Annotated in this window: 70 protein-coding genes, 1 tRNA gene and 1 pseudogene (1 of these 72 running past the window's edge); 19 read left to right on the forward strand and 53 right to left on the reverse strand. The window is 69.4% G+C overall.

Annotated features, from left to right (window positions below; all coding sequences use genetic code 11):
* The 12 genes from JHN63_RS01905 to JHN63_RS01960 form a co-directional block, all read right to left on the reverse strand.
* Positions 1-1,028: the 5' portion of a phage portal protein gene (locus JHN63_RS01905; RefSeq protein WP_200676868.1), read on the reverse strand. Its footprint begins 475 nt before the window's first position; the window shows 1,028 of its 1,503 coding nt (coding positions 1-1,028); the start codon lies at positions 1,026-1,028; the stop codon falls past the left edge of the window.
* A 16-nt stretch (positions 1,029-1,044) separates the two neighbouring features.
* On the reverse strand, positions 1,045-2,700 hold the full coding sequence (locus JHN63_RS01910) for a terminase (RefSeq protein ID WP_200676869.1): 1,656 nt from the start codon (positions 2,698-2,700) through the stop codon (positions 1,045-1,047).
* A 3-nt stretch (positions 2,701-2,703) separates the two neighbouring features.
* Entirely contained in the window at positions 2,704-3,315 is a 612-nt protein-coding gene (locus tag JHN63_RS01915) for a hypothetical protein (RefSeq protein ID WP_200676870.1), read from the reverse strand.
* A 365-nt stretch (positions 3,316-3,680) separates the two neighbouring features.
* On the reverse strand, positions 3,681-4,070 hold the full coding sequence (locus JHN63_RS01920) for a holin (RefSeq protein WP_200676871.1): 390 nt from the start codon (positions 4,068-4,070) through the stop codon (positions 3,681-3,683).
* A 17-nt stretch (positions 4,071-4,087) separates the two neighbouring features.
* Positions 4,088-4,333, reverse strand: a complete 246-nt coding sequence (locus JHN63_RS01925) for a hypothetical protein (protein WP_200676872.1) — start codon at positions 4,331-4,333, stop codon at positions 4,088-4,090.
* Entirely contained in the window at positions 4,330-4,803 is a 474-nt protein-coding gene (locus tag JHN63_RS01930; protein WP_200676873.1) for a hypothetical protein, read from the reverse strand. Before JHN63_RS01930 ends, JHN63_RS01925 begins: the two co-directional genes overlap by 4 nt.
* A gap of 14 nt (positions 4,804-4,817) precedes the next feature.
* Positions 4,818-5,057 carry a hypothetical protein gene (locus JHN63_RS01935; RefSeq protein WP_200676874.1) on the reverse strand — a complete coding sequence of 80 codons (240 nt, stop codon included), beginning with the start codon at positions 5,055-5,057 and terminating at the stop codon, positions 4,818-4,820.
* Positions 5,057-5,233 (reverse strand): hypothetical protein, encoded by a 177-nt coding sequence (locus tag JHN63_RS01940; protein ID WP_200676875.1) that lies wholly within the window; start codon positions 5,231-5,233, stop codon positions 5,057-5,059. The genes JHN63_RS01935 and JHN63_RS01940 overlap by 1 nt, the downstream gene beginning before the upstream one ends.
* The gene (locus tag JHN63_RS01945) at positions 5,233-5,562 is read right to left on the reverse strand and encodes a hypothetical protein (protein ID WP_200676876.1); all 330 of its coding nucleotides are present in this window, start codon (positions 5,560-5,562) and stop codon (positions 5,233-5,235) included. Before JHN63_RS01945 ends, JHN63_RS01940 begins: the two co-directional genes overlap by 1 nt.
* Before the next feature lie 48 nt (positions 5,563-5,610).
* Positions 5,611-5,859: a MerR family transcriptional regulator gene (locus tag JHN63_RS01950; RefSeq protein ID WP_200676877.1), complete on the reverse strand. Its 249-nt coding sequence runs from the start codon at positions 5,857-5,859 to the stop codon at positions 5,611-5,613.
* Positions 5,860-6,000: 141 nt separating this feature from the next.
* Positions 6,001-6,987 carry a hypothetical protein gene (locus JHN63_RS01955; RefSeq protein WP_200676878.1) on the reverse strand — a complete coding sequence of 329 codons (987 nt, stop codon included), beginning with the start codon at positions 6,985-6,987 and terminating at the stop codon, positions 6,001-6,003.
* Positions 6,988-7,095: 108 nt separating this feature from the next.
* Positions 7,096-7,269: a hypothetical protein gene (locus tag JHN63_RS01960; protein WP_200676879.1), complete on the reverse strand. Its 174-nt coding sequence runs from the start codon at positions 7,267-7,269 to the stop codon at positions 7,096-7,098.
* Positions 7,270-7,456: 187 nt separating this feature from the next.
* On the opposite strand from JHN63_RS01960, the gene JHN63_RS01965 reads away from it, so the two are divergent.
* Positions 7,457-8,095 (forward strand): hypothetical protein, encoded by a 639-nt coding sequence (locus JHN63_RS01965; RefSeq protein WP_200676880.1) that lies wholly within the window; start codon positions 7,457-7,459, stop codon positions 8,093-8,095.
* A gap of 35 nt (positions 8,096-8,130) precedes the next feature.
* Here the strand turns inward: JHN63_RS01965 and JHN63_RS01970 are convergent, their stop codons facing one another.
* The 11 genes from JHN63_RS01970 to JHN63_RS02025 form a co-directional block, all read right to left on the reverse strand.
* The gene (locus JHN63_RS01970) at positions 8,131-8,616 is read right to left on the reverse strand and encodes a hypothetical protein (RefSeq protein WP_200676881.1); all 486 of its coding nucleotides are present in this window, start codon (positions 8,614-8,616) and stop codon (positions 8,131-8,133) included.
* The gene (locus JHN63_RS01975) at positions 8,617-9,018 is read right to left on the reverse strand and encodes a hypothetical protein (protein WP_200676882.1); all 402 of its coding nucleotides are present in this window, start codon (positions 9,016-9,018) and stop codon (positions 8,617-8,619) included.
* Between the two features lie 175 nt (positions 9,019-9,193).
* Complete coding sequence (locus JHN63_RS01980) at positions 9,194-9,586, reverse strand: hypothetical protein (protein WP_200676883.1); 393 nt, start codon at positions 9,584-9,586, stop codon at positions 9,194-9,196.
* Positions 9,587-9,748: 162 nt separating this feature from the next.
* Entirely contained in the window at positions 9,749-10,120 is a 372-nt protein-coding gene (locus JHN63_RS01985; protein WP_200676884.1) for a hypothetical protein, read from the reverse strand.
* Positions 10,121-10,279: 159 nt separating this feature from the next.
* A complete protein-coding gene (locus JHN63_RS01995; RefSeq protein WP_234475930.1) occupies positions 10,280-11,200 on the reverse strand; it encodes a PP2C family serine/threonine-protein phosphatase in 921 nt (306 codons plus the stop codon).
* Between the two features lie 251 nt (positions 11,201-11,451).
* On the reverse strand, positions 11,452-12,042 hold the full coding sequence (locus JHN63_RS02000) for a hypothetical protein (RefSeq protein ID WP_200676885.1): 591 nt from the start codon (positions 12,040-12,042) through the stop codon (positions 11,452-11,454).
* Positions 12,039-12,548, reverse strand: a complete 510-nt coding sequence (locus tag JHN63_RS02005) for a hypothetical protein (protein WP_200676886.1) — start codon at positions 12,546-12,548, stop codon at positions 12,039-12,041. The genes JHN63_RS02000 and JHN63_RS02005 overlap by 4 nt, the downstream gene beginning before the upstream one ends.
* Positions 12,545-13,195 carry a hypothetical protein gene (locus tag JHN63_RS53855; RefSeq protein ID WP_307781785.1) on the reverse strand — a complete coding sequence of 217 codons (651 nt, stop codon included), beginning with the start codon at positions 13,193-13,195 and terminating at the stop codon, positions 12,545-12,547. Before JHN63_RS53855 ends, JHN63_RS02005 begins: the two co-directional genes overlap by 4 nt.
* The gene (locus tag JHN63_RS02015; RefSeq protein WP_200676887.1) at positions 13,192-14,799 is read right to left on the reverse strand and encodes a hypothetical protein; all 1,608 of its coding nucleotides are present in this window, start codon (positions 14,797-14,799) and stop codon (positions 13,192-13,194) included. Before JHN63_RS02015 ends, JHN63_RS53855 begins: the two co-directional genes overlap by 4 nt.
* A gap of 147 nt (positions 14,800-14,946) precedes the next feature.
* Entirely contained in the window at positions 14,947-15,309 is a 363-nt protein-coding gene (locus JHN63_RS02020) for a hypothetical protein (RefSeq protein WP_200676888.1), read from the reverse strand.
* Complete coding sequence (locus JHN63_RS02025; RefSeq protein WP_200676889.1) at positions 15,306-15,611, reverse strand: hypothetical protein; 306 nt, start codon at positions 15,609-15,611, stop codon at positions 15,306-15,308. The genes JHN63_RS02020 and JHN63_RS02025 overlap by 4 nt, the downstream gene beginning before the upstream one ends.
* Before the next feature lie 151 nt (positions 15,612-15,762).
* Between JHN63_RS02025 and JHN63_RS02030 the strand changes: the two genes are divergently transcribed.
* From JHN63_RS02030 to JHN63_RS02040, 3 genes are all read left to right on the forward strand, one after another.
* Positions 15,763-16,035, forward strand: a complete 273-nt coding sequence (locus JHN63_RS02030) for a hypothetical protein (RefSeq protein ID WP_307781786.1) — start codon at positions 15,763-15,765, stop codon at positions 16,033-16,035.
* Positions 16,036-16,125: 90 nt separating this feature from the next.
* Complete coding sequence (locus tag JHN63_RS02035) at positions 16,126-16,371, forward strand: hypothetical protein (RefSeq protein WP_307781787.1); 246 nt, start codon at positions 16,126-16,128, stop codon at positions 16,369-16,371.
* Positions 16,372-16,430: 59 nt separating this feature from the next.
* Entirely contained in the window at positions 16,431-16,859 is a 429-nt protein-coding gene (locus JHN63_RS02040) for a DUF6233 domain-containing protein (protein WP_200676890.1), read from the forward strand.
* Between the two features lie 10 nt (positions 16,860-16,869).
* On the opposite strand, the gene JHN63_RS02045 is transcribed toward JHN63_RS02040, so the two are convergent.
* The 19 genes from JHN63_RS02045 to JHN63_RS02135 form a co-directional block, all read right to left on the reverse strand.
* Complete coding sequence (locus tag JHN63_RS02045; protein WP_200676891.1) at positions 16,870-17,625, reverse strand: hypothetical protein; 756 nt, start codon at positions 17,623-17,625, stop codon at positions 16,870-16,872.
* Complete coding sequence (locus JHN63_RS02050) at positions 17,622-17,921, reverse strand: hypothetical protein (protein WP_200676892.1); 300 nt, start codon at positions 17,919-17,921, stop codon at positions 17,622-17,624. The genes JHN63_RS02045 and JHN63_RS02050 overlap by 4 nt, the downstream gene beginning before the upstream one ends.
* Positions 17,918-18,232 carry a hypothetical protein gene (locus tag JHN63_RS02055; protein WP_200676893.1) on the reverse strand — a complete coding sequence of 105 codons (315 nt, stop codon included), beginning with the start codon at positions 18,230-18,232 and terminating at the stop codon, positions 17,918-17,920. Before JHN63_RS02055 ends, JHN63_RS02050 begins: the two co-directional genes overlap by 4 nt.
* Positions 18,229-18,840: a hypothetical protein gene (locus tag JHN63_RS02060; protein WP_200676894.1), complete on the reverse strand. Its 612-nt coding sequence runs from the start codon at positions 18,838-18,840 to the stop codon at positions 18,229-18,231. The genes JHN63_RS02055 and JHN63_RS02060 overlap by 4 nt, the downstream gene beginning before the upstream one ends.
* The gene (locus JHN63_RS02065) at positions 18,837-19,067 is read right to left on the reverse strand and encodes a hypothetical protein (protein WP_200676895.1); all 231 of its coding nucleotides are present in this window, start codon (positions 19,065-19,067) and stop codon (positions 18,837-18,839) included. The genes JHN63_RS02060 and JHN63_RS02065 overlap by 4 nt, the downstream gene beginning before the upstream one ends.
* Positions 19,064-19,414 carry a hypothetical protein gene (locus JHN63_RS02070; protein ID WP_200676896.1) on the reverse strand — a complete coding sequence of 117 codons (351 nt, stop codon included), beginning with the start codon at positions 19,412-19,414 and terminating at the stop codon, positions 19,064-19,066. Before JHN63_RS02070 ends, JHN63_RS02065 begins: the two co-directional genes overlap by 4 nt.
* Positions 19,414-21,219, reverse strand: coding sequence for a hypothetical protein (locus JHN63_RS02075; RefSeq protein ID WP_200676897.1), 1,806 nt, complete (start codon positions 21,217-21,219; stop codon positions 19,414-19,416). Before JHN63_RS02075 ends, JHN63_RS02070 begins: the two co-directional genes overlap by 1 nt.
* Positions 21,220-21,345: 126 nt before the next feature.
* Entirely contained in the window at positions 21,346-21,750 is a 405-nt protein-coding gene (locus JHN63_RS02080; protein ID WP_200676898.1) for a hypothetical protein, read from the reverse strand.
* A 364-nt stretch (positions 21,751-22,114) separates the two neighbouring features.
* Complete coding sequence (locus JHN63_RS02085; protein WP_200676899.1) at positions 22,115-22,567, reverse strand: hypothetical protein; 453 nt, start codon at positions 22,565-22,567, stop codon at positions 22,115-22,117.
* On the reverse strand, positions 22,564-23,025 hold the full coding sequence (locus JHN63_RS02090) for a hypothetical protein (RefSeq protein ID WP_200676900.1): 462 nt from the start codon (positions 23,023-23,025) through the stop codon (positions 22,564-22,566). The genes JHN63_RS02085 and JHN63_RS02090 overlap by 4 nt, the downstream gene beginning before the upstream one ends.
* The gene (locus JHN63_RS02095) at positions 23,022-23,402 is read right to left on the reverse strand and encodes a hypothetical protein (protein WP_200676901.1); all 381 of its coding nucleotides are present in this window, start codon (positions 23,400-23,402) and stop codon (positions 23,022-23,024) included. The genes JHN63_RS02090 and JHN63_RS02095 overlap by 4 nt, the downstream gene beginning before the upstream one ends.
* Before the next feature lie 103 nt (positions 23,403-23,505).
* Positions 23,506-24,033 carry a hypothetical protein gene (locus JHN63_RS02100; RefSeq protein WP_200676902.1) on the reverse strand — a complete coding sequence of 176 codons (528 nt, stop codon included), beginning with the start codon at positions 24,031-24,033 and terminating at the stop codon, positions 23,506-23,508.
* Positions 24,033-24,842: a hypothetical protein gene (locus tag JHN63_RS02105; RefSeq protein WP_200676903.1), complete on the reverse strand. Its 810-nt coding sequence runs from the start codon at positions 24,840-24,842 to the stop codon at positions 24,033-24,035. Before JHN63_RS02105 ends, JHN63_RS02100 begins: the two co-directional genes overlap by 1 nt.
* Positions 24,839-25,444: a hypothetical protein gene (locus tag JHN63_RS02110; RefSeq protein ID WP_200676904.1), complete on the reverse strand. Its 606-nt coding sequence runs from the start codon at positions 25,442-25,444 to the stop codon at positions 24,839-24,841. Before JHN63_RS02110 ends, JHN63_RS02105 begins: the two co-directional genes overlap by 4 nt.
* A gap of 1 nt (position 25,445) precedes the next feature.
* Positions 25,446-25,730 (reverse strand): hypothetical protein, encoded by a 285-nt coding sequence (locus JHN63_RS02115; protein ID WP_200676905.1) that lies wholly within the window; start codon positions 25,728-25,730, stop codon positions 25,446-25,448.
* The gene (locus JHN63_RS02120) at positions 25,727-26,296 is read right to left on the reverse strand and encodes a hypothetical protein (protein WP_200676906.1); all 570 of its coding nucleotides are present in this window, start codon (positions 26,294-26,296) and stop codon (positions 25,727-25,729) included. Before JHN63_RS02120 ends, JHN63_RS02115 begins: the two co-directional genes overlap by 4 nt.
* On the reverse strand, positions 26,293-26,895 hold the full coding sequence (locus JHN63_RS02125) for a hypothetical protein (RefSeq protein WP_200676907.1): 603 nt from the start codon (positions 26,893-26,895) through the stop codon (positions 26,293-26,295). The genes JHN63_RS02120 and JHN63_RS02125 overlap by 4 nt, the downstream gene beginning before the upstream one ends.
* Positions 26,896-26,976: 81 nt before the next feature.
* A complete protein-coding gene (locus JHN63_RS02130; RefSeq protein WP_200676908.1) occupies positions 26,977-27,282 on the reverse strand; it encodes a hypothetical protein in 306 nt (101 codons plus the stop codon).
* A gap of 15 nt (positions 27,283-27,297) precedes the next feature.
* Complete coding sequence (locus tag JHN63_RS02135; RefSeq protein ID WP_200676909.1) at positions 27,298-27,849, reverse strand: hypothetical protein; 552 nt, start codon at positions 27,847-27,849, stop codon at positions 27,298-27,300.
* A 172-nt stretch (positions 27,850-28,021) separates the two neighbouring features.
* On the opposite strand from JHN63_RS02135, the gene JHN63_RS02140 reads away from it, so the two are divergent.
* The 4 genes from JHN63_RS02140 (at position 28,022) to JHN63_RS02155 (ending at position 31,382) form a co-directional block, all read left to right on the forward strand.
* Positions 28,022-28,447, forward strand: coding sequence for a helix-turn-helix transcriptional regulator (locus tag JHN63_RS02140; RefSeq protein WP_234475934.1), 426 nt, complete (start codon positions 28,022-28,024; stop codon positions 28,445-28,447).
* Between the two features lie 202 nt (positions 28,448-28,649).
* Positions 28,650-28,886 carry a hypothetical protein gene (locus JHN63_RS02145; protein WP_200676910.1) on the forward strand — a complete coding sequence of 79 codons (237 nt, stop codon included), beginning with the start codon at positions 28,650-28,652 and terminating at the stop codon, positions 28,884-28,886.
* A gap of 14 nt (positions 28,887-28,900) precedes the next feature.
* Positions 28,901-30,334 (forward strand): tyrosine-type recombinase/integrase, encoded by a 1,434-nt coding sequence (locus JHN63_RS02150; RefSeq protein WP_200676911.1) that lies wholly within the window; start codon positions 28,901-28,903, stop codon positions 30,332-30,334.
* A gap of 406 nt (positions 30,335-30,740) precedes the next feature.
* Positions 30,741-31,382: an SIMPL domain-containing protein gene (locus JHN63_RS02155; RefSeq protein ID WP_200676912.1), complete on the forward strand. Its 642-nt coding sequence runs from the start codon at positions 30,741-30,743 to the stop codon at positions 31,380-31,382.
* A 170-nt stretch (positions 31,383-31,552) separates the two neighbouring features.
* Here the strand turns inward: JHN63_RS02155 and JHN63_RS02160 are convergent, their stop codons facing one another.
* Entirely contained in the window at positions 31,553-31,903 is a 351-nt protein-coding gene (locus tag JHN63_RS02160) for a DUF6344 domain-containing protein (protein ID WP_200676913.1), read from the reverse strand.
* Positions 31,904-32,240: 337 nt separating this feature from the next.
* Between JHN63_RS02160 and JHN63_RS52330 the strand changes: the two genes are divergently transcribed.
* Together JHN63_RS52330 and JHN63_RS02170 are read left to right on the forward strand one after the other, a co-directional pair.
* Complete coding sequence (locus JHN63_RS52330; protein WP_003999697.1) at positions 32,241-32,369, forward strand: DLW-39 family protein; 129 nt, start codon at positions 32,241-32,243, stop codon at positions 32,367-32,369.
* 191 nt (positions 32,370-32,560) lie between these two features.
* On the forward strand, positions 32,561-33,928 hold the full coding sequence (locus JHN63_RS02170; RefSeq protein ID WP_234475937.1) for a hypothetical protein: 1,368 nt from the start codon (positions 32,561-32,563) through the stop codon (positions 33,926-33,928).
* Positions 33,929-33,950: 22 nt separating this feature from the next.
* Here the strand turns inward: JHN63_RS02170 and JHN63_RS02175 are convergent, their stop codons facing one another.
* Positions 33,951-35,426 carry a serine/threonine-protein kinase gene (locus JHN63_RS02175; protein WP_200676915.1) on the reverse strand — a complete coding sequence of 492 codons (1,476 nt, stop codon included), beginning with the start codon at positions 35,424-35,426 and terminating at the stop codon, positions 33,951-33,953.
* Positions 35,427-35,556: 130 nt separating this feature from the next.
* The gene (locus tag JHN63_RS02180) at positions 35,557-36,105 is read right to left on the reverse strand and encodes a DNA-binding protein (protein ID WP_019055167.1); all 549 of its coding nucleotides are present in this window, start codon (positions 36,103-36,105) and stop codon (positions 35,557-35,559) included.
* 179 nt (positions 36,106-36,284) lie between these two features.
* On the opposite strand from JHN63_RS02180, the gene JHN63_RS02185 reads away from it, so the two are divergent.
* A tRNA-Ala gene (locus tag JHN63_RS02185) sits at positions 36,285-36,357 on the forward strand.
* A 434-nt stretch (positions 36,358-36,791) separates the two neighbouring features.
* Here the strand turns inward: JHN63_RS02185 and JHN63_RS02190 are convergent.
* A complete protein-coding gene (locus JHN63_RS02190; RefSeq protein WP_200676916.1) occupies positions 36,792-37,493 on the reverse strand; it encodes a DUF5324 family protein in 702 nt (233 codons plus the stop codon).
* A 317-nt stretch (positions 37,494-37,810) separates the two neighbouring features.
* Between JHN63_RS02190 and JHN63_RS02195 the strand changes: the two genes are divergently transcribed.
* Together JHN63_RS02195 and JHN63_RS02200 are read left to right on the forward strand one after the other, a co-directional pair.
* Positions 37,811-38,338 carry a peptidylprolyl isomerase gene (locus JHN63_RS02195; RefSeq protein WP_200676917.1) on the forward strand — a complete coding sequence of 176 codons (528 nt, stop codon included), beginning with the start codon at positions 37,811-37,813 and terminating at the stop codon, positions 38,336-38,338.
* Between the two features lie 104 nt (positions 38,339-38,442).
* A complete protein-coding gene (locus tag JHN63_RS02200) occupies positions 38,443-39,357 on the forward strand; it encodes a rhomboid family intramembrane serine protease (protein WP_200676918.1) in 915 nt (304 codons plus the stop codon).
* Positions 39,358-39,652: 295 nt separating this feature from the next.
* Here JHN63_RS02200 and crgA read toward each other — a convergent pair whose 3' ends face one another.
* Positions 39,653-39,907, reverse strand: a complete 255-nt coding sequence (gene crgA / locus JHN63_RS02205; RefSeq protein WP_019073554.1) for a cell division protein CrgA — start codon at positions 39,905-39,907, stop codon at positions 39,653-39,655.
* A gap of 142 nt (positions 39,908-40,049) precedes the next feature.
* Between crgA and JHN63_RS02210 the strand changes: the two genes are divergently transcribed.
* From JHN63_RS02210 to JHN63_RS02235, 6 genes are read left to right on the forward strand one after another with little or no spacing between them, the layout of a single operon-like run.
* Positions 40,050-40,829: a DUF881 domain-containing protein gene (locus JHN63_RS02210; RefSeq protein WP_200676919.1), complete on the forward strand. Its 780-nt coding sequence runs from the start codon at positions 40,050-40,052 to the stop codon at positions 40,827-40,829.
* A gap of 21 nt (positions 40,830-40,850) precedes the next feature.
* A complete protein-coding gene (locus JHN63_RS02215) occupies positions 40,851-41,537 on the forward strand; it encodes a class E sortase (RefSeq protein WP_200676920.1) in 687 nt (228 codons plus the stop codon).
* Positions 41,538-41,541: 4 nt separating this feature from the next.
* Positions 41,542-41,751 (forward strand): hypothetical protein, encoded by a 210-nt coding sequence (locus JHN63_RS02220; RefSeq protein WP_200676935.1) that lies wholly within the window; start codon positions 41,542-41,544, stop codon positions 41,749-41,751.
* Positions 41,748-42,386, forward strand: coding sequence for an aminodeoxychorismate/anthranilate synthase component II (locus tag JHN63_RS02225; protein WP_200676921.1), 639 nt, complete (start codon positions 41,748-41,750; stop codon positions 42,384-42,386). The genes JHN63_RS02220 and JHN63_RS02225 overlap by 4 nt, the downstream gene beginning before the upstream one ends.
* Entirely contained in the window at positions 42,383-43,465 is a 1,083-nt protein-coding gene (locus JHN63_RS02230) for a class E sortase (protein WP_200676922.1), read from the forward strand. Before JHN63_RS02225 ends, JHN63_RS02230 begins: the two co-directional genes overlap by 4 nt.
* Positions 43,466-43,471: 6 nt before the next feature.
* On the forward strand, positions 43,472-44,227 hold the full coding sequence (locus JHN63_RS02235) for a class E sortase (RefSeq protein ID WP_200676923.1): 756 nt from the start codon (positions 43,472-43,474) through the stop codon (positions 44,225-44,227).
* Between the two features lie 118 nt (positions 44,228-44,345).
* Here the strand turns inward: JHN63_RS02235 and pknB are convergent, their stop codons facing one another.
* The 6 genes and pseudogenes from pknB to JHN63_RS02265 form a co-directional block, all read right to left on the reverse strand.
* Entirely contained in the window at positions 44,346-46,346 is a 2,001-nt protein-coding gene (gene pknB, locus JHN63_RS02240) for a Stk1 family PASTA domain-containing Ser/Thr kinase (RefSeq protein WP_200676924.1), read from the reverse strand.
* Between the two features lie 170 nt (positions 46,347-46,516).
* The gene (locus JHN63_RS02245) at positions 46,517-48,004 is read right to left on the reverse strand and encodes a penicillin-binding protein 2 (RefSeq protein WP_200676925.1); all 1,488 of its coding nucleotides are present in this window, start codon (positions 48,002-48,004) and stop codon (positions 46,517-46,519) included.
* The gene (locus JHN63_RS02250) at positions 48,001-49,443 is read right to left on the reverse strand and encodes an FtsW/RodA/SpoVE family cell cycle protein (RefSeq protein ID WP_200676926.1); all 1,443 of its coding nucleotides are present in this window, start codon (positions 49,441-49,443) and stop codon (positions 48,001-48,003) included. The genes JHN63_RS02245 and JHN63_RS02250 overlap by 4 nt, the downstream gene beginning before the upstream one ends.
* Positions 49,444-49,473: 30 nt before the next feature.
* Positions 49,474-51,036 (reverse strand): Stp1/IreP family PP2C-type Ser/Thr phosphatase, encoded by a 1,563-nt coding sequence (locus tag JHN63_RS02255; RefSeq protein WP_200676934.1) that lies wholly within the window; start codon positions 51,034-51,036, stop codon positions 49,474-49,476.
* Between the two features lie 91 nt (positions 51,037-51,127).
* Positions 51,128-51,649, reverse strand: coding sequence for an FHA domain-containing protein (locus JHN63_RS02260; RefSeq protein WP_043675935.1), 522 nt, complete (start codon positions 51,647-51,649; stop codon positions 51,128-51,130).
* 10 nt (positions 51,650-51,659) lie between these two features.
* Positions 51,660-52,344: pseudogene (locus JHN63_RS02265) on the reverse strand (FhaA domain-containing protein).
* Between the last annotated feature and the right edge of the window lie 52 nt (positions 52,345-52,396).

Raw genomic sequence — 52,396 nt, forward strand, 5'->3', positions numbered from 1 at the left:
CTCTGGCCGAAGAACGCGGGCGGCAGGCCCGCCATGCTTGCGACGAGCTGGGCCAGCTGGTTGAGCGTGGAATGGAAGTTGGCGAGGTTGGCCTCGGGGAACTGGATGACGTCCGCCCCGTCTTCCTTCCTCGACTTGGCCGTGGCCCAGATCCTGCCGGCGACCCGCGACCACACCGACAGCCGCCGCCCGTCCGCGTCGACGAAGTCCTCGTCGCCGAACCCGAAGGCGACGCGCCTGGGCATGGCGTGGAACTCGGCGCTGATCATCATGTCCGTGGCCACCTTGCAGGCGGCGTCGCTGATCGGGATGACGTCGGCGAGCTCGCTGACTCCACCGCGGCCCTTCAGCCGGGGCCGGTTCGCGAGGATCTCCACGGGCAGCTCGCCCATGTTGTGGTCATCGCGCGGGTAGTCCGGATCCTCGGCCCACTCGCCGTCCGCCTTGACCCACCAGATGGTGGAGTCGGGCAGGTACAGCGTGGCGTGATCGACCTTGTCCGCGCCGTCGCCGACACACCACCGCTTCACCGCGGCGATCAGCCGGCGGGTGCGCGGGTCCTCCTCGGCGTACATGTCGAGCGCGGACTCGACCGTGACGATCGGCGTCGTCGGGTCCTGGTCGTTCTCCCCGACCACCGCGTAGGCCCGCTTCATCGCCAGCGCGTCGAGGTGCCCCATCTGGGATTGCTCGTCGAGGTCGTTGGCCTGCCAGATCCGCCACAGCTCGGCGTCGGCCTCGGTTTTCCCCGGGTAGCGGAACCCTTCGACGTCCAGGCGCTCCTCGATGGAGTCGATCACCAGCCGGGGCCAGTTGATGACGACCTGGCGGACGTTCTCGTCCAGTTCCCGCTGGAGCTCGGGGTGCATGTACGACAGGGGCTGCTTGCCCTCGTAGTACGCGTTGAGCTCCTCGAGCTCTGGGATCTCCTTGTCGTGGCACTTGATCAGATGCTTCAGCCACTCCAGTTCGGTCCGTCCCTGCACCAGGCCGTCGGCGGCCGGGGCTTGTGCGAGCAGGCCCGCCATGGGTCACCTCCTCGCGTCACCGCAGAACGATCATTTTGTTCGTCTTCTTCTTCGGCTTGATGCCGGCAGCGATCGCGTCGCGGCGTGCCTCCCACGAGAGGCACCCGGCCGTGGCCGCGTCGATGGACAGCGGACTTTGGTGCCGCTCTTTCTCGATCACCCACAGCGGCTTGCCCGTGCCGTCGAGCATCTTCAGCTTTCGCTTCCGGGCGTTGGCGATGTGGCGGGCGTAGACCGAATCCCCTGAGTGGGTCAGCTCACCGGTCTTCATCGCCCCCTGGTAGGCCCGCAACGAGTACGCCATGGCCTTGAGGCGGTTGGTCCACCACTTCGTGACCCGCTTCTCGCCCCACCGGCCTTGCCACGTGGTGACCAGGCCTTCCCAGTAGGGCGGGTCGACGTAGGCCCGCACCACGTCCCAGGTGTCGAAGGCCTCGACCAGGACCGCGTCGACCTCGTCGGCCGGGCACTCCCACTGGTCGTCCTCGTCGTCGCTCTCGTTGGCGCCGGGCGGACGCTCCCAGATACCGAGCGGCCACTGGAATCCGGTCTCCAGATGCGTGGCGATCAGCGCCGTGGCGTCGCGGAACTGCGCGCCGTCGAAGCCGACCGTGATGCGGTCGCCCTTCTCCGGCAGCTCCTGGCGCCGGGCCACCTCCGCCCACTGCTCGACCGAGAACGCTTGCCTCCCGGCCTGCACCCTCCGGTTGAGCCAGACCCTTTCCCAGTAGGCGCGGTCGGTGTCCGGCGCGTTGTAGAGGGAGACGATCGCGTCGACCTGGCCCTCGAAGTCCGGCCAGGCCGCGATGCTGGGACCGCTCGCTTCCCGTACCGCGGCCCGGATCGTCTCTTCGTCCGACAGATCCTCGTCCGGCCGCGGCGTTGCCTCGCGGTGAAAGAAGAACAACGTGCGGTCACGGTTCTTGCCCGCCGCGACGAGCTCGGCGAACTCGTGGGTTCCCTGCGCTACCGACCCCTCGCCGGGTGTGTAGGTGGTCGTGGTCTCCAACGTCCACGGATCGAAGAGCATGATCTTCGGGATGTTGGCCAGCATCGTCTGATGCGCCGAGCGGTGCCGCGGCAGCGTGAAACGGTGCGTCTCGTCGAAGTGCTGGAAGGTGGTCCTCGCGCCGTCCCTCGCGTCCGGCGAGGACGCGAGCGCCACCGCACGGCCCAGGCCGTTCCACCGCATGATGCGGTCCAGACCCGGATCGAACAGATCGGCATCCGGACCCTCGGTGACCATGGCGTACAGCGCGGCGTACGCGAGCTCCTCGGTCTGCTCCTCGGTGTACGCGACCATCGGGATGTACGGATCCGACACCGGGACGCCGACGGGCTCACCGTCCGCGTCGAACCCGTCGCAACGGACGGGACCATCGGGGTGCAGCTCGGCGAACGCGACCGCCGCGGCCAGCTCGGTCTTGGCCGTGCCCTTACGCACCGACAGCCCGACGCGCTTGAACCGGCGCTTGCCCGCTCGCGGGTGCCCTTGCGGGTAGACCTCGTACCAGCGGTAGATCAGCGCCCGCTTCTCCGGGTCCAGCACGTATGGCCGGCCACGCAGAGCGCCCGGACCGTGGATGGTCCGCTCCTCGAGCAGATCACAGACCTGAGGTCCCAGTGTCGGCCATAGCTCGTCGTCCGGCCTGGGCACCATCAGGACGCCCACGGCCTACTCCACCGCGTGCAGCGTGAATCGCGGGTCGTCCGGCCTCTGCCTACGAACGCCGGCCGCCGACCGCTTGCGAGAAGCAGCCTTGCCCTCGTCGGCGTCGGCGATCGTCCAGCGCAGCCGCAGCATGGCCAGCGGGGTCAGCCCCAGCCGGTCGCCCAACTGCCTGGCTTCCTTGGCCGCGTCCAGGTCGCCGGTCTCCGCCCGGCTCTTCCACCGCACGTACTGCGCGACCTCACGCGTCCAGGACAACTGCTGCCACATGACGGCCTGCGGCGTCTTCCACAGATCCCGCCACAGCTCGCCCTCGATCTCCTGCTGCGCCTCCACCTGCTTGGTCAGGATGAGTGCGGCCTCGCGCGCCGCGTCCGCCTTCTTCTCGGCGGCGACCTTGGCCCGGCCCTTGAGGTCCGGTTCGAGGAGAGCGAGCTCGAGCTCATCGGCCTTGCGCTGTGCGAGGTCCCGGCGAGCGATGAGAACAACATCGTCCGACAGAGGCCACCGTGGCGCTCGGCCCTTGCGCCCCTCGGGAGGCAGGGACGTCATGGCGACGGTGGCGTTGCGCCTGCGCCGCGCTCCTTCCGGCTTGGGGGCCGGTCCCATTCCACCCATGGTGGTGTCCTTCCTGCCGTTGCGGCACGGAAGAGGCCCCGGCGTTGCGCCGGGGCCGGCGGTCACTCGGGGCTGTTGACGCGTCGAACGGGGGTCTCCAGACCCGTACAGATCAGCATTGCCCTCCCCCGCGGTCTCCTGCGCGCGCGCCCGCGCGGGCGCGCCCCCACCCCCGGGCGAGCGCGCGAGCCGGGAAAGCCGCTGATCACAGCGTTGCGCCGTGATCGACAGCATGGTCAACGGCTCTGCGGCATCGGCGAGTTGAGCCAGCGACGCGATCACGCGCTCGGTTGCCGAGGGCTGATCGCCTGCCGCTGTGTCCTCGCCGGTCGTCGTGGCGTGCGGCGCTGTGTGCCTGGCTGGCCTTAGGCCTGGTCGGCGGCCCAGCCTCCGGGCTGGTCGCGTGCCGTCTCCCGGCTGTGGCACGGACCGCACAGACCGCGGCCGTGGCGCGGGTCGTTGGGGTTCTCGCCGGCGGCGACCAGCTCGCGCCGGTCGCGCGGGTGGTGGTCGGCATGCAGGCTGCGCTGGCCGCAGGGCTGGTTGTGGTCGTGGTCCTCGGCCGTGCACACACAGGTGGGGTCGCGGGCCAGGACGGCGGCGCGGAAGCCGGTGCGGTGTCGGCTGCCGTAGCCGCGCTCGGTGCTGCTGCCACGGCGCTGCTCGGCCTTGGTCTGGCAGTCGGCACAGCGCCCGCCTCGGGTGTATTCGGGGCAGCCTGGAGTGGAGCAGACCGTGAGCGTGCGGCGTGCCATGCGCTCACCTCCCTCCGCTACAGGGGCGGGGTGCTGCTCGCGAGGGAGTGCACGGTGCGGAATCCGGCGGGGCGGGTGTCTTTCAAGCCGACCAGGCCGGTGCCGAGAATCGCGGGGATAGGGGTGCACATCCCGCTGACGCAGACGCTCTCGTGTTCGGCGTGGAGGTGCGAGTGCTTGCCTTGCTGGGCCAGGAGCTGGGCGGCCTCGCGTGCGGTACGGGGTGCCATGTGGCCGGCGTTCACGATGGCAGCGCCGCTCATGCTTGCCGTCCTGGGACGTGGTCTCCGCTGAGGGAGGCGTGGGCCTCCTCGTACGTCGGCCGGGGCGTGGCTTTGAGGTCAGCCGGTTCTGAAGCGGCGCGCTGCGCGGCGAGGCGGACCTGTTCGTCGGTCTGGCCTCTGACGAATTCGGCGAGGTGCTGCTGCGTGGTCTGGAGTTCGGAGGCGACCTGGGCTCGGAACTCGGTGAAGTCCGGCAGCACTTGGAACGTGACGGGGTAGATCTGCTCGCCGGGTACGGCCTGGTACGCCGGGAGCTCCATGGTGGCCTCGAAACAGAGGACGGCGCGGGCTCCCGTACGGGCGACGAGATCGTTGTCCGCGAGGTCCCTGCGCAGGGCATCGAAGGCGGCGTCGTCGCTCGGGGCCTCGTCGATGATGAGGAGGTACGGCGTGCTCATGTCGTCGCCGTGGTGCTCGGTGGGCAGTTCGAGGATCTGAAGGCGGGGCATGCGGGTTGCCTCTCTCAGGTGTCGTCGGAGGGTGTGTCGGTATAGCCGCTGTTCTCGATGGACTGGGCGGCGGTGAGCATGCCGAGGCGGGTGATCCAGTCGAGCCCCTCGGAGCGTGCGCTGGCGAGGCTGACGGTGCCGTCCTTCTTGATGACCTTGAGGATCACGAACGCATCGGTGGGGAGGTCGCCCTCGTCCAGGGTGGCCTCTACGCCGAGGGAGTCGATCAGCTGGCCGATCTTCTGGTCGGCCATCAGATGCTGGCCGCATCGGCATGGGGCGCGGCGAGGTGCTTGCGGACGGCGCTGCGGTCGACGGCCAGGACGACCTCGCCGGGACCGGCGTCAGCGTCCTCGTCCAGGCGCAGGGTCAGCTCGATGGGCTCGCGGCAGCCGGGGCACTGGACTGTGGTCTTGGCGAGCGCGGCCATCAGATGCTGTAGGCCGTGAGCTTGAGTTCGGCGTTGTCGACGTCGACGTGGAGCTGGCTGCCGTAGTCGCCGGTGGGGAACGGGCCGAACCAGCGGGTGCTGCTGATGGGGATGCTGACGGCGCGGGGCGTGACGGCCTGGCCGTCGACGACCCCGGGCAGACGGAAGGTCACCGTACGGGCGACGGTGGAGCCGGAGTTGCGGACCTGCAGGATCACCTTCCCGTTGTTCGGGACGGTGTGGTTGTTCGTCGGGTCGCCGGCGGCCTCGGTTCCGGCGGCGACACCGGCGCGGGTGATCTGGGTGACGGATACGGCGGTGCGCGCCATGGCGCCCTCCTCGGTGTGTTGGCTGACGGCGTGCGCGTCGGGAGTGGGTCAGCCGGCGGCGCGGCGTACAAGGGCCGTGTTCCGGCGGGCCTGGCGCTCGGCGGCGGCGATCTGCTGCTGGCTGTAGATGCGGCGGCCGTGCTCGTCGACGGTGGCCGTCGCGCGGTTGAGGTGGCCGCGGCGTTCCCAGCTGTAGATCGTCTGGACACCGCGGTTGGTGAAGGCGGCGGCCTCGCGGATCGTGAACCAGAGGTTCCCGTGGGCGTCTTCGCGGCCAGTCTCGATGGGGCGGGGCATGTGATCACCCCTTGAGAAACGCAAAAACCCCCGCTCAAGGCGGGGGCCGCTGTGACTTACGGGCATACGTGTGCTGCTGGCATCGGATTATGCAGTGCTGATCGTCAACGTGTCCAGCAGGGATCGCCGTGTTGGTATCGGCTAGCCCCCAGAGGGCTCTGCTGGCCCCTCCCAACTCCGCGTCTGCGTGAGGTCGTGCGTGCGCCGGTCTGCGTCGAGTCTTGCTCGACCAAGATCGGCCAGCCCGCTCGAACGATCGGCTTGCAGGGCTGACTCGATGACGAAGTGCCGGGCCCAGTCGTAGTCCTCTTCCGTGAGCTGCCGCAGAGACTCGGTCTCACTGAAGCGGAGGCGACCCATGCCGAAGCCGTGGACAGTCGGGACGAGGAGCTGAAACCGCGCCAGGTCCTGGTAGTCGATGCCGAGCCCCATCGTCCGCAGCGCGTTCTGTAGCGCCTCGGCGATACGGCTGAGCTTGTCGATGCGCCCGTTGTGCGGCACCCCATCAATCAAGCCGACTGGGGGTTTGTCGAAGGGGTCCAGTGTCGGCCCGAAGCTGAACGGCCCACCTTCCCGGCGGCGGCGGTCCACACTGTAGAGGCTAAGCAGGGCCGCGAAGGCAAGGGAGAGTCCCGCAGCGGCCATGGGGTAGTCGCCGATGTCGGCGTGAGTCTGTGCCTCGCGTAGGTACTGGGTCACTTCGGGCTGGGTGACGAGGTCGGTCATGTCGACGGAGTCGAAGTCCACCCCGAAGACCTTCGGGGTGACGGTGCTGAAGAAGTCGACGAGAGCTTCCCGTGCCTGCTCGATCTGGTGGTCGGACGGGAAGGTTCCGTTGTGCTTCAGCGCGATGCGGGCATCGTTGAGACGCTTCATTTCGGTCTTCCCCGGCAGCTCTATCGCCGGTTTCAGCGCCTCCCAGTACTGAAGGAACTCGATCCTCGGCTTGAGCTCTACACCGAGTTGCTCGGCGGTGAGGCCGATGAAGTTCTCAATGGCATCGTGAAACGAGGTGATCGCGCGAGCGCGCAGGGGCGACGGTTGGCGGCTTTGCTCAATCCCCTCTTGATAGAGGTACCGAACGTAGGCGAGGCGCTGCACGGTGAGTGGCTTGAGTGATGCGGACATGGGGACTCCTGGTCGTGCGGGTCTTAGGAGTCTGGCTGGTCCGAGCGGCTCTTTGCAGCCGATATATGGCATCGAGGCGGGGGCTTCGCTATGCCCTGCCGCCAGGCGCTACTGCTGGCCGGGATAGGGCTGGTAGCCGTTCGGCACGTGGGTGACGGTGAGGCGGCGCCGGCGGGCGGCGAGGAAGACGGGCGTCCAGAGTCCGACGGTGAAGATCATCATCGTCCAGTGGAAGGCGATGTTGAGCCACCCCATTCTCTGTCGCGTTTTGATCTTCGCCATGGTTTGCCCCCTGAGATGGTTGAGTCGAGGGGACATCATCGCGGTGCGTGTGGTCGTCCCGTGTGGGTTGTTGCCCTTCTGTGACGCTTCCCGGTTGGGGATCACCGGACTCCAGTGGCGGGGCTACTCGTTACGCTCGCCTCCTTCGTCGGTCTGACGAGATCGAGCGTGTAGTGAGGAGTGGGGCGTGGGTCCACTGCAGTGGGGCGATGTACCAACGGCCGTGGGGGCGCTGTTCGCGGGCGGGGCGGCCTGGTTCGCCTTCCAGACGATCAAGAGCCAGAGGCAGCAGATCGGTGAGCAACGCCAGTTCATCGGAGAGCAGTTGCAGTTCATGGCTGAGCAGCAGCAGAACCTGGAGCTGGAGCGTGGGGAGTTGCGCGCTGCTGCGGAGGATCGTCGCACCGCACAGGCGAAACGCGTGCACATGGTCGGTCGCAAGGCTGGCGCGTCAACGGACGGACAGGGTGCCGAGACACCGAACGATCACTGGATCGTCGAGGTGACCAACGAAAGTGACGCACCGTTGCACAAGGTGGAGGTTTGGTTCGGCTCCGCTTACGTCTCCGCAGAGGTCTATGAGTGGAACGCCCTTTGGGACCGCGCGCGGACGCGGGGCGGCGACCGTCTGATGCAGCTCGTAGACCTCATCGGCGCTGGCCGGGTCGTGCGTTTCGAGTCTCAGCACTTCTCGTCGGCTGTCCTGCACAACAATCCGCCAGTCGTCTTCTTCACTGACGGCAACGGCGCCCGTTGGTCGCTGACCACGCGGGGGAACCTGAATCCGACTGCCCAACAGCCGGGCAGTTCACCACCCGCTGAGTGAATCCCACCGCTGGAGATCACCTGGCCATGTCCGGTTCAGCGGGCGTGGACGTACGCGGAGCCCGCTCTGCGGAGCTCGGTATGAGCGGCTCGGGACGCCTCCCGGGCGGTCTCCAGGGCGGCTTCAACCTCGGGGGCGAAGCGGCCGTTGGTCGCCGGTCCCAGGACTATGTTGGGCAGTTCCACGGCCGTCCGCCACGCGGTCTCGATGGCCCCTAGAAGCGCAGGCTCCGAATCGACGAGGAGTCCGACCCGGTCACGGGCGACCGTGGCCGCGCTGCGGGTGGTCGCCCGAGCCGCGCGCTCCCCTGCTGTCTCGGCGTCGCCCGCGCGCCGAGATTCAACGAACAGCCAGTGCGTCTCACGGTAACGGACTACTGCCTCCAGCAACTCGGCGACGGCATGCTTCACCTCCTGGCGGTGCGCGTGCTCTCGTGCTTGCCGATCGCCCGATCGTTGGGCGTATCCCGCGAGGGTGGCACCGGCGAGGGTGCCGAGGACAGCGACGATCGTGGGCCACATCTACGACTCCTTGGGCGCGCGGCGGTAGCTGCGACGGGTCGTCATGACGGCCGTGACGGTCCCGCCCTTCCACTGGTTCACCCCGTGCTCATCGGCGTCGGGCTCAGGCCAACGACCCCGCGTGAGGTCGGCTCGGATGGTCCCGGCCGTGATGCCGATGCCTGCCTCCTCCAGCTGCTGCGCGGTGTAGAGCCGCTCGGGCTCGAGGGCGACGGTCGGGCGCTGGATGTGCTCGCGTACGAACGTGTCGACGTCGGCGGCGGAGTACTCCTTGTACCGGCCGCGCTTCCCTGCCGGGGCAGGCCAAGCCTCGTGCTGGGCCCACGTCTTCGTCACGGTGTGGATGCCCACTCCGTACGCCTCTGCGATCTCGGGAGCGATCATGCCGGGCCGGTTTACCATGGTGGTGGATTCTCCTTTGCGGAGTCTTCAACTGGTGGGGCCGACGCTCTCTCACCCCCGGGTGACCGGGGTAAGCGTCGGCCCCTTTTGCTGTGCTGTGAGAGCGGGCGGGGCCAGGTCGATCTGTCCGAGAGGAGTGCCCGCCCCGGGCTGGCTGCACGGGGCGGGCGGGGTTTTACGACTCGTCGATGTCGTCGTCCTCGATCACTTCGATCCAGGTGACGACGCGGTTGAGGGAGAACTCAACCGCGTCGAGCCGCCAGGGGGCGGGACCCGCGATGCGGGTGATGACGAGCAGTTCGTAGGCGGTGAGCCAGTCGAGCACGAGGTGCTCGTAGGCCCGCTGGGTCTTTGCCTCGATCGGCTCGTCCTCGATGAGCTGACGTACCCGGTTCAGGCTCAGCAGAGCCGTTACGGGTCCGTCCTCCTCCTCGTCGACCGGCTCGAAGTCCGGGATGACGATCGGGAGGGGAAGGTCTGCGAGCAGCGCCTGAATGTAGACGTAGGCGCCGACGAGGCCTTCCATCAGTGTGAGGAAGCGCTCCCTGTGGTTGTCGTGATCTGCCACGACTTCTCCTCTCTGGAATTTTCAACTGGCGTCGAATCCGGGGCTCTCACCCCCCGGCCCGACATGACTAACTTTACATCGCTTGCTTCTAATATTGCAACACCTTGAAGGGTGGGAAAATGAGAGCACCCCCCGGCTGGATGCCGGGGGGTGTGGGGTGGATCAGCCAGCGTTGGCCAGGAGCCAGACCAGCAGGTTCTTCAGCGCCTCGTCTGCGTACAGCAGGTTGGCGCCGACTCCCTCGGCCCGGGTCTCCATGTACCTCGCAGCGCAGAGCGCGTAGAGGTCGATGGCGGCCAGCAGGTGGATGCAGCCGGTGTACAGCTGCGCCTCCTGGCCTTCGCCCATCGGCTGGTCCTCGGCCAGGCTGGCGACCCGCTGGATTGCGGGGATTGCGTTGCTGGCGGGGATGTGCCGGTCGATCGGCATGGTGATCGGCACCGGAAGTGCCGCGCACACGTCGACCAGGAGCGAATAGGTGGCGGAGATCGAGTGTGCGAGCACGCTCATGATCTCGTCGTCACGGTCGGCCATTGGCTTCCCTCTCTGTGGAGTTTTCAACTGGCAGCCGGGGCGGGGCTCTCACCCCCCGTTCCGACATGTCTAACTTTACAGCATTGGCTTCTAGTTTTGCAACATCCTGGGGGTGGGAAACCCCCGGCCCGCGACAGGCCGGGGGCTGAGCGCCCGGCGTCAGGCCTGCTGCCACCCGGAGAGCTTGTCGTCGTCGCCCACGACAGCCGTCAGCCGCATACCCGCGAGCGCCCTGACAGGCACGCCGACCGCCTCAGCAATCTCGGCGGCCGGGTAGCGGACCGGATCGGTGCGCTCCTCGTACGGCACATCCGCGACGATCTCGGCCTCGTCGCCGACCAGCAGCAGCACCGTGACGGTGACCCTGTCGTCGTCCATCTCTCGTCCTCCATGGTTCCGCGTTGACAGGACGATCGCGGTCGCGTCGTCCCGGTATCCGGTCTCGTCGGTGCGCGCGGCCGTCACGAGGGCGTCCGCCAGTCGCTGGGGGTCTGCGGCGTGCTCGGCCACCAGCGCGGTCAGCTGGTCTTCCGGAACCTGGTCGTGCACGCCGTCCGAGGTGAGGATGACGAGCTGGTCCCGGATGCCCGCGGTGTAGACCGTGCCGACCGTGGCGCGAGCGAGGGAGCTGCGCAGCCAGTTGTTGTGCTCACGGGCGATCTCCAGCGCCACACCGTTGGCGCGGAGCTGCGCACCAACGGTGTGGTCGTCGGTGTACAACTCCAGCCGCTCGCCGTTCCAGCCGTACGCGCGGCAGTCGCCCGTCCAGTTGATGACGATCACGTCATCACCGGGGATGACTCGGGCCGCGACGGCAACGGCGTCGGCCTCGTCACCGTCGGGGCCCTTGTCGGCGATCAGCTCGCTGGCCGTGAGGAGTCCGGCGAGCGGCCCGCGCCGGGCGGAGATCCGGGCGGCGACCTCGGCCAGCAGCGGGGCCGTGGGCGACGTACGGGGACCGTGGCCGATGCCGTCGATGACCGCCGCGCCGACCGTGCCGCCCGCAAGGCGATAGACGCGTGCGGCGTCGGCGTTGTCCTCGGTGGTGCCTTCGCGGGTGGCGTATCCGGTGGTTATCAAGAGTGCTCCGTTCCGGCCCGGGTGGGCCTGGGTCTCAGGATGGATCAGAGGCTGGGTCAGGGGCAGGGGAAGTGCGAGGGCGGGTAGTGGCCCGCGCACTTCGGGCAGTAGTCGAGGGGCGGCGAGGTGTAGGCGCTGGTGATCAGCGCACGCAGACGGGCGAGCATGACGGACTCCTGTCGTCCCCGGTCGGTAGACGGTGCGGGAGAGGGGCCGGGAGATGGCGGTAGATGTGGCGGTAGACGCGCAGGTCAGGCGGCGGTAGACGGAGCGGTAGACGTCTCCTCGACCGGGGCCGGGGAAGGGGCGTCGAGAGCGCTCCGGCGCACCCCCCAGGTCGGCACCCGGCCCACCTTCACGCGGTGGTCGTGGGGGATGCCCAGGTGGGCCAGATGGCGGCGCAGATCGGTGACCGTGCGGCCCTCCCACTGGCCGTGGGCCTGGAGGTGCTGGAGGACGGTGCGCAGGTGCACCGTGTCGGCGTCTCCCATGACGTCCCGGAGGAGGGTGCGCACGATCTCCGCCGGGTCCCCGGAGGAGGCCTTGGCGGGGACGGCGGCGTCGGAGGTCTGGACGGGCTTTCCGGCATGCCAGGAGGCGAGCAGCCAGGAGGCGCTGAGCAGCCACATGAGTGCGGGTACGGCGCGCGCCAGGCGGTAGCCGACGTAGACGACGGCGACCAGGAGGCCGGCGCGGAGCCCGCAGCCGAGGGCCGCCCGCCAGCCGTCGAGGTCGTCGCGGCGTCCCCTGCGTACCCAGGCCGCGGCACGTACCCACAGGCGTCCGGCGATGACGACGGACCCGGTGGCGATGCGGGCTGCGGGAGCAGCGAGGCGGCTCACAGGACACCCGTCCCCTGCGCGGCGGCGACGATGGCGTCGCCGATGCCGTTGAGGAGGCCGGGCAGCCAGGCCAGCGCGCCCGCCACACCTGCGGTGAGGAGGAAGACGCTGCCGACGAACGCGCCGCCAGTGATGCGCCGCCTGTCTTTCTTCCCGGCGCTCTTGTACGAGAGGTAGACGAGGAAGACGGCTACGACGGCGACGATGGCGCCGGTCATGCCGAGGCCGACGAGCTGGCCGGTGGCGATGTGGGTCCCGGTGTCGGTGCCAGCGGCTGCGGCGCCGACGGACTCGCCGCTGCCGTTGGCGATGGACCCGGAGCGTTGGTGGATCCAGCCGAGCGCGCCGCCGGGGCAGGCGGCTGCGCAGGCCGCGCCCAGCGCCCCCTTCCCGAAGGCGGCGAGCTGCTTCATCTCGCGAGTTCCCGTGTACCAGGGGTGCAGGTTGGCGACGAGGACCAGGAGAGCGGCGAGGAGGCCGCCGGCGGTGAGCGCGGTGCCGTTCATCGGGTGACTCCGGTGAGGAACTGGAAGGGGTCCCACCAGCTCAGGACTCCGAGAGAGCCGAGCAGGGCGGTCACGAGGAGGAAGCGGGGGATGGCGCGGCCGGTGCGCCGGTCGAGGACCCAGGCCGCAGCGAGGGCGACGCCGGCGATGACGTACGCGCCGGCGATACCGGCCTCGAAACGGGCCTGGTGGAGGGTGTGTGCCCAGAGTCCGACCGGGCTGTGGCCCCCGAGCCAGGGCAGCAGCGCCAGCAGGATGGCCACGGCCATCCGCCAGGTGACGAGTGCGTCCCACAGGCGGTGCCACAGGCGCGGCGGCGCGTCCTCCGGCTCCGGCTCGGGCAGGACCAGCACCACTTCGTGGACATGGCGGACCTCGATCGGCGCCGGGGGCGGCTGGACAGCGACCGGCGGCGGTGGCGGTGCGGTGTGCCAGGGCGGGATCTGGCCGGGCTGCGGCGGGTGCGGGGGCAGTTGCACGGGCAGCGGTGTGCCGGCGGGGAGGACGCGGGTCGGGGTGATCGGCTGCGGTTTCTGAGGGGTGCTCACGGTGGGGTCCTGGTGGCCGAAGGGTCGGACGCGGAGGCGGCGCAGGTGGGCGCGGGCGCGCAGCTCGTCGCCGTCGAGGGACGGCTGCGCGCCGGTCACGGCGTCTGCCGGGCGGATTGGTCGGCGAGGGCGTCGCGCACCTGCACCGCGCGGTCCTGGCCGATGCCCAGTTCGGCCTTCAGAACGCGGATGGGCGCGGTACGGCCGTGCGTACGCCGGTGGTCGAGGTCGACCTGCCGGGCCCGCTCGATCAGCGACTCGGGTACGGACGGAGTACGAGCCGCCCCCGCCGTAGCCGTGTCCCCGGGTACGGCGGGCTGCGGTATCCCGAGTACGCGACGGGGCCGGGTACGGGACGGCTCACGGTCGGCCGCATGGTCCTCGGCGCCGCGGTCCCCGGAGTACGTACGGGTGTCGCCGCTGGGCGCGGACGGGCTGGGTACCTCGGGTACGCGGGCGTGTACCTCGCTGCGGGTACGGGCCCGAGCGGGTACGGCGCAGGCATGGGACGGGCGTACCCCGGCCTCGGTCCTGAGATCTAATTGCAGGCCACCGGCCTGGTACGCGTACTCGACCGTGTCGGGTAGGGCCTCGTGGGCGATGGACTGCGAGACCGGGTCAACGGGCAGCGCGGGGAACAGCGCCACCGGCGCCGGGCCGGTGGGTACGGCCGCGGATACCCGGTCGGGTACGGGCTCGGGTACGGCGTGCAGAGCGATGCGTACCTGTGCCTCGGACACGGGTACGCCGTACTCGGTGCACAGCGAGGCGAGCTGTGCCGGGCTGGTGTCCGGGTGCGCGCCGTGTACCTGCACGACGGCGTCGACCGGGTCCAGGCGGCGCAGCTCCGCACCGGCCACGCCCAGGGGCGTACTCGGGTACGGCTCGGGTACGGGTACGGCGGTCCACGGGGTGGGCAGCTCGACGTCCCGCAGCTGGCCGGCGCTGCGGCGGGCGGCGAGCAGCTGCATGAGCTGGTGGCGCTGCGCCGCGTCGACCGCGGCCCCGGAGCGTGCGACCGAGGCTTTGAGTGCGCCGCGCCCCCACCAGCCGAGGCGGCGGCGGGAAGCGAGACGTACGGCGCGGGCGGTCGCCCGGTCGCGGGAGACCTGCGCGGCGGTCCGGCCGCGGGTCGCGAGACCGAGGTAGGACAGCAGCCGCTCGCGCAGCTCATGGCCGATCTGCGCGGGCAGTCCGGAGGACAGGGCCTGCGGGCGGGCGACGCGGATCTCCAGGCCCATCGCGAGGTGCCAGAGCAGGGCGGCCATGACCGGGCCGAAGACGGCGCGGACGAGGCCTCCGACGAGACCCGACTCGGTGAACGCGGGGATCACCTGGACTCCGGCGATGCACCAGACCATGACGCCGGGCACGCCAGGGGTGCCGGCCTCGGTGGCGCGGCTGGTGGCGATCTTGTTGGCGCGGGCCATGACGGCGCAGACGACGAGGACGATCTCGCCGGCCGCGAACAGCCATAGCCGCTCGCGGACCTCCATGTGCAGGCGGTGATCGGCGAAGCGCCAGCTCGTGTCGGCGGAGAAGCCCGTGCAGACCAGGGCGCCGATGCTGGCGGCGAGCACGGTGCCGCTGGTGCGGTGCGCGATGTAGGCGGCGAGAGTGACGAGGAGTGCGACGAGGACGCCCGCGATCAGGACGGCGGACTGGTGTCCGCTCGTCCAGGCGATGGGCTGGTCCAGGAACACGAGAGCTCCAAGGAAGTGGGGCCGGTCCCGCTCAGAGGCGGGGCGGACCGGCCGGTCTGGCGGGTCAGTGGGTGCTCATCCAGACGACGGCGAAGACAGCGGACGCGACGGACGCGAGGATGCCGAGGCCGTACCAGAAGCGCTCCATCAGGTGGCGCCTCCCTGGTCGACCCAGGCGCCGCAGCGTCCGCACACGTACTCCCCGTCCTTGGCCGCCATCGGCCGGCCGCAGCAGGAGGGAGCGCTCGCCGTCGCGGGCTGCGCGATCTCGCGCAGCAGTGCGGCGTACTCGCGGCGGGTGATGCGGGCCGTGACCTCGGGCGCCTGTTCGCGCAGGAGCGGGACGAGGGTCGGCAGCGTGGTCGTCATCTGCAGCAGCGCGATCCGTGCGACGGGCGTGAACTCCTGGTCGGGCCGCTCGGTCTCCAGCCGCTCCGCCATCTCGCCGAGCATCTGCCGTACGAGCTGTGCCATCTGTGACCGCCGCCTGCTGGAGCGGGGGCTGGTCATCCGAGGTTCTTCGCGGCGGCACGGAGACGGAGCGCGGTCTCGCCGCGGGTGCCGGCGCTCAGGTCGGGCATCACGCGGTGGGCGCGCTCCAGGCTGTCGCGGCGGACGACTTCCGGCAGGGTGCCGAGCACGGTGTCCGTGGCGATGTCCAGCGCGCGGCGCTGTGCCACCGGGCCCACGGGCTGGGTGCCGTCCATCTCCAGCATGCGGGCCATGACGATCAGGACCTGTGCGGCGTAGGACGGCTGCTCGATCAGGCGCCGCAGCGCTTCGTCCGTGGGGTCGGTCTGGGTACGCTCCATGCGGGCCTGCTCCTTTGATCGCTTCAGAGACGGGTCCACCCCTCGCCCCGGAGTGACAGCTCCGCATGGGGCGAGGGGTTTTGCCGTTGTGCAGGATCCAAAGTAGCGACCTTGTTGCCACGTGGCAACAAGGTCAGACAGGATGGTGTCCGTGGCCGAGGTCGAGGCCGTCGAAGGAGGGCCGGACATGGTGTCGTTCCGTGAGCTCGCGCGCAGACTCGTGGCTGACGGGATCGTCGAGACGATCTCTCATCAGCGATTGTCGAAGATCTCGCGGGAGGACCCCGCGTTCCCGCCGGTCGTCAAGGTGGGCAGCTCGAACGCCGTGGACTATCGCCTTGCCGCCCCCTACTTCAAGCAGCGAGTCATCCGCCCGGGGAGACGCACGGACCTGCAGGGGAAGGCACCCACACCCGAAGGATGAACGGCCGAAGCCTCCCGCCCTGCCGAGCCCTCGACCCATGTCCGCGCGCCGGTCGGGGGCTCACCGCTGTCCGGCCTAAACTCCGTGCACGTGACAGACATCCCGGATGATTTGATCAAGCTGGAACGTTCCGCCGAGAGCGAGCGGGCGCGGCTCGCAGGCCTCATCGGCGACGAATACGACGCACAGTGGAGGACCTGGCGTAAGGCGGCCGAGGACTTCCAGGCGGCGGTCACGGAGTACGCGGCTCGTGACGGTGTGACCGTGTCGCGGTACGAGGTGGAGCGGGCGGCGAAGGCTGCGGTGCGGCACGCCGAGGAGGATCCGGCCGGGTAGCCGGGTAGCCGGGTACCCCCGGGTCGACGTCGCACGGGCATGGTGTTTGAATCGAACACATGAGCGAGCTGCCGCCGGATCCGCCACGCCTCCGGGCGATCCTGACCCACCTGGAGCAGCAGCTCGCCGCCACCGACACCATCGCGACGTACCTCCGTCTCCAGCGCGACGCGGTCCAGCAGGCGCTCGCCTCCGCCGAACGCCAGAACACACCCCGCCCGCCAGCCGCCACAGCCCCGAGCAGCCCTCGGCACCCTCCGCGGGCGACGAGGATGAGGCTCCGGCCAGGCACCTACATGCTGGAACCGAAGATCCACCCGGACCATCCACGGCCGCCCATCATCCACATCGGGGGCTGCAACCGGCCCGAACGGTCGACGAGCGAGTGCACGGTGAGGGAGGCGGAACTCGCCCTGACACCTGGGTTGGTGGGGGCCGAGGCGTGCCCGCGCTGCCGGCCGGACTTGTCGTTGGGCCTCGCGCAGTGAACGGTGCATATCAGGCGGCCACAACCTTGTCGAGCAGCCCGGCGCTCTCCCCGGCGTCGTCCTGGTCCTCCTCTGCGGACGCGAGCTCGGCCACCTTGATGCGGGCGGCCAGGGCGAGCTCGTCGCGGGTGAACATGGCCTTGCACGTGCCGCACTCGGTGTACAGCTCGTGGTCGGTCTCCACCAGGGCGAGGGAGTCGCAGCGGGGGCACGGCTGCGGAACGGCGCGTCGGCGGGGTCGCAGGCGGGTGGTGTCGCGGACGACACGCATCAGCTGGCCGAGCTCGTCGCAGTAGTCGCCGGCCCAGGGACGGCGCGATGCCCAGGCGAGGGGCTTGGGCTGGGCAAGCCACCGCGCGAGGTCATCGGGGGCGAGCGATATCGGGGGGTTCCAGCGGCGTTCCTCGGTGATCAGGCGAACCCAGGCGATGAGGACGCCGGCGATCGGGAGCTGCCCGTGCTGGTCCTCGCGGGCGTCACCGTGAGGATCACGGATCTGGTCGGTCCAGGCGGCGGGGCCGAGGAGGTTCAGAACGTCGACGCGGCCGGGCAGCGGCGCGGTGCGATGGACCGTACGGCCGCCGGTGCGGTCGCCGGCGGTCTCTCGTTGACGGGAGCCCTTGAGCACCGTGATCTGTAGGGGCAGTTCACGGAGCCAGACACCGATGCGGTCGACGCACGGGGTACACAGAGTCTGGGCCGTGGCGCGTTCGGTGTCGCGGAACTCGCGGGTGCAGGTGGCGCAGTGCCGGGGCGAGTCGGTCATCGCTGGCGTCCTCCGTCGTGCTGTTCTGGTGGTTCGGCGTGCTGTGCACGGGGCAGTCGCCACTCGATGCGGCCGCCGCCGTAGCCGCGGATCAAGTCGTCGAGGGTGGCCGACGCAGCGGTGAGGCCGAGCTCCTGGTCCTCGATTGCGACGGCCTCGCCGTCGGCCGTCACCCAGCCGTTGAACATCCGATGCCGCAGGTGCAGACGGAAGGGCTGGCCAGCGGGCGGCCGTACGGGCTGGGGGATGGTGAGGCGGCCATTGCCGTCGTCGATTCCGGAGCTTCGGCGGGTCACTGCGCACCACGTCCGGACGGGTCGGCCGGCTGCGTGGTGTGTTCCAGGGCGAAGGCTTGGGCTTCGCAGCAGTCGGCGGCTTCGCGGAACCCGGTGGGGTCGATGTACCGCAGGGTCTTGGCCATGTCGCGCAGTGCCTCGGGCGCTGACGGTGCGTCGACGGAGGAGAGTGCGGCGGCGACGTTGGCACGCGCTTTGCGGAAAGCCTCGCGCAAGCAGAGGACACCGGCCGCGGCGAAACAGATCAACCCCAGGGCCAGGCATCCGAGGGCGGCCAGGACGATGAGGCCGGGCAGGGCGGGGACTCTCATGACCGCAGCTCCCCGGTCGTGTCGTCGGCCACGGTGGTCGGGCCCGGCATGGCGGCGAGGGTCTCGGCTGCACGCTGCGGGTCGTCGGTGGGCAGTTGCTCGGCGACCGCCTGGAGCAGGGCGGGCAGAGTTCCCATACGACGGTCGATCGCCTCGATCCAAGCGACGTAGACGGCAGCGCCCTGAACCAGCTCGGCGCGCAACGTCACCGGGTCGGCCTCGGCCATGGCTTCGGCGTGCTCCTCGTCAGAGATCAGTCGCCACGTCACCTCGCCTCGCTCTGCGGCCAGTTGGCACCGAGCTCGGGCAGCTCCGGCAGCGGTCTGCTGGCTTGCTGATCCGGTGCCGTCGGGGTGGTTCTGTGGCCCCCACTGTTTGTCCTGACGGCCGCGCTCGGCGGCGATCTCGTCCAGGACGCCCGTCAGGCCGATGCGGGGGTGCCACTGGTCGGCGACCTGCCGCAGAACGTGGGCGGCGCGGGGTTTGTCGAAGCCCTTGACCCAGGCCTCCAACGTGACCGTGGCCTCGGTGTTGCCGGGGCGGATGAGGACGCCGGCCAGGGCGTCGCGCCCGTCCACGGCGACGAGCTTCGTGTCTTTGCTGGTCACAAGATCTCCGTTACGTCGATGTCGATGGGGAGTTGTCCGTCGCCGGGTGGGGCGGGCTGCCGGATGACGGCGCGGACGCTGGCGGGGTCACGGCGGATCGCGGCGCGCTGGCCGGGCCGGAGCTTGCGCCAGCAGCGGGACCCGACCCGTCGCGCTCGGGCAGCGGCGGAGTAGACGGGCTGGTGGCACAGAGCGCACTCGACGGCCTCTGCTGGGCGGATGGTCATCGGCGCCCCAACTGCCCGCCCCAGAGGGGCGGTTGGACGGTCGGCCTGCGACGGGCCGGACGCGAACTGGGCGCCTGCTGCTGGCCGTTGCCGCTGCAGCTGCTCCAGTGCGCGAGCGCCTTCCACTCCAGCAGCTCGGCGTCCGGCCGGTCCTGGTCGAGCTCGCGGACGACCAGGCCGCCGGTACCGGTGGTGTGCGCGGCCAGCCCGCCGGAGGGGGACGGCAGCGAGTTCAGCGGTACGCGCCGCCCGCGCTGCGGTCCTGATCCCCAGGTCGCCCAGCGGATCGGTGCGCTGCACCTGGTGCACAGGGTGACCCCGCGGGTGGGGTGGGGTGTGGTGGGCATCAGCTGGTCTCCTCTGCGCGCTGTCCAGCGGCGGCCGTCCGGGCGGAGTGCGGTTCAGCGCGGCGCCGGCCGCGCTGCGAGTGGCAGGGCTGGCCCTCGTCGGCCAGGCAGCCGGGCTCAGGGCAGGGGATTGTGAGCGCGCCGGTCAGCGCGGCCCTGCCGACCGAGGCCCGGAACGACGGGGGCATGTAGTCGTCGCGCATGGGCATCTCCTCGGTGGCGCGCGGGAACGGGGAAGCCGCGGGCGGGGGCAGCGGGACGGGAAGATTGGCGGCGCCGTACGCGGAGCGCAGCAGCTCGCCCGCGCGCAGCACGCCGTACCGGTGGAGCGCGAGCTCCGGTCCGTACGCGGCGGCCACGGCCAGGACCTCCTCGTCGGAGGCCTCGGTGCGCTCGGGGTACGTGGCTTTTGCCAGGTCCCGGCGGCGGAGTTCGATGAGCTGCTCGTCCCAGGCGCGGGCTCGCCGCCATTCCTCGCGGGCGATCTGGGACTTGTGGGCGCAGGTCTCGCACGGCTCGCCGGTCGGCCAGGTGTAGCCGTCCTCGCACAGCGGCATTCCGCATCCGCCGGGGACGACGGCGACGGCCAGGAGCCAGGCGCCGACGTCGTTGATCTCGCGAGCGTCGCGGTAGCGGGTGGCGATGCGGGCGGCCATGCGCTCGGGAGTCACCAGGTTCACCGCGACGTCGTCGAGCTGGCGGCCGATCTCACGGGCGACCCGGCGGAGCATGAACCTGCTGACCTTGCTGCTGAGCAGGTGTCGCACGGGACCCAGGCTGGTGTGGATGCGCTGGGTCCAGCGCAGCTCGGGCCCGGTGTACGACGGTCGCGTGGTGGTGGGGTGGTTGCCGCGCGCAGCGCGAGAGGGGCCCGGCCGGAACGTGTGCGGCAGCGGTGCGCCTGCGTTGTCAACAGGAGTGGGGCCCCACTTACCGTCACCTCGCCTACGGCGGGAAACCCCCACTGGGGTCGTCTGGTCAGGTCGGTCAGTCTGTGGGTCTTCCTTAGACGCGAGGGATCCGTCACCAAGATCCGAACCGGATCCGTCATCAGTAGCCGGTGACTCGCCTTCCCACAGCGGGAGTTGCCCGGTGGACGGTGCCTCCTCGACGGCGGCCGGGGCCGCTACGGCGTGCAGCGGGTGGCGGTGGGTCTCGTAGGCGTGGCGGCCTTGCTCGCCCTCGCGGCGGTGGACCGTGAGCCAGCCGGTCGCTTCCAGCTCGTCGACCAGTCGGCGGACCTGCCGCTCACCGAGGCACTCGCCGGCCTTCTCGCCGGTGTGGTGGTGCAGCATCTCGCCGAGCTCGGCGACGGTGACCGGGATCCGGCGGTCTGCGGAGTAGGTCAGGAGCGTGTACAGGCACAGCAGGCGCGGGGTGAGGGCCTCGGCCGCACGCACCGGTATCCGCACCCACAACTCGTCCGTGGACAACTTCCTGGTGACGCGGTGTGCGGATTCGCCGGTGCCGCCCCGGGCGGTCTTGCGGACGGTGGGGACCTCGGTGATGCCGTCGATGCTGTCCGGGTTGGTGAGTGGGCGCAGGCCGCGTTCGAGCGAGGACTTGGACATGCCGAGGTACTGGGCGAGGGTGGCGACCTTGGCGCGGCATCCTTCGGGGCGGAGAGCCAGGGCCTTCACCTTGACGTAGGTGCTCAGGGCCACGTCGGGGTACTGAGCACCTACGACCAGGCGCAGGGGAACGCGGACCGTCATGCCGCCGTCGCGCGAGCGCGCCCCGGCAGCCGCGGTGTGCGGCTGGGGGTGCGGTGCAGCCTCGGTGGCTGCGAGCGCGACGGCGGACATCGAACGGTCCCTTTCAGGAAGTTGGGGGCGAGGGCGGGTCCCGCTCGCCTGGGGGAGGCGAGCGGGACCCGAGGTGGCGTCCGCAGGCGCGGGGGACGCCTGGGGGTTGCGGACGCCCGGCAGTGGTCAGCGGGAGATGCGGTTGCTGGCGTGCTTGCGACCCATCACTCGGATGTCCTCGAGCACCGCGGCGGGGATGACCAGGTCGGAGACGCGCTGTCCGGCGCGCGGACCTTCCTTCAGGACCCGGAAGCGGACCCAGCCCCGGCTGTGCAGGGCGGCCAGCGCCACGTCGACCTGGCCCACGGTCAGGCCGGTGGCCAGCGCCAGGTCCTGGGTGCTGGGCTGCAGGTTGGGGCTCATCTGGCCGGTGGCGTGGCTGGCCCGCCACATCAGGTCGTGCCCCACCAGGCGCGCGTGCGGGTGCATACGGCTGCGGCGCATCCCGAACAGGAAGTACTTCCGGAAATGCTCGCGCTTGGTCAGCTTCCCCGGGGCGATGGCCTCCGCGGCGGTGAGCGTCTTCCGCACGTACGGCTCCGAGGAGGCAGAGGCAGTCTCGCCAGCCGGGATATTCGGGGCCGTTGGCGCCTGCGGTGCTACGGCTGTACGAGGCGCCGGGCCGGGCTTGAGGGCGGTCCGCCGGGCAAGGTCAGCGGGTGTAGGTGTCATGACGGTTCCTGTTCATGCGCGGTGCCGACGGGAGCGGAGCCCTCGGAGACGTTCGAAGGTGAGGGCTGACGGTGGGCGGGCCAGCCCGGCCCCGGCGGGGGCTCGGGCCGACCGGCCTGTCGGTTGGGGGTGTGGTGGGCGCACCACCAGCCGGACGGATACAGCCGGGCGTAGGTGAGCGCGTGCGGCGGCCTGGGCCATGTGCACGCCTCCGTGCTGCCGCTCACTCCTGCGCGGCCCACGCGGTGACGGCCTCGCTGGAGCTGACGTAGTGCGCCCACAGCCGGGGGTCCTCGCCGCCGGGAACGGGCAGGCCCGCCAGCAGGACGCGGGCGACGTCCACGACGGCGGCCGGATCGGCCCACCGGTGCAGGGGAAGGAACTCCGGCTCGTGCACCAGCGATCCGTGCGCTCCGCGGGGCGCCCACTGCCACTGCTCGGCAGGGTGCTCCCACAGCAGGACGAGACCGTCCTCGTGCTCGTCTGTGTTCAGTCCGGTGGTGTCGCCGTCCCAGGTAAGGAGGGCGTCGAGCTGGGTGGTCAGTCCAGTGGCGTCGTAGCGGTTGGACTCGGCGTCGGATGTCTCGGCGGTGGTCGGCTCCAGGCCGGCGGCGCCGAGGGCGTCTACGACGGCGGTGATGTACAGGTCGTGGGGCAGGGCGCGAGGCTCGGTCATGACGATCCGATCGGAGTGGAGGCGGGCAGGGAGGTGAGGGCGTCGGCCCATGCGGTGTCCTGGGCGGTCTTGGCGCAGTGCTGTTCCCACATGCCGACCAGGCCGTCGATGGACCGGGTGAGCGGCGCGCGGCCGATGGGCCGGCCGCACCGGCAGGTGCCGACGAGATCGATGCCGTCGGGCTCGAGGACGAGGGCGTGAGCGGGAGCAGTGGACGTCGTCCCCTGCGTGCCGATGGTGGCGCTGTCGGCGGGGATGTCCTTCTCCTCTCGCTCCGCCCGGGCGAGGTGCTCCGCGATCGCCGCGCCGAGCACCTCCGGAGTCGCCGTCCACGTCGGGACCGTGGTCCCCGGCCCGAGCAGCTGGACGACCGAGCCGCGCAGCTCGTTCGCAAGGGGCTGACGGACCGGGGCGGGGTGACGCAGGACGGCGGCGATGGCCTGCGCGTGCGAGGTCATCGCGGGTCACCGCCTCGAACCTGCGGGTGGCGTGGCGGACGGCCATGCCGCCGCACCGCGGGCGGGGGCGGGGTGTCGGGGCGCATCGGGATGGCGCGCAGATCGGCCCGGGCTCGGGCGATGTCGGCGCACCGGCCGTCGCAGTACCAGTGAGCGGCGGCCCCGTCGGCGGAACCACGGACCTCGACCATCCCGGTGACCGGAGCAAGGGGGTCGGTCACCGGAGTGCCGCACGCGGCGACCGCGCACGGTTCCACGACCGGGGTGTCAGCGGACTTGCGGCCGGTGCCGACCAAGCCGTCGTTCCAGGCCTGCGCGGCCGCGAGCTGGCCCGGACTGGTCTCGGGCAGACGAGGACGCTGCGCACGGGTGGGCATCAGACCTCACCGCTCGCAGGGGTGCCGTCCGGGACCAGTGCGGCCGCAAGGGTCAGGACGGCGGTCAGGAGGAGGCCGAGGACCGGCAGGAGAGCGGCACCCATCAGTGACCGCCTGAAGCGTCGGCGCGGAGAACCTGCTCCTCGGTGAGCTCTGCAGCATGCTCACGCAGCAGCTCGGCGACCTCGCCGGCGTTCGTCAGTCCGCCGTCCAGCAGGGCACGGTGGCGGGCCTCGAACAGGGAGGCCGCCTGGTTGATCGCGTCCTGCGCCGCCTGCGCCGCGATGCGGTTGACGATCGGCAGCACGGCATCAGCGAGTACTCCGGCCTGGGCCATGACCTGGACCGGGAGGGTGTCGGGTACACCGCCTGCGTCGATGAGCGCTTCGCCGAGCTCGTCGCGAAGCCCGGCCTGCAGAGTCTCCTCTTCGAAGGGAGCGGTGCCGATCAGGGCGGTGGCGATGCGCTGAGCGAACCCCTCGACGCTGCCGGACCAGGAGTCGTGAGCGGGCTGCCCTGCCTGCTCGTAGGCGTACTCGACGCAGACGGTGGTGGACTCAGCGCCGGAGCCCGGGACCAGGGTGAGGATCCTGCGCTGCACGATGGCGGCAGCGAGCTGACGACGGTTCATCACGCCTCACCACCGTCGGCCGCCTGGTCCTGCTCGGCGTGCCAGGCGGCGGCCTCCTCATCGGTCAGCTGGGTGTGGCCCGAGAGCTGAACCTCGATGCCGTCGACGGCCACCGTCACGTCACCGCGCCGGAAGACGTACGGCGGGATGGAGCTGCGGATCTCGGTCACCATCTCGGCGCCGAGGGCCGTGGCTACGGAGGCGGCTGCCTCCGCGCTCGCGGCCCGCAGCTGGAGCTCGCCTCGGCCGCCGTCCTCGAACCCGGCGACGGTGGCGTACCGGACCTTGAGGCCGGCGTCCGGGTGCTCGTCGGCCAGGCGCCGGGCCAGCCGCGTCATGCGGGCTGCACGTACCTGGAGGGCGTCGATGGGAGCGAGCGGGGCCGGGGCGGCCTCGCCATCCGAGTCGTCCGCGGGCGTGTGGTCGTCGTCCTCGGACTCGCTGAGGAGCTGGCCGAGGCGGAACAGGTTGCCCACCGCGTCGACCCGGTCGACTCCGCAGGCCAGGCACGGTTGGACCAACTCGAACGCGAACGACGTGTCGTCCTTGTCGGAGTAATAGGCGCGGTAACGGAGGTACTCCAGACGCCCAGGAGCGACGAGCGCATGCGCTTCCTGGATGGTCTCGGGCAGACCGTTCGTGTAGCGCCAGTCGAGTTCACCGGCATCCTTCGACAGGGTGCTGCCGGCGCAGGCCCGCGCCAGCTCGATGAAGTCGGCCTTCTCCTGCTCGAGGTGGTCGCCGGCCGCGTCCGCCTCCGCGGCCTTGCTCTCGGTGTAGGTGGTGAGAGCGAGCTCGACGAGGTTCATGCGGTCACCACCAGCGGGCGCTGCACGCGAGTGTCGGCGCCCGCGATCCAGGCGGCAGCGTCGTCGACCGTGACGAGGCCGCGGGAGGTGTGGCGCCAGCGGAGGTGGGAGATCTGGTGCGCGCCGCCCTCGTCGGGAACCGCACCCGCGATCCAGAGAGGCCCGATCTCGGAGCCCAGGTGCCAGGTGACGATGCCGTACACGGTCTCCGGGGTGATGGTCTGGGGCTGGCGGGTGACCAGGTACTGGTACGGCTGGCTACCGGGGAGGGCGACGTCGCCGGGCCACAGCCACACGTCGCCGACCTGGCGCGGCCGCTGGCCCCAGCCGGTGAGCTCGGTGGTGGAGCGGGTCTCGGTGAGCCCCTCACCGGCGATCGTGTACACGGTGTCGCAGTCCCGGCACAGCAGCCGCACCCGGACGCGTCCGAAGCAGTTGGCGTGCAGGCAGATGCCGTTGGTGCAGGTGTGGGGCTGGTCGGTGGTGGCGCCGGGGCGGCGTCCCTCGTCGCGGCGGGCCTGCACCTCGTCCCAGGTGGGGTTCGGGCAGGCGTCGGCGTGGGTGTACGGGGCCCACCCGAAGTAGGTTTCCTCGATCAACATGTCAGGCGGCCTTCTTGGCGTGGCGTGCATGGTGCAGCACGCGGATGGGCTGGGTCTCGGCCAGGGCGAGCGGGGCGGCGTGCTGCGGCCCGCGCACGGGAGCGCGGGCGGGCAGGGCCGGAGGCGGCTGGTACGCGTGGTAACTGGGCGCGTCGTGAACGGACTTGGTGGCCAGCTCGCCGTCGGAGTCGAGCGTGAGCTTCACCAGGCCGAGCAGGACCACGCCGGTGCAGCAGCCGATCCCGCTGCAGACGAGCCACTCGACGGTGCTCGCAGGCCCGGTCACGGCGCGACCGGTTCGGTGATCACGCCCATGAGCCGGGCGGCCGCGCGGTCCGTGAGCAACTCGGGTACGCCCTCGCCCCGCAGGTTCACGGTGACGCCCTTGGAGGAGCCGGTGCCGACGGCCGTAGTGCCGTCGGTCGTGACCCGCTCGGGGTCGACACCGAGGCTGACCATCCACCAGCGCCAGCAGTCCAGTGACTGCGGCCGTACGGTGATGCCCAGCGTGGTCTTGTCGGGTATCTCGGTGCTCACGACGTCGTGCTGAGTCGAGCGCATGCGCTCGGCCAGGACCACGGCGGGCGAGTCGAGGTCGACGTCCAAGCCGACGCGCCTCACGCACCCGGCGAACTCCGACTCCTCGAACGCGCCGTCGGTAACCGCATAGCGGACCGGCGCGTCATCGCCGACCGCCGCGAGCGCCTCGGCGATCAGCGCGCGGACGGGACCGGTCAACTCGAGCGCCATTGCCTCGAGTTGGGGGGCAGCCAGCGGCAGGTCGAGGAGACCGGCGGCCATCTGCAGGGCGGAGTGCAACTCGTGCGTGACGTGCCGCGGGTCCTGGTTCACTCGCCACCGTCCGAGATCTCGGCGGCGTACGTCATGGCCTGGAGCTCGGCGGGGGTGGCGCACGCGCTGCAGAAGTCGACCATCTGGCGGTTGGGCACCCAGTAGCAGCCGCCCTCGCAGGCGCGCTCGTCGGTGCAGCCACACCGCACGCAGCGGGCGACGTCCTGGAGGCCCAGGAGCTCGATCAACGGCGGGACCACGGGGACAACGGCGGCCACCTGAGCGAGGACGCTGGCGCCGAGCGGTACCGGCTGCACCTCACGAGCCTCCAAGGGCTCGGACAGCGGGGCGGGTTGGCCTTCAAGGTCGGCGGCCTGGACCGGGGAGACGAGGGCACTGGCACGGACCTCTACGTCCTCGATGCGCGTGATGGCGTCGAAGTGGACACCGAACGCGGTGTCAGCGCGGGTCACAGGGACGTCGAAGACGGAGGCGAAGGCCAGCAGTCCGCGGGCTAGGGTCGCGCGGACTTTGAGGTGCACGCGGTGGCCGGAGGAGAAGTCCTCCTCGATCTCCACCGCGAACGGCAGCTGGTCCGCGTTGAGTTCGGCCACGACGATGCCGGCCACGGCGTGGGCGTGGGCGAACGTTTCGGTCATCGGGGGAGGGGGTGCGGTGGTCGTGGTGGCCTCGGTAGCCTGTTCCACGTGAACCTCATTTCAGAGTCGTGAGGTGACGTCTCAAGCGGGGCCGTACGGACTGGCAGGTCCGGACGGCCCCGGTGTCGTTGGTGTGGATGCGGCGGTCTGACGGATCGCTCGCAAGGTCTTGGTGCCGGCGCCGAACGCCCTGCGCTTACGGCGGATGGCCGCCTCGGTGTCGGTCGAGGTCGCCTGGCTGTCGGTGACCAGCTGCTCGAAAACCGCGTCCGTCAGCTCGGTCGCGGTCTCCGCACGCAGGTCAGCGAGTAGTTCGGCAGCCTCGTCAGGCCGCAGTACGTGGCCACGGGTCAGCGCCTGATAGGCCTTCGTGTAGGCACTCGTCATGGAGGCTCCATCACGTCAGGCGGCGGGTTGGCGTTGCTCCTGCAGCGCCTCCAGCACCGCGTGTGGGTCGAAGCGCCGGCTACTGCCGACGTAGATCAGGCCAGGCCAGACCTTGCCCTGCTGCTTCGCCTCCGTGATCTGCGCGTCGATCCAGCTCATCGACTTGCGCAGGAAGCTGGCCAGCTCCCGTTGATCCATGAGGTGGGCAGGGAGTGGCTTTCGCGATCGACTGATCCACTTTTCTTGTGTGGATGTGGATTTACTGGGCAGCGGAACGGCCGGCCGGAAGAGGTCGATGACCTCCCGGTCGAGCGCCGTGCTGATGAGCCGCGCGGCCCGGTCGCTGCATTCCTCGCGTGCCGTGGCGCCACCGCCGACGATGAAGCCGATCAATGACCTGGAGATGCCCCTGCCGTCGAGGTCGATTTCGCGGGTCTTGGCGGCGAGGCTCGGGATGTCCAGACCGGCCGCCTTCATGGCGGCCCGCAGCGGGGCACCTTTGTCCAGTCGTCGCATGGTGGAACCTCTGTGGTCGATAGGGGTCGTGCGGGTCGCTTCGACCTGCACGATCCACATTCTGTATGTGGATGTGGATTGCGTCAAGGGGGTGCACAGGGTGTTTTGTGGGGCACTCCGGGGTGCATGGGGGTGCTGTAGATGCGCCACGGCGCCGTCAAATACGCGTCATCAATCCACGTTCTACTTGCGAATGTAGATCCCGTATCGGATCCTCAAGGCTGTGAACACCGTCCAGAACCGCCCCGGTGACGAGCCCGACCGCCCCGCCGGCGACTCCGCCCCCGCGGGCGAGGACCTGGCGGCACTACTCCTTCGCCTGCTCGAAGAAGTGCAGAGAGATCAGAAGGAGCTCGCGGACGCCGCCGGAATCGGATACACGCGCCTCAACAGTTGGCTGAAGCGGAAGCGTGGCACCAGTCGCATCGATCCCGACGAACTGCGCAGTCTTGCCGGTGTCTTGCGGGGCTGGGGGGCGGCCGTTACCCCGAAGCAACTCTTCGAGGCTGCTGGCCGGCCGGTTCCCGGCCCAAGCGGTGATGAGAGAGAGGCGCGGCTCTTGAAGCTGTACCGGCAGCTGCCGGACGACAAGCAGCGCGAAGTGGTCAAGTACACCAACGCGCTAGTCATCGTAAGCCGCGTTCCATAAGGGAAACAAAGGGTTGCCTAACCATGGGTGATCTATTTCTTTATTCAAGAACGGAGTGGTTTGTTGGTCTTTGAATAGCGAAAAACATGAATCAAACACGATCAAACGATCTACACACGTCGCACACATGTGGGTACGATCGATCTCCCGCTGTCCTCCCGGAGCGGATCACGTGCCGTAGCACATACCTGGGGGGACACCTGTGTGCATCCGCATCGCCGTGGTCAACGACCTTCCGACGATCGCCATTTGGGACCCGGACGAGGTCACGATCCTCGTAGACAGGGGCACCCACCCTCACGCACTGATCAGAGAACTCGACGCGATCCTGACGATCGACCTCGGCGTGCCAAACACTCCAGGCGCTGGCCTCACCTGCTTTTGCGGTGAGCCCGTTGAGCTGCCACAGGCGTTCACCGCCGGCGCACGCGTTCTCTGATCAGGAGTATTTCCATGGCGCGCAAGAAGGCGGCTGCCGACCAGCCGTCCAACAATCCACGCCCGGTGCCATCCGCACGATGCGGCTGCCCGACCTGCCAGCAGAAGAAGCCCGGGCACCGGCCTACGGTCGACGAGCACACCGGATCCTGGGAGGCCCGCTACACGGACCCGACGGGCAAGGAACGCAGCAAGACGAGGCCGACCCACGACCAGGCTGTCGCCTTTCTGGAGCAGACCCGCACCGAGATGCGGCAACGGGTCTGGATCGACCCCGCCCGAGGCGAGATCACCCTCGGGGCCTGGTGGCGGTTGTGGTGGCCGACTCAGACCAAGGGGGAGGCGAGGATCGAGCACTGGACGCAGAGTCAGCTCCGCGACGAGGCGTCTTGGCGCAACCACGTCGCGCCCACCTTCGCCTCGGTCAAGCTGTTCGAGATGGAGTGGCGGGAGACCCAGCTCTGGGTCAACTCGCTGCACGACGAGAACGGCGGCCCGCTGAAGGCGTCCAGCGTGACGAAGGTGTTCCAGGTACTGGACCGGATGCTGGAGGACGCGAAACGCGACCGGCGCCTCCCCTTCAACCCGGCCGAAGGCGTCAAGCTGCCGACGATCAAGAAGAAACATCCGGAGGACCGGCGGCCACCGAGCTACGCGCAGCTCTGGCTGATCCGGCAGAAACTCCCCGACTACATGCACGCCCTGCTGATCGTCGCCCAGGAGACCGGACTCCGCTTCCAGGAGTTGGCCGGGCTCCGCTGGTGCTGGGTGGACTTCGAGGGCCGACGCATCCACGTCCGCGAGGTCCTGGTGGAGCCCCGCGGGAAGATCAAGCGCAAGGAGTACCCGAAGTCGGATGCCGGACTTCGTTCAGTGCCACTCACAGGTCTCGCCGCCCGAGTCCTCCGAGACCTCTGGGCAGAGGAGAGCGCTGAGGGAAGTCCCAGCCGGGCCGTGTCGGAGCCGAAGAACGGGCTGCGGGAAGAGGAGTTGGTGTTCCACGGCCGGAACAAGGTCCGGCGCGGAACCAAGGGGATCGACGGTGTGGGCGAGGCGTACCGCGCTCCCCTCCGGCGGTCCGCGTTCCGGCGGCTCTGGACGGACGCCATCGATAAGGCGGGCGTCGTGCGGAAGAAGGTGCGCACGGTCACGGTGCAGCAGGTCGACGAGGACTCCGGCCGCCGTCGGCCCGTGAAGGTCGACCGTACGGACTGGTGGCCCGACTTCCATGACACCCGGCACGCCTTCGCCTCGCGGCTGCACGCGCGCGGCGTTCCGGAGGTGATCACTCAGGAGATCCTCGGGCACGAGCGCGCGGGAGAAGTGACGTGGATCTACACGCACGCGGCGGCCGACTACCCGGGGCAGGTCCTGGCGGCGCTGGAGGACGGGAAACCGGGCGTCAAGGTGCCGCGCCAGCGGAAACTGCGGGTCGTCTCGGCGGCCTGAGCTATCCCGGAACTCTCCCGGAGCTATCCCGGGAAGCGCGTAGGTCGCACAGGGGTGGGGTGGGTGCGGGCCGTGTAGACCGTTGTGGATGGGTCCTTGACCTGCACGTTCTTGACCTGGGGAGATCATCTTTGAGCGCTGATTCCTGATAAGGATGAGGCCACAGGTTCAAATCCTGTTAGCCCCACCAGCCAGAAGACCCCCAGCCGATCAGGCTGGGGGTCTTCTGACATCCCCGATTGACACCAACCCTTGGGCTCGCGTCTCCTGATCCTGGAACGCGACGACAAGCTCTGGGAATCGTCCCGACCCGGCGTCATGCCGCGTGCCGCTCCACCCGGTCATCGCCGCGACGACGGCTTTCAAGTCTGTTGCGACGGCGGGGCGTTGCTGATTCGATCCCCGGATGACAGAGATCAAGGAGCCCTGGGGGCTCAGCGTGCTCGGTGCGGGGAACGTGTCGGCGGAGCCCCGGATCGCCCAGGCGAAGCTTGCGGTCGACCTCCTGGCGGCGACGCCGAAAGAAGCGTTCGAACAGGCCGGAGCAGCGGTTGTCAGGCTGCGGACCGTGCTGCGTGAGCATGGAATACCCGACTCCGACATATCCGGCTCGCGTCTCGCCCTCCAGTCGGAATTCAAGGGCTACGGCGCGGAGCGGGCGTTCCTCGGCTATCGCTGCGAGGCGACGTACACCGTGCAGACCGAGGTCCTTGATCGGCTCGAGGTTCTGATAGAGGACGCCGTCAGAGCCGGCGCGAACCGGGTCGACGAGGTGCGCTTCGACGTGCTGGACAAGCCCGCGCTCCGGGACGAGGCCCGCCGCAGGGCGGTCGGGGCCGCACGGCGCAAGGCCGAGGTCTACGCGGATGCCTGTGGTGTGCGGCTCGGCCCTGTAGTGCACATTCAGGACGTCGATCCGGAATCGGTCGGGCTGCGCAGTCATGGGGGTCGCATCGGAGGCGATCCCGAATCCAGCGGTGTCCTCGCTCCTGGGGCGGTGCGTGTCGAGGCCGCTGTGCTGCTCGGCTTCAGTCTGTTGCCTGACTAGGAGCTTCCCGACAAGCGTGAACAGCGGCGGTGGACGCCGGACCGTTCACATCGTGCCGGTGGGAGTTTCCGGGTTCCTCGGTGTCTTCTCTGAAGCGTTGTACGCAAGTTCGCCGCTGTGTCAGAGGGGGTGGGCAGTGGGGTCGGGCATGTGGCTGACGCGTGCTCGGATCAGCGCTGGAACGAAGCCCCCGGCTCGGCGTGGTCCAACTGCTCGGCCCGGTCCACGGCCTCCGTGGCCTCGTCCGTGTCCGTCGGCGGGCGGTGGCGGCAGCTCGGGGACTTGCCGTGGGCCTCGGCGCGGATGCGTTGCTTCATCGTGGGCGGCAGGGACCTGGTGAAGGTCCAGGGGGAGACCGCCGGTGTCGTCGCCTGGGCGACCGCGCTCGTGCTCGTCGCCTCGGACCGCGGAGTCGCGGCGGCGGCCGTCGCGGTGACCGTGATGAGTCCGAGCGCCGTGCACAGCGCGAGGAAGCCGGTGACGAAGGCGTTCCACAACTTCATGACCTTGATCTGGGCCATGGCCCCTCACTTTCAGGTTGGGCGATTTGCGTACTTTCCTCATGATGTGTATGGGGCCCGCGAAGTGGTGGACCGACGCCCGTGGCGCGTCGATGTTCTGATGAACACCACTCGGATGGGTGCAAGAGGCCCGAAAATGCCCGAATGTGCGCGAAAGATGGGCGAAGTAACCGTCCGTGGGGGTGTGATCACCCTCCGATCGGAGCGGTCGCGTCCGCTCCTACTGCGTTGTCCCGGGCGGGAGTTGGCCCCGGACGCAGGTCACCGATCGGTCTCGGTCGGTGTGTATAGTCGGGCGACAGAGGTCCCCTACGTCAAGGAAAGACGAGGTCGCGCGGTGAAGAAGCTTCTCCTGGTCGCACTGGCTGCCATCGGCGGTCTCCTCGTGTACCGCCAGATCCAGGCGGATCGCGCCGAGCAGGACCTGTGGACGGAGGCGACCGACTCCGTGCCCACGGGTTCCTGAGTACCGAGATCCAGTTCTGATCAAGCCCCGACCGCCCGGCGGTCGGGGCTTTGTGTTGCGCCCCCGCCGCCGTGCGGGTACGGCCGCCACGACCCGTGCGTTTCGGACGCTCGTACGTATTGCCGGGATGCCACGCGCGCGTGCGGGGCAGGATGGGCCACGTCCGGAGCAACGACGAGGGGTGGCGCGTGATGGGGCGGCGTAGGGCGTGGTGGCGGACGCGGGCACAGGGCGGTCGTACGCCCGTCTCCGGGGCCGTACGACGTGGCGTGGCCCTCGCCGCGGTGCTGTGCGCGACGGTCGCCCTCACGGGCCGGCCCGCCATCGCGGCCGGATCACCCGGCTCCTACGGCTACGACCGCAGCGACCAGGTCGTCGACGCGGCGACCGGCACCGCCGACGCCGCGGAACTGAAGGCCGGTGGGACGTACCGGAGTTCCCTCCCCAAAGGCGCCGGCGTCTACTACGGCCTCGATCTCGACGCCACGTCGAACGCCTACGTGTCCGTGACCGCCGTGCCTCCGGCGGGCACCACGGTCGCCGCCACCGACGGCATCAAGGTGTCGATGCAGAACGCCCAGGGCACCGCCTGCACCCACCGGAGCGCCACCTTCGGCGCGGGCAGGAGCCCCCACCCCGTGGCCGCCTGGGCCGTGCGGGAGGCCGGCAAGATCCTGTGCAAGGGCAGCGGCAAGTACTACGTGTTCGTCCAGCGTGTCGACGCGTCGGACTCCTCGCCGGACACCTGGGGCCTGGAACTCACCGCGGTGTCGGAACCCCCGCCGGCACAGGCCGGCACGACCGGCCCGCCCCAGGACTGGAACTCCGCGTCGCCCGAGGCCGTGACGGGGGAGGCCCGGCGCCGTGCGGGCGGTTCGGGCTTCGCCGGGGCGGTCGCCGTGGGGCAGGGCGTGTGGCGGGACGACCTCGGTCCCGGCCGGACCCTCTTCTACAAAGTGCCGGTCGACTGGGGCCAACAGCTTTCCGTCACCGCCGAGTTGGGCGCCACGGACGGTGGCAGCGGCTATGTGACCCGCGCGCTGGACCTGGCGCTCTACAACCCCGTGCGCGCCTCCGTCGACCAGGCGGGCCTCAGCTACCAGGGCAGCGAGAGATCCGTGGCACTGGACCCCCTGCCGCCCGTCGAGTACCACAACCGCTACTCCGTCGTCGACCACGTGAGCGGGATGCGCTTCGCCGGGGCGTACTACCTCGTCGTGCACCTCGACGCGCAGGTGGCCGACGATTTCGGCCAGGGACCGTTCCCGGTGACGCTGCGCGTACGTGTCGCCGGTACGCCGCACGCGGGTCCCGGGTACGCGGCCGAGCCCGATCCCCGGAACATCTTCGAGGTCACCGCACGGGACCGCGCGGCGGCCGCCGCGGGGGGTGCCGGGAGCATCGGGAGCGCGGGGAGTCCGGGGAGCACCGGGGGAGGCGGCGACACCGCGATGAAGGTGCTCGCGGTGGCCGGGATCGGCGGGGGCAGCGTGCTGCTGGCGACGCTCGGCGTGTGGACGGTGTCGGCCCGGCGCCGGGCCTCGACGACCGCCCATTGACCGCCGCACCGCCCCGCATTGTTCAGATGCGGGTCAGCGCCCAGAACCCCACCGCGTAGCAGGCCAGCGCGAGCAGCAGGATCGGGACCGCCACCTTCGCGGGCGGCCCGGGACGGCGCCGGGCCCGCCTGCCGCGGTGCTGCCCAACCGGCGGCGTCGAGGGCGGAACCTGCGGGACCCGAGCGGTGTATGAAGCAGTAGAGGGATCAGAACGCGGCTGGGGGGAGGACAGGGCATGCGTGAGGTCATGGGGGGACGCGTACACGGGCGGCTGGTACTGGCCGACCTGGTGCGCCTGGACTGGCTGCTGTGCCTCGTCCGCGTGTTCCACCTGTTGTCCGTACGGGGCCCGCGGAGGCGGCAGATGGAAGCTGCCGGTGTCCGACATCGAGGACGGCGGTGGGACAGGAGGGGAAGCCGGCGCTGCCGGGATCGGGGTGGGGGTCGGCTCGGCGGCGATGCCCTGTCGTGGATCCACGGGTACGGAGTCCGTGCCGGGCCAGGCCGAGTCGAGGGCCTGGTCGCCGCTCACGCCGGTGCCGAGGTCGTTCTCGGGTTCGGAGGACCCGGCCGGCGTGGCGGACGTCGTCGCCCCCGTGTCCACCCCGGAGGCCCGCGTCAGCGGCCCCTCGGGCGCGAACCCCGAAGGAAGCGGCCCCACTTGGTCGAAGATCTCGACCAACTCGTCGTCGGGTCCCGGCTCCGGCAGAAGCTCCGCCGCCGCGGCGAGCGCCTTGCGTGCCCCCGTGGCCGTGCGGAAGCGGGCCTGCGGATCGGGCTGCAGCAGCGTCGCCACGACCTGCCACAGCGCCTCGGGAATCCCCTTGGGCGCCCCCGGAGTCCCGTGCTCGGCGAAGTACTGCACCAGCGCCTTGGAGTCCGGCTTGGCCCCCTCCAGCAGATACAGCGCCACCAGTCCTACGGCGAACAGGTCGGCGGGGAAGTCCGGTTCCGCGCCCATCATCTGTTCCGGCGCGAGGTAACCCGGCGTCCCCACCACGAGGTTGGTCTCCGTCAGGCGCGCCTCGCCCAGCCGCATCGCGATGCCGAAGTCGGACAGGCGCAGGCGTGGACGGGCCGTGCCGGTGGCTTCGAGGAGCAGGTTCGCGGGCTTGATGTCCCGGTGCACGACGCCTTCCGCGTGCACCGCGGCGAGACCGGAGAGGAGCTGGTCGAGCAGTGTGCAGACGAACGCGGGGGGCAGGGGACCGTAGTCCCCGATGAGATGGACGAGCGAACCGCCGGCCACCAGGTCCATGGTGAACAGGACCTTGTCGTCGTCGGCGGCCCAACTGGCCGGTGCGAGCACATGGGGGTGGTCGATCCGCAGCGCCTGTTCCCGTACGAAGCGCAGCAGGGAGTGCGCGTCGCTCTGCTGAAGGACCTTGGCGGCGACATAGCGGCGGCGCCGGTGGTCCCAGGCGCGCCAGACCGCGCCGACACCACCGCGCCCGATCGGGTCGACCAGTTCGTACCGGCCGGCGAACACCTCACCCATGGCTGTGCGTCGCTCCTCCCCCTTCGGCTACCCCCGTTGCTTCCCCCGAGACGAGCGATACGACTCCCCCTGGTGGCAGTTGCCGTGTGCCCGGCTGCCGAACCCCCGATCGGCGGCCGGGCCGTGGGGCTCAGCTCTGGTGGGACTGGTAGTGCGCGACCGCGTCGGAGGTGCGGCCGGCGCCGTACACCCGGAGGAACTCTGCCAGTTCGGGGTGGGTCGGCGCGAGGGTGTCCGCCGCGTCGATGATGTCGCCGGCGGCGGCCACCGAGCGCAGCAACGACTGGATCTCGCGGACGACCCGTTTGACCGTGGGCGCTCCCGAACTGCTCGTCGTGGTCGTGGTGTTGCTCAGCACCGAGCCCCCCTGGGACTTCTTGATCTCGTCCATGCGCTCGGTCGCCTCGGCCGCGCTCACGCTGCCGTCCGCGACCTGCCCCGCCAGGTCCTGAAGCAACTGCACCCGCTGCACCACCGCGGGATTGCCGATCTTCGCCCGCTGACCGCTCATCAGCTGGGACAACATCGGTGCGGACAGTCCCAACACCCCCGCGAGACGAGCCTGGTTGAGCCCAAGATCGTCGATGAGCTTACGGAAGAGCGCCCCCAAAGGCTCCCCGTACCAATTCCGCTGCAGCTCCCGCGCTCTGGCGGTGGCTTCCTGCTGTGCGGCGTCCATTGCGTCTCCCCATCGCTTCCCCAAAACCGCGGTTCGCTCTAGCGAACCACGACGAGCATCTTACGGAGAGTGGTCGTTCACCGGGACCCCCAAGTTTTTGCGAGATACCCGGGGTGACCCGGTACGCTGGTCTCCGAAGCTCACCGGTGTGTGGTTCTACCGGTAGGGGCTTCTCTAGCGGGGCCTTAGCTCAGTTGGTAGAGCGCTGTCTTTGCATGGCAGATGTCAGGGGTTCGACTCCCCTAGGCTCCACATCCCGCACCGGCCGGTCGCCCTCAGTGGCGTCCGGCCGGTGCTTCTTTGTGCCCGGGAGGTGACGTGCGTCACGCAAAGGGCGACTCTTCGTTGCAGTTGTTTGCGCAAATATCGGCGTCGGGTGGAGTCCGAGGGGTGCCGCGTCGGTGATCGGCGCGATGTGGCGATGATGTGCCCGCGCGTGCGGGAGGTGTGTGAGCTGGTGTGAATACGGACGCGTAATCAAGGGTGTGCGGTCCGTTAAGGGGGTCTGTGCGCCGCTTGTACACCTGGGCCGTTGCAAACGTCATCGCAGGCAACTTGCGTACATCAAGGAATCAAGGCCGTTCGGGCGCGGCCGCGATGGGCCGGATGTTCCACGTGAAACATCGCCGTGGGGCAGGAGACCCTCAAGTCTCCTGCCCCACGGCGATGTTGAAAGCGTGTCGACGTCAGCGGTGGTCGTCATTCTCCGCGGCCTCGTCCTCGGCCTGCTTGGCCTCGACCTCGGGGTCGAGCAGAGCCTCGGGGCTGCCGTCCACCGAGGTGAGATGCCCCGGCTCGGGCACCTCGGTCGCGGCGGGCGGTTCGACCAGCCAGTCGGGGTTGGCCTGCTTGTCCCACCACTTCCAGGCGGCGAAAGCGCCGCCCGCCAGGATGCCCAGCACCGCCAGCCCCTTCGCGAGACGGCCGGCCCTCGCCCGCCGCTCGTGCTTGCGGACCAGCTTCTGGATGTCCTTGGACGAGACCTGGCCGCGCAGCGCGGCGAGCGCGGCCGCACCGCGCGCGGCGGCCTCGTCCTTGACCGGGCCCGCGGCGGCGACCGCCTGCTCGATCCTCGGCCGTGAGTACTCGGCAGCCTGCTGGGCGGCCTTGCGGGTACGGACGGCGGCTTCCTGGGCGGCCTGGTCGACCTTCGGCGGTACATGGGTGCGGGCCTGTTCCAGGCGGGGCACGACATGGGCGCCGTACTGGACGCGCGCCTGGTCTGCGGCCAGCGACACCTTGGGCGCGAGTCGTACGCGTGCCTCATGGGCGTAGTACGAGGCCCTGTCCTTGGCCGTGTCGGCGTAGGGCGCCACCACTTCCGCGGCGTGCAGCACGCTGTCCTTCGCCGATCCGGTCGCGGAGCGCACGCTGTCGATGCGGGTCACGGGTTCCTCCTCCTCGGTGGCGTACGGTTCTTCGTCTATCCACCCAATTACGGATCATGCCTGCCAGAGGGCTACCGGGCATGTGAGGGCGGGCATCCGGGTCACGATCACGTGCAATACGGATGAATCCGGGGGAACGGGAGCTTGTCGTCGACAATGCCACGGATCCCCGGCCGGTGCCCCTGTCCCGGACCCACTCGGCCGGTTTTCTGCAAGCGGATCCTGTGGAAAGGCCCCGAGAGAAGGTCGTCGGGCGACGCGGCCCGGCGGGCGTGCGAGGATCTGTGAGGTCACCGGAAGACAACGGAAGGCAGCCCGTGGCTGAGCAGCTTTACGCCACCCTGAAGACCAACCTTGGCGACATCGAAGTCCGGCTGCTGCCGAACCACGCGCCCAAGACGGTCAAGAACTTCGTCGAGCTCGCCACGGGCGAGCGTGAGTGGACCAACCCCGAGACCGGTGTGAAGTCCACGGACAAGCTCTACGACGGCACGGTCTTCCACCGGGTGATCAGCGGCTTCATGATTCAGGGCGGGGACCCGCTGGGCAACGGCACGGGTGGCCCCGGCTACCAGTTCGAGGACGAGTTCCACCCGGACCTCCGCTTCGACAAGCCCTACCTGCTGGCCATGGCCAACGCCGGGCCGGGCACCAATGGCTCGCAGTTCTTCGTCACCGTCTCCCCGACGGCCTGGCTGACCCGCAAGCACACGATCTTCGGTGAGGTCACCGACCCGGCGAGCCAGAAGGTCGTGGACACCATCGCGGGCACGAAGACCAACCCGCGCACGGACCGCCCGGTCGAGGACGTCGTCATCGAGTCGGTCGTCGTCGAGACCCGCTAGCTCGCAGGGTCGGGACCGGCACTTACCGCCGGGAACCAAACGCCCCGTTCATCCGTAAGGATGGGCGGGGCGGTGCATTGCGTACGAAGGATTGAGGGGACCCCATGGAACAGGCGCCAGGCAGCCCGCAGGGCCCGGAGGAACAGCGGCCCCAGGATGCCCAGAGCCTGCCGGGCTGCTATCGCCACCCGGACCGGGAGACCGGGGTGCGTTGCACCCGCTGCGAGCGCCCGATCTGCCCCGAGTGCATGGTCAGCGCCTCGGTCGGTTTCCAGTGCCCCAACTGCGTGCGCGAAGGCTCCGGCACGGGGCACGCCCCGACCGCGGCACAGCCCCGCACGATCGCCGGTGGCACGGTGGCGGCGGACCCGCGGCTCGTCACCAAGATCCTGATCGGTCTCTGCGTCGCCTTCTACGTGGTCCAGCTGGCGGTGGGCGACCGCTTCACCGAGCGCCTCGAACTCCTCGGCCAGGCGTACGTCCCGCTCTTCGGCTCCGTCAAGGGCGTCGCCGAGGGTCAGCCGTACCGGCTGCTGACCGCGATGTTCCTGCATGCCAGCCCGATCCACATCATCTTCAACATGCTGAGCCTGTGGTGGCTCGGCGGTCCCTTGGAGGCGGCGCTCGGCCGCGCCCGCTATCTCGCCCTGTACTTCGTCTCGGGTCTCGCGGGCAGCGCCCTCACGTATCTGATCGCCGCTCCGAACCAGCCCTCGCTCGGAGCCTCCGGTGCCATCTTCGGGCTCTTCGGCGCGACCGGGATCCTGATGCGCCGCCTCAACTACGACCTGCGGCCGCTCATCGCCATCCTGGTGATCAACCTGATCTTCACCTTCAACCCGGGCATGAACATCGCCTGGGAAGCCCACATCGGCGGCCTGGTCGCCGGTGTGATCACCGGCTACGCGATGGTCCACGCCCCGCGCGAGCGGCGGGCCCTGATCCAGTACGGCACCTGTGCGGTCGTCCTGGTCGTCGTCGTGGTGTTGACGCTGATCAGGACGGCTCAGCTCAGCTGATATCAAACCGTTGTCCACAGCGTGTGCCGGATCTTGTGCATACCGTGGGGGAACAGCTGTGCCCCCTGTCGCTGACCCGTGTTTATGCAGGTCAGGCAGGGGGCGAACAGGATTGCGGTGGCCGGTGTGTCAGTCACACCGGCGTCAACACCCGGCGGGTTATCCACAGATCGTCGTTCTTTTTCCCCAGGCCCGCTGTGGATACTTCTCTGGCCTGTGGATAACTCAGCGGAAAGCCGTGGGCAGAGCTGCGTTCACCGCGTGGTGGCCGCAGCTTCCACCGCTGGTCAGGCCGCTACTTCCACTGCGTGGAGACGCCGAACCCGGCGGCGATGAAGCCGAAGCCCACCACGATGTTCCAGTTGTCCAGGCTGTCGATGGGCATGGAGCCGTCGGTGACGTAGAAGACGACGATCCAGGCCAGTCCGATGACGAACATGGCCAGCATGACCGGAGCGACCCAGGCACGGCTGTTCAACTTGATGGCGGTCGCCGTCTTCGCCGGCGGCGGCGTGTAGTCGGCCTTCTTGCGGATACGTGACTTCGGCACGAGGGTCTCTCCTGTCGATGCGCTGCGTGGCCGCGCAGGGAACTGGGGCGGGCTCCGGGGCAGCGTACAAGGGGACACTGAGTGCTCCCCCGGGCGTCCGTTAGCGTAGTGCTTCCGCGGCGCCGAAGGAGATAAGGGTACGTTGAGCAATTCTGCCGACTCCCCCGGGACGGGTACCAGTCCTGCCGGTATCCGCCGTTTCCGTCCCGTGCGGATTCTCACGGTGGCCGTCTTCGCCCTCGCGGGGCTCATCTTCTTCACCAGTTTCAACACGGCCAAGGGCACCAACATCCGCACGGACGCCTCCTTGCTGAAGCTGTCCGACCTCATCCAGACCCGCAGCCAGAAGAACGGCCGGCTGAACGACGCCAACGGGGTCCTGCGCGACGAGGTCGACTCCCTCCGAAAGGAGGACGACGCCGGCACGGGTGCCGACGGCAAGAAGCTCGCGGCGCTGGAGAAGACCGCGGGCGCGCAGCCGCTCAAGGGCAAGGCCGTCACCGTCACCCTCAACGACGCCCCGCCGAACGCCACCGCCAAGCTCCCCGGCTACCCTGAGCCGCAGCCCGACTACCTCGTCATCCACCAGCAGGACCTCCAGGCCGTGGTGAACGCCCTGTGGCAGGGCGGCGCCCAGGGCATCAAGGTCATGGACCAGCGCCTGATCTCGACCAGCGCCGTGCGCTGCGTCGGCAACACCCTGATCCTCCAGGGCCGGGTCTACTCACCGCCGTACAAGATCACGGCCGTAGGGGACCCGGGGAAGCTCCAGCAGGCGTTGACGGCGTCCAAGGCGATTCAGAACTACATGGTGTACGTCGATGTCTACGGGCTCGGGTGGAAAGTGACCGACGACGGGACGGTGACTCTTCCCGGGTACTCGGGCACAGTGGATCTGCACTACGCGAAGCCAGTGGAGTAGGCGTCCGTACGGGAGCTGCCGGTGCGCGTGATCGTCAGGAGCGTCAGCGAACTCTGCATCACCGTCGGCACCCTGATCGTCCTCTTCGTGGTCTACGTCCTCTTCTGGACCGGTGTGAAGGCCGACCACACGATGAGCGACCAGATCCACCAGTTGCAGGACCAGTGGTCGCGGCAGACCGCCCGCCCGAAGACGTCCGCCGCACCCTCGCCCGCACCGGCGAAACCGGCCGCCTACAAGGACGGCAAGCCCTTCGCGATCATGTACATCCCGCGGCTTGGTTTCACGTGGAACAAGCCCGTTCTCGAGGACACCGACGTCAGCACCCTCAAGAAGGGGCTCGGTCACTACGCCGGCACCGCGCGGCTCGGGCAGGTCGGGAACTTCGCGGTGGCCGGGCACCGGCGGACGTACGGCAACCCCTTCGTGAACTTTCCGAAGCTGCGTGTGGGTGACGCGGTGGTGCTGACGGACGGGACCACCTGGTTCACGTATCGGATCGACAAAGGGCCTTACAAAACAGTGCCCACCGACATTGAGGTGATCGATCCTGTGCCACGTAAGTCCGGGTACACGGCCTCGGGCCGCTATCTCACGCTGACCACGTGCGATCCGGAGTGGGGGCACAGCCACCGGCTGATCGTCTGGGCCCATCTCGACTCCACACAGCCTGTGGAGGCCGGGAGACCAGCCGCGCTGCGCCGTTAGTCTGGTGACGTACGGCGTGAGTCCGGTGCCGTGGCGCGACGGAAGGGACGGCATGTACGGCTGGATCTGGCGGCATCTGCCGGGGAACGCGTGGGTGAGGGCGCTGATTTCGCTTGTCCTGGCCCTGGCCGTTGTCTACATCCTCTTCCAGTACGTCTTCCCGTGGGCCGAACCGCTGCTGCCCTTCAACGATGTGACGGTGGACAACCAGTGAGCGCACGGATTCTCGTCGTCGACAACTACGACAGCTTCGTCTTCAACCTGGTCCAGTACCTGTACCAGCTGGGCGCCGAGTGCGAGGTGCTGCGCAACGACGAGGTGTCGACGGCGCACGCCCAGGACGGCTTCGACGGCGTCCTCCTCTCGCCGGGCCCCGGCACCCCCGAGGAGGCCGGCGTCTGCATCGAGATGGTGCGGCACTGCGCCTCGACCGGAGTGCCCGTCTTCGGCGTCTGCCTCGGCATGCAGTCGATGCAGGTGGCCTACGGCGGTGTCGTGGACCGCGCCCCCGAACTGCTGCACGGCAAGACCTCGCTCGTCGAGCACGAGGGCAGGGGCGTCTTCGCCGGACTGCCCTCGCCCTTCACGGCGACCCGCTACCACTCGCTGGCGGCCGAGCCGGGCACGGTCCCGGCCGAGCTCGAAGTCACCGCACGGACGCACGACGGCATCATCATGGGCCTGCGTCACCGCCGACTGCCCGTCGAGGGCGTCCAGTTCCACCCGGAGTCGGTGCTCACCGAGCACGGGCACCGGATGCTGGCGAACTGGCTGGTGGAGTGCGGCGACCAGGGTGCCGTGGCGAGGTCGGCGGGGCTCGCCCCGGTGGTGGGCAGGGCCACGGCGTGACCGCGCTGCGCCCCGAGCGCGAGTCCGAGGCCCCGTACGGGGAGCAGGCGTACGGGGAGCAGGGCGGGTTCGAGCAGTGGCACGGCGCGCAGGCACAGGGCGCGCCCGGGGTGCCGTACGGTCCGATCGACGAAGAGACCGTCGCGCTGCGGATAGCCGACCTCTCGCCGGAGCGGACGGGCCACGGCCGGTCCATATCGGCCTCTGACGCCTCATCCGCCTCCTCCGCCACAGGAACCCCCACGGGCGGCCGTGCGGCCCGCAGAAAGGCCGCCAAGGGGCGGCACGGGCGTCATGGGGCCGCTGGGGCGGCCGAGGAGTCCGCGGAGAGTGCCGAGAACGCGGCGCCGGGCGCGGGCGCGCCCCTCTCGCGCGTCGAGGCGCGGCGCCGGCAGCGGGCGAACAAGCCGGGGCCCGCGGTCGTCGCGAGCCGGGCCATCGGCGAGGTGTTCATCACCACCGGCGTGCTGATGCTGCTGTTCGTCACCTACCAGTTGTGGTGGACGAACGTACGGGCGCACGCGCAGGCCGGCAGCGAGGCGAGCCAGCTCCAGAACGACTGGGCGAGCGGGAAGCGCGCTCCGGGGGAGTTCTCGCCGGGGCAGGGCTTCGCCATCCTGCACATCCCCAAGCTGGACGTGGTGGCGCCGATCGCCGAGGGCGTCAGCAACAAGAAGGTGCTCGACAAGGGGATGGTCGGGCACTACAGCGAGGGCGCCCTCAAGACCGCGATGCCGGACGCGAAGACCGGCAACTTCGCGCTCGCCGCGCACCGCAACACCCACGGCGAACCGTTCCGGTACATCAACCAGCTCAAGCCGGGCGACGAGGTCGTCGTGGAGACCCAGACCACGTACTACGTCTACAAGATGACGAAGACGCTGCCTGTGACGGCGCCGAGCAACACCAGCGTCATCGACCCCATCCCCAAGGGCTCGGGTTTCACCAAGCCCGGCCGCTACATCACGCTGACGACCTGTACGCCGGAGTTCACCAGCAAGTACCGGCTGATCGTCTGGGGCAAGATGGTCGAGGAACGGCCGCGCAGCAAGGGCAAGCCGGATGCGCTCATCGAGTAGGGGCAGATGAACGTGGCAGCGACCACCGACGACACCGAAGAGCAGACCGACACGCCTGCGTCACCCCCGGACCGCCCCCGTGGCGCAGGACCGGTCGCGACCGCGGTCAGCGTCTTCGGTGAACTCCTCATCACGGCGGGCCTGATCCTCGGGTTGTTCGTCGTCTACTCCTTGTGGTGGACCAACGTCGTCGCCGACCGCACGGCCGACAAGCAGGGCGACAAGGTCAGGAACAACTGGTCCAAGGACAAGGACAGCGGTCCGGGGGCGCTCGACACCAAGGACGGCATCGGCTTCCTGCACGTGCCCGCGATGAAGAACGGCGAGGTCCTGGTCGAGAAGGGCACCGAGACGAGCGTCCTGAACGACGGCGTCGCCGGCTACTACACCGACCCCGTCAAGGCCGCCCTCCCCACCACCGGCAAGACCGGGAACTTCACCCTCGCCGCCCACCGCGACGGCCACGGCGCCAAGTTCCACAACATCGACAAGCTCAAGAAGGGCGACCCGATCGTCTTCGAGACGAAGGACGAGTGGTACGTCTACAAGGTCTACGACATCCTTCCCGAGACCTCGAAGTACAACGTGAAGACCCTCGCCCAGATCCCCGTGGAGTCCGGCAAGAAGAAGGCCGGCCACTACATCACGCTGACGACCTGCACGCCGGTGTACACCTCCCGGTACCGATACGTGGTGTGGGGCGAGCTGGTCCGCGTCGACAAGGTGGACAGCGCGCGGACACCGCCGAAGGAACTGCGCTGAGACCCACGGCGTAGACCCGCGGCATGACACCACCGACGGCATGAGACCCACGGCATGACGGAGCCCCGGCCCCCTTCTCGGGGTGCCGGGGCTCCGTCGTCCGTCCGTGCGGTGCCGCTTATCCGGAGTTGCCGCCGAAGAAGCCGCCGCCGTTGTTGTTCCCGCCGTTGTTGTTGTTGGTGCCCAGGGTGGTGAGGGTGATCGTCGTGTTGTCCGGGTCGACCGTGTTGCCCGCGCCCGGGTCGATCTGGGTCACGAACGCGTTGTCGCCCTGATCGCTGCCGTCGGCGAACTGGATGTTGTCGAAGCCGTTCTGCTGCAGGATCTGCTTGGCGTTCTTCACGGTCTGGCCCACGACGTTCGGGACCTGGGTCTGCGTCGACTTGCCGATCTGGATGTTGACCGAGGAGTTCTTGTCCACCTGGCTGTTGGCCTGCGGATCGGTCGAGACGACCTTGCCGACGAGGTTGGAGTCGTCGGTGTCCACCTCGGTGCAGTTGCCGACCAGGTTGTTGGCGGTCATCTGCGCCTTGGCCTCGTCACAGGTCTTGCCCGTGACGTCCGGGACCGTGGACTTCTCCTCGGCCTTGGCGACGGTCAGGGTGATCGTGGTGCCCTTCTGCACCTCGGCGCCGAGCTTCGGGTTCTGCTCCAGGACGGTGCCCGGGTCCTCCCCGGAGACCTTCTGCTGGGTCTTCACCTTGAACTGGTACTTGTCGCCCTCGAGCGTCGTGGTGGCGTCGTCGACGTTCTGGCCGAGGACACTCGGTACGACGACCTTCGGCGCCCCGGTCGAGACCACCAGGCTGATGGTGTCGTTCTTCTTGACGTCGTCGCCGGCCGCCGGGTTCTGCGAACAGACGCTGCCCTTCGGGGCGTTCTCGCAGGCCTTGCGGGTGGGCTCGGCCAGTTTCAGACCGGAGTTGACGGCCATGGTCTTGGCCGTGTCGTAGGTCTGGCCGACGAAGTTCGGAGCCGCGAACGGTTTGTCCGCGCCGCCCTTCCCGCTGAACGCCCACTTCCCGATCAGGATCGCGCCCACCAGGACCAGTACCGCCGCCACGACCAGCAGGATCGTCGAGGTGTTCGTCTTCTTCTTCTGCTGCTGGCGTCGGCGGTCGGGGCGGTCGTCGTAGCCGAAGCCGCCGTCGTCCGGATTCATGGGGGGCAGCATCGTCGTGGCGCCGGCCCCGGCGTCCGAGCGCAGTGCCGTGGTCGCCTGGTCGTCGCCGTAACCGCCGTAGCCGACCGAACCCAGCGCCGCCGTCGCCGCGACCGGCTGACCGTCGAGGCAGGCCTCGATGTCGATGCGCATGTCGTCGGCGGACTGGTAGCGGTAGTTGGGGTCCTTGACCAGGGCCCGCAGGACGATCGCGTCCATCTCGGGCGTGATCTCGGGGTCGAAGACCGACGGCGGCTGCGGCTCCTCGCGTACGTGCTGGTACGCGACCGCGACCGGGGAGTCGCCCACGAACGGCGGGCGTACGGTCAGCAGTTCGTAGAGGAGGCAGCCCGTCGAGTAGAGGTCCGAGCGGGCGTCGACCTGCTCGCCCTTCGCCTGCTCCGGGGAGAGGTACTGGGCGGTGCCGATGACCGCGGACGTCTGCGTCATCGTCATCCCGGAGTCGCCCATCGCGCGGGCGATGCCGAAGTCCATCACCTTGACCTGGCCGGTGCGCGTCAGCATGACGTTGGCCGGCTTGATGTCGCGGTGGACGATGCCGTTGCGGTGCGAGTACTCCAGGGCCTGGAGGATGCCGATGGTCATCTCCATGGAGCGCTCCGGCAGCAGCTTGCGGCCGCTGTGGAGGAGCTCACGGAGGGTGGAACCGTCGACGTACTCCATGACGATGTACGGGATCGAGACCCCGTCGACGTAGTCCTCGCCCGTGTCGTAGACCGCGACGATCGCGGGATGGTTGAGCGAGGCGGCCGACTGGGCCTCCCGGCGGAACCGGGCCTGGAAGGAAGGGTCGCGCGCAAGGTCGACGCGCAGCGTCTTCACCGCCACCGTGCGGCCGAGGCGTGTGTCATGGGCGAGGTAGACCTCCGCCATGCCACCACGGCCGAGCACGTGGCCCAGCTCGTACCGGCCGCCGAGGCGACGCGGCTCTTCCATAGTTCCCTACCAGCCCTCTCCGTCGGTCCCGACCCGCACGGATGTGCGGTCGGAGGCTAGCCGTCCGGGCCTACCGTACCCGGCTGGCTCTGTGTGACCTGGCCAAGCCCGTCACCCGATACAGGACCGGTATCCCAACGTGCACCGATGTGAAGGGGACGTGAGCGGGGTCACTTCTTGCTGTCGATGACCGCCTCCATCACGCTCTTCGCGATGGGGGCCGCGAGGCCGCCGCCGGAGATGTCGTCACGGTTGGCGCTGGAGTCCTCGATGACCACGGCCACGGCCACCGGCGAACTGCCGTCGGCGAGCTTGGCGTAGGAGACGAACCAGGCGTACGGGTTCTCGCTGTTGTCGACACCGTGCTGGGCGGTACCGGTCTTGCCGCCGACGGTGACGCCGTCGATCTGCGCGTTCTTGCCGGTGCCCTCCTTGACGACGGTCTCCATCATCGACTGCAGGATCTGCGCGTTCTTCGAGGAGAGCGGCTGGCTCAGCTCCTGCGGCTCGGTCTGCGCGATGGTGTCGACGTTCGAGGACTGGAGCTTGTCGACCATGTACGGCTTCATCAGCTTGCCGTCGTTGGCGACCGCGGAGGCGACCATGGCCATCTGGAGCGGGGTCGCCGCGGTGTTGAACTGGCCGATCGAGGAGAGCGCGGTCTGCGAGGAGTTCATGTTGTCGGAGAAGACCGACGAGCTGGAACGGACCGGGGTGAACTGCTCGGAGTCGAAGCCGAACTTCTTCGCCTCGGCCAGCATCTTGTCGTTGCCGAGGTCCGAGCCGATCTTGCCGAAGACGGTGTTGCAGGAGTACTGCAGCGCGACGCGCATGGTCGCGTTCTTGCAGGGGATGTTGCCCTCGTTCTTCAGCTCGGTCGTGGTGCCCTTCATGATGTAGGGCAGCGGCGAGTCGGTCGCCGTGTCGGCGGACGAGTACAGGTTGTTCTCCAGCGCCGCGGCCGCGGTGACCACCTTGAAGGTGGAGCCCGGCGGGTAGGTCTCGCGCAGCGCCCGGTTGAGCATCGGGTCGTCCGGGTCGTACTTCTTCTGGAGCTTCTGCCAGGCCTTGGAGTCCGTGGAGGTGGAGTTCCCGGCGAACGACGAGGGGTCGTACGACGGGTAGGACGCCAGCGCCAGGATCTTGCCGGTGGACGGGTCGAGGGCGACGACCGCGCCCTTGCCGCCCTGCTTCGTCAGACCGCTCCACGCGGCCTTCTGCGCGGCCGCGTTGAGGGTGGTGACGACATCGCCGCCGGACTTCTGCTTGCCGGTGATCATGTCGAGGGTGTTGCGGAAGAAGAGCCGGTCGTCGGTGCCGGAGAGGATGCCGTCCTCGATGGACTCCAGCTGGTTGGCGCCGAAGGCCTGCGAGGCGTATCCCGTGACCGGCGCCCACATCGCGCCGTTCTTGTACGTGCGCTTGTACTTCAGGTCGTTCAGCCCGGAGGTGCTGGTCTGGGTGGAGCCGGTGATCGGGCTGCCGTCGACGATGATGTCGCCGCGCGGGGTGGAGTAGCGCGCGATGGTGACCCGGCGGTTCTTCGGGTCGTCCTTGAGGCTGTCGGTCTTGACGTACTGGAGCCAGTTGTCGCGCAACAGCAGGGTGAGGACCAGGAGGCCGCAGAAGAGCGCGATCCGGCGCAGGGGCTTGTTCATGACGGGCGGACCACCTGGGTCATCTCGGCGTCGGGACTGGGTGCGGGCGCGGGCGCCGGTCTGCGGGCGGTGTCGCTGATCCGGATCAGGATGCCGATGAGGGCCCAGTTGGCCAGCACGGAGGAACCGCCGTAGGCCATGAACGGCATGGTCATACCGGTCAGCGGGATGAGGCCCATGACACCGCCGGCCACCACGAAGACCTGGAGCGCGAAGGCGCCGGACAGGCCGACGGCGAGCAGCTTGCCGAACGGGTCGCGGGCGGCCAGCGCGGTGCGTACGCCGCGCTCCACGATCAGGCCGTAGATCAGCAGGATCGCCATGATGCCGGCCAGGCCCAGTTCCTCGCCGAAGGTGGCGAGGATGAAGTCGGAGTTGGCGGCGAACCGGATCAGGTCGGAGTGGCCCTGGCCCAGGCCGCTGCCGAGGGTGCCGCCGGAGCCGAAGGCCCACAGCGCCTGCATCGACTGCTCGGAGTGGCCGGCCGCGCCCGCCTGGCTGAGCTTGTACTCCTTCATCGGGTCCAGCCAGGCCTGGACACGCTGCTGGACGTGCGGTTCGAACGTGGCCACACCGACCGCGCCGGCCGCGGACATCAGCAGACCGAAGACGATCCAGCTGGTCCGCTCGGTGGCGACGTACAGCATGATGATGAACATTCCGAAGAACAGCAGCGAGGTGCCGAGGTCCGTCTCGAAGACCAGGATTAGGATCGAGATGAACCAGACGACCAGGATCGGGCCGAGGTCGCGACCGCGCGGCAGGTACAGGCCCATGAAACGGCGGCTGGCCAGGGCGAGCGCGTCGCGCTTCACCATCAGGTAGCCGGCGAAGAAGACGGCGAGGGCGATCTTCGCGAACTCACCGGGCTGAAGAGAGCCGAGTCCGGGGATCTTGATCCAGATCTTGGCGCCGTAGATGTTGGCCCCGAGGCCGGGCACCAGCGGCAGCAGGAGCAGCACCAGGGCCGCGAACATCGAGATGTACGTGTAGCGCTGAAGGACGCGGTGGTCCTTGAGGAAGATCAGCACGACGACGAAGAACGCGATGCCCAGCGCGGTGTACAGCAGTTGCCGCGGTGCCGCGTTGCCCGCCTGGCCGATGGACTGGAGCAGCTTCGACTGGTCGAGGCGCCAGATGACGACGAGCCCCAGGCCGTTGAGCAGCGTGGCCAGCGGCAGCAGCAGCGGGTCCGCGTACGGCGCGAACTTGCGCACGCCCAGATGCGCGACGCCGGCCAGCAGGCCGAGGCCCAGGCCGTAACTCAGCAGCCCGGTCGGCACCTTGTCGTCGATGGCCAGGCCCACGTTGGCGTAGGCGAAGACCGGGATGACGACCGCGAACAGCAGCAGCGCCAGCTCGGTGTTGCGCCGGCTCGGTGCGCCGATGGAGCCGATCGTGGACGTGTGGTGCGACGGCGTGTTGGTTGAACTGCTCATCGTGTGACGGGGCCTCTCACGGCTTGCCTGTTACTTGCTGCACTGCGAGACGACCTGCTGCTCTTCCTCCGAAAGGCTGGGACCGGGGCTGGGAGTCGCAGACGGGGTCGGGGACGGGGACGTCGAGGTCGAGGCCGAAGGATTCGGCTTCGGCGTGGCCTTGGACGTGAGGGAGGTGCTGGTGGTTCCCGTGGTGCCACCGGCCTGGCCCGAGCCCGGCTTGGAAGTCGTCTTCGCGGCGGTCTCGCGCTGGGACTCCTTCTTGCACGCGGAGGCCTGCACCGCCAGATCGGCGATCTTCTTCTGGGCGTCCTGGAGACCACCCTCGGCGATCGTCGCCTTGACCTGCTTCTGCTGATACGGCGGCAGGTACTTGAGTTCGATGTCGGGGTGGTCCTTCTCCACCTTCGACAGCGAGACCCAGGCGAGGTCCTGGCTGATGCCCCGGTACAGCGCCACGTGCTCGCCGTTGGCGCCGACGAAGTACTGCGTCTGCGTCCAGCGCCAACCGCCGTACAGGCCACCGCCGATGACGGCGAGCGCGAGCACCGTGTAGAAGGATCTCTTGAACCACTTGCGGCCCTTGGAGGGCTTCACGAAGTCGTCGTCCGTGTAGTCCCCGAAGCTGCCCTCGGGGACGTAACCGGTGGTGTCGCCGGAGCCGGGCGGGCCGAACTCGCCACCGCCGCCGCCCTGTCCGGGCACCTGGCGGCCGAGCCCGGAGGCGCGGCCGGCCGGAGTCTGCATGATGTTGTTGTCGTGCAGGTGGAGCTGGTTCTCGGCGACCGCGCCGACGATCACCGGGGTGTCCGAGAGCTGCGCGGCGAGGGTGTCGCCGGTGTCGAGGTCCAGGACGTCGGCGATGATCACCGTGATGTTGTCGGGGCCGCCGCCGCGCAGCGCGAGCTGGATCAGCTCCTGCACGGTCTCCTGGGGGCCCTGGTAGCTGGCGAGGGTGTCTTCCATCGTCTGGTGGGAGACGACGCCCGACAGCCCGTCGGAACAGATCAAGTACCGGTCGCCGGCGCGGACTTCACGGATCGACAGGTCCGGCTCGACGTGGTCGCCGCTGCCGAGCGCGCGCATGAGGAGCGCGCGCTGCGGGTGCGTGGTGGCCTCTTCCTCGGTGATCCGGCCCTCGTCGACCAGCCGCTGCACCCACGTGTGGTCCTGGGTGATCTGGGTCAGCACGCCGTCGCGCAGCAAGTAGGCGCGGGAGTCGCCGACATGGACGAGGCCGAGCCGCTGCCCGGTCCACAGCAGGGCGGTCAGGGTCGTGCCCATGCCCTCCAGCTGTGGATCCTCCTCGACCATCATCCGCAACTGGTCGTTGGCCCGCTGCACGGCGGTGCCGAGCGAGGTGAGGATGTCGGAGCCCGGCACGTCGTCGTCGAGCGAGACGATGGTCGAGATCACCTCGGAGGAGGCGACCTCACCGGCGGCCTGGCCGCCCATCCCGTCGGCGATCGCGAGGAGACGTGGACCGGCGTAGCCGGAGTCCTCGTTGCCCTCGCGGATCATGCCTTTGTGCGATCCGGCGGCGAAGCGCAGTGACAGACTCATGCGCACCTCGCCCGTCGGCTCCGGGTACATCCGCACGGTGCCCACCCTCCGGTCGGGAGCGCGCCGGGGTCCGCTAGGCGGTCCGCCGCTGCGTGCTCGCTCCGCTCGCTCATTGTCTGTACTACTTCCGCAGCTCGATGACGGTCTTGCCGATGCGGATCGGCGCGCCCAGCGGAATCGGTGTGGGGGTCGTCAGCCGGGACCGGTCCAGGTACGTGCCGTTCGTGGATCCGAGGTCCTCGACGATCCACTGGCCGTCGCGGTCCGGGTAGATCCTGGCATGGCGGCTGGATGCGTAGTCGTCGTCCAGCACGATCGTCGAATCGTGCGCCCGGCCCAGGGTGATGGTCTGGCCCTGGAGGGCGACGGTGGTGCCGGTGAGAATTCCCTCACTGACGACGAGTTTGGTGGGGGCGTTACGGCGCTGCCGGCCGCCCCCGCTCGGCTGTTGCTGGCGCTGTTGCGGAGGCGCCGCCTGCCGGGCGGCCTGTTGCTGCGGCCGTCCCGCGTCCCGTCGCGAGCCGCGCTGAGTGACACGCGTTCCGAACAGGTCGCTGCGGATGACCTGCACGGCCACGATCACGAACAGCCACAGTACGGCCAGGAAACCCAGCCGCATGACCGTGAGGGTCAGCTCTGACATTGCCCCCGCTTCACCCTTCGGCTTGCCGGTAAATGATGGTGGTGCTGCCCACGACGATCCGCGAGCCGTCGCGGAGCGTAGCGCGGGTGGTGTGCTGCCCGTCCACCACGATGCCGTTGGTGGACCCGAGATCCTGGATCGTCGAGGGCGTTCCGGTCCGGATCTCACAGTGCCGGCGGGATACGCCGGGGTCGTCGATCCGCACGTCGGCTTCGGTGCTGCGGCCCATCACCAACGTCGCGCGGGAGATCTGATGGCGGGCGCCGTTGATCTCCACCCAGTACCGCATCCGCACCCCGGCGGCCGGGGTGCGGATTGGTGGAGGAGGCGAGCGTACGGCTGCGCACCCGGTACAGACCGGTGTCGAGGTCGTCCGCCTTCTCCAGGTGGACCTTGATGGGTCCCATGAAGGTGTAGCGCTGCTGCTTGGCGTAGTCGCGCACCATCCCGGCGAGCTCGTCACCGAGCTGGCCGGAGTAGGGGCTGAGCCGCTCGAAGTCCGGCGTGCTCAGCTCGACGATGAAGTCGTTGGGTACGACGGTCCGGTCGCGGTTCCAGATCGTCGCGTTGTTGTCGCACTCCCGCTGGAGCGCGCCGGCGATCTCGACGGGCTGGACCTCGGACTTGAACACCTTGGCGAAGGTGCCGTTGACCAGACCTTCGAGGCGTTGCTCGAACTTCTTCAGGACTCCCATGGGGCACCTCCTCCGTCGTCGCCGCACTGGCTGTCGTACCGACCGCCGTGCC

Origin of the sequence: Streptomyces sp. MBT65 (assembly GCF_016612545.1) — a bacterium.
Classification (GTDB): Bacteria; Actinomycetota; Actinomycetes; order Streptomycetales; family Streptomycetaceae; genus Streptomyces.

What these genes read in the sequence shown, in the direction of transcription:
- JHN63_RS02130 (WP_200676908.1), bottom strand. Translation starts at nt 27,282, where the DNA reads ATGACGAGTGCCTACACGAAGGCCTATCAGGCGCTGACCCGTGGCCAC.
- JHN63_RS02105 (WP_200676903.1), bottom strand. Translation starts at nt 24,842, where the DNA reads ATGAACCTCGTCGAGCTCGCTCTCACCACCTACACCGAGAGCAAGGCC.
- JHN63_RS02200 (WP_200676918.1), top strand. Translation starts at nt 38,443, where the DNA reads ATGGAACAGGCGCCAGGCAGCCCGCAGGGCCCGGAGGAACAGCGGCCC.
- JHN63_RS01950 (WP_200676877.1), bottom strand. Translation starts at nt 5,859, where the DNA reads ATGCCCCGCCCCATCGAGACTGGCCGCGAAGACGCCCACGGGAACCTC.
- JHN63_RS01935 (WP_200676874.1), bottom strand. Translation starts at nt 5,057, where the DNA reads ATGGCCGACCAGAAGATCGGCCAGCTGATCGACTCCCTCGGCGTAGAG.
- JHN63_RS02175 (WP_200676915.1), bottom strand. Translation starts at nt 35,426, where the DNA reads ATGGGTGAGGTGTTCGCCGGCCGGTACGAACTGGTCGACCCGATCGGG.
- JHN63_RS01970 (WP_200676881.1), bottom strand. Translation starts at nt 8,616, where the DNA reads ATGTGGCCCACGATCGTCGCTGTCCTCGGCACCCTCGCCGGTGCCACC.
- JHN63_RS02110 (WP_200676904.1), bottom strand. Translation starts at nt 25,444, where the DNA reads ATGTTGATCGAGGAAACCTACTTCGGGTGGGCCCCGTACACCCACGCC.
- JHN63_RS02020 (WP_200676888.1), bottom strand. Translation starts at nt 15,309, where the DNA reads ATGACCAGCCCCCGCTCCAGCAGGCGGCGGTCACAGATGGCACAGCTC.
- JHN63_RS02160 (WP_200676913.1), bottom strand. Translation starts at nt 31,903, where the DNA reads ATGGCCCAGATCAAGGTCATGAAGTTGTGGAACGCCTTCGTCACCGGC.
- JHN63_RS02075 (WP_200676897.1), bottom strand. Translation starts at nt 21,219, where the DNA reads ATGTCCGCCGTCGCGCTCGCAGCCACCGAGGCTGCACCGCACCCCCAG.
- JHN63_RS02005 (WP_200676886.1), bottom strand. Translation starts at nt 12,548, where the DNA reads ATGAACGGCACCGCGCTCACCGCCGGCGGCCTCCTCGCCGCTCTCCTG.
- JHN63_RS02065 (WP_200676895.1), bottom strand. Translation starts at nt 19,067, where the DNA reads ATGACCATCCGCCCAGCAGAGGCCGTCGAGTGCGCTCTGTGCCACCAG.
- JHN63_RS01985 (WP_200676884.1), bottom strand. Translation starts at nt 10,120, where the DNA reads ATGGCCGACCGTGACGACGAGATCATGAGCGTGCTCGCACACTCGATC.
- JHN63_RS01955 (WP_200676878.1), bottom strand. Translation starts at nt 6,987, where the DNA reads ATGTCCGCATCACTCAAGCCACTCACCGTGCAGCGCCTCGCCTACGTT.
- JHN63_RS02245 (WP_200676925.1), bottom strand. Translation starts at nt 48,004, where the DNA reads ATGAACAAGCCCCTGCGCCGGATCGCGCTCTTCTGCGGCCTCCTGGTC.
- JHN63_RS01940 (WP_200676875.1), bottom strand. Translation starts at nt 5,233, where the DNA reads ATGGCCGCGCTCGCCAAGACCACAGTCCAGTGCCCCGGCTGCCGCGAG.
- JHN63_RS01915 (WP_200676870.1), bottom strand. Translation starts at nt 3,315, where the DNA reads ATGGGTGGAATGGGACCGGCCCCCAAGCCGGAAGGAGCGCGGCGCAGG.
- JHN63_RS02125 (WP_200676907.1), bottom strand. Translation starts at nt 26,895, where the DNA reads ATGACCGAAACGTTCGCCCACGCCCACGCCGTGGCCGGCATCGTCGTG.
- JHN63_RS01960 (WP_200676879.1), bottom strand. Translation starts at nt 7,269, where the DNA reads ATGGCGAAGATCAAAACGCGACAGAGAATGGGGTGGCTCAACATCGCC.
- JHN63_RS02155 (WP_200676912.1), top strand. Translation starts at nt 30,741, where the DNA reads ATGACAGAGATCAAGGAGCCCTGGGGGCTCAGCGTGCTCGGTGCGGGG.
- JHN63_RS02085 (WP_200676899.1), bottom strand. Translation starts at nt 22,567, where the DNA reads ATGACCGAGCCTCGCGCCCTGCCCCACGACCTGTACATCACCGCCGTC.
- JHN63_RS02180 (WP_019055167.1), bottom strand. Translation starts at nt 36,105, where the DNA reads ATGGACGCCGCACAGCAGGAAGCCACCGCCAGAGCGCGGGAGCTGCAG.
- JHN63_RS01975 (WP_200676882.1), bottom strand. Translation starts at nt 9,018, where the DNA reads ATGGTAAACCGGCCCGGCATGATCGCTCCCGAGATCGCAGAGGCGTAC.
- JHN63_RS02025 (WP_200676889.1), bottom strand. Translation starts at nt 15,611, where the DNA reads ATGGAGCGTACCCAGACCGACCCCACGGACGAAGCGCTGCGGCGCCTG.
- JHN63_RS02070 (WP_200676896.1), bottom strand. Translation starts at nt 19,414, where the DNA reads ATGCCCACCACACCCCACCCCACCCGCGGGGTCACCCTGTGCACCAGG.
- JHN63_RS02045 (WP_200676891.1), bottom strand. Translation starts at nt 17,625, where the DNA reads ATGACCGACTCGCCCCGGCACTGCGCCACCTGCACCCGCGAGTTCCGC.
- JHN63_RS01930 (WP_200676873.1), bottom strand. Translation starts at nt 4,803, where the DNA reads ATGCCCCGCCTTCAGATCCTCGAACTGCCCACCGAGCACCACGGCGAC.
- JHN63_RS01920 (WP_200676871.1), bottom strand. Translation starts at nt 4,070, where the DNA reads ATGGCACGCCGCACGCTCACGGTCTGCTCCACTCCAGGCTGCCCCGAA.
- JHN63_RS02170 (WP_234475937.1), top strand. Translation starts at nt 32,561, where the DNA reads ATGGGGCGGCGTAGGGCGTGGTGGCGGACGCGGGCACAGGGCGGTCGT.
- JHN63_RS02150 (WP_200676911.1), top strand. Translation starts at nt 28,901, where the DNA reads ATGGCGCGCAAGAAGGCGGCTGCCGACCAGCCGTCCAACAATCCACGC.
- JHN63_RS02260 (WP_043675935.1), bottom strand. Translation starts at nt 51,649, where the DNA reads ATGTCAGAGCTGACCCTCACGGTCATGCGGCTGGGTTTCCTGGCCGTA.
- JHN63_RS02040 (WP_200676890.1), top strand. Translation starts at nt 16,431, where the DNA reads ATGAGCGAGCTGCCGCCGGATCCGCCACGCCTCCGGGCGATCCTGACC.
- JHN63_RS02100 (WP_200676902.1), bottom strand. Translation starts at nt 24,033, where the DNA reads ATGAACCGTCGTCAGCTCGCTGCCGCCATCGTGCAGCGCAGGATCCTC.
- JHN63_RS02095 (WP_200676901.1), bottom strand. Translation starts at nt 23,402, where the DNA reads ATGCCCACCCGTGCGCAGCGTCCTCGTCTGCCCGAGACCAGTCCGGGC.
- JHN63_RS02235 (WP_200676923.1), top strand. Translation starts at nt 43,472, where the DNA reads ATGAACGTGGCAGCGACCACCGACGACACCGAAGAGCAGACCGACACG.
- JHN63_RS02250 (WP_200676926.1), bottom strand. Translation starts at nt 49,443, where the DNA reads ATGAGCAGTTCAACCAACACGCCGTCGCACCACACGTCCACGATCGGC.
- pknB (WP_200676924.1), bottom strand. Translation starts at nt 46,346, where the DNA reads ATGGAAGAGCCGCGTCGCCTCGGCGGCCGGTACGAGCTGGGCCACGTG.
- JHN63_RS02255 (WP_200676934.1), bottom strand. Translation starts at nt 51,036, where the DNA reads ATGTACCCGGAGCCGACGGGCGAGGTGCGCATGAGTCTGTCACTGCGC.
- JHN63_RS02090 (WP_200676900.1), bottom strand. Translation starts at nt 23,025, where the DNA reads ATGACCTCGCACGCGCAGGCCATCGCCGCCGTCCTGCGTCACCCCGCC.
- JHN63_RS01945 (WP_200676876.1), bottom strand. Translation starts at nt 5,562, where the DNA reads ATGGCGCGCACCGCCGTATCCGTCACCCAGATCACCCGCGCCGGTGTC.
- JHN63_RS01925 (WP_200676872.1), bottom strand. Translation starts at nt 4,333, where the DNA reads ATGAGCGGCGCTGCCATCGTGAACGCCGGCCACATGGCACCCCGTACC.
- JHN63_RS02055 (WP_200676893.1), bottom strand. Translation starts at nt 18,232, where the DNA reads ATGAGAGTCCCCGCCCTGCCCGGCCTCATCGTCCTGGCCGCCCTCGGA.